Origin of the sequence: Psychrobacter immobilis (assembly GCF_904846285.1) — a bacterium.
Lineage (GTDB): Bacteria > Pseudomonadota > Gammaproteobacteria > Pseudomonadales > Moraxellaceae > Psychrobacter > Psychrobacter immobilis_D.
The window spans coordinates 1-57,671 of the sequence record NZ_CAJHAD010000021.1; the positions used below are offsets into that span (position 1 = coordinate 1).

Consider the following 57,671-nt stretch of genomic DNA (forward strand, 5'->3'; position numbering starts at 1 on the left):
TATTATAATTAAATATAACAAATGAAATATGTCAAACCTATTTATTTACTAACTTACTAATTCATCTTGCTTAAAAGGAACATTCCATGAGTAAATCATTTAAAGACATCACCAAACACGTTTCGACCAATATGGCAAAACTACATAAGCACATCCCTGAAACGACTAAAGCTTTTTCGCAGCTTGGTGCAGCAGCAACGGCTGACGGGGTATTGGATAAAAAAACCAAAGAGCTTATTGCCCTTGGCTTAGCGGTTGGCGCACGCTGTGATGCTTGCATTGGTTTTCACGCCAAAGCTTTAGTACAACTTGGTGCAACAGAACAAGAAGTCGCTGAAACCTTAGGCATGTGTGTCTATATGGGTGGTGGTCCGTCAATGATGTATGCCGCCGAAGCCATTGCTGCATTTAATGAGTTTAGTAAAGAAGATTAGATACTAAACTTACTTGGCTTTACTATCAAAAAACTGCCCGTGATTGAATCCATCACGGGCAGTTTTTTTATATACGATGATGGGACACGCATCATAGATACCTCAGTTTAGATTCTTGCGTTATGCTATCACTTACCATTACTGCACTTATGTATTGATAAGCATATATAGTAATAAGCAACATTTGAGCTGAAGAGAACGTCTTTATGATGACTGAGAATCTAAAGTTAGTGACGACGAAAGATAACGTACAAATCGCTATTTGGGAGATATTCGATAGCGAAAAAACCCATCAACTCTCTAATGTTCATGCTAACAATGACACTACTAATAAAGGGCAAAATATTTTCTTAACTCATGGCACTTTTTCGGATAAAAAAACCTGCTTAAGAATCGCTGAATACTTAGCGGGACTTGGTCATCATTGCTATATCATGGAATGGCGCGGGCATGGGGCAAGCTCAATACCAAAAGACAAATTTAACTTTGAAACCGTCGCAACCTATGATTTTGCCGCTATCTTTGATTATTTATTGAACGAATTAACGCTTACTCATTTACACTGTGTCACTCATAGCGGCGGCGGTGCTTGCTTAACGATGTTTCTCATTCAAAATCCACATTATATCGATAAAATTAATAGCGTCAGTATGTTTGCCTGCCAAGTTTACGGCGCGATAGTAACCCCGAAAAACTATTTTAAAATTATCGCCGCCAAGATATTTACCCGTATATTCGGCTATATACCTGCCAAAAAACTCAATATGGGCCCCATCAACGAAAGTCATCACACCATGAGCCAATGGTACGAATGGAACTTGCGTAAAAACTTTCACAGTCATTTTATTAAGCAAAGTGATATAGATGTCAGTGGTATGAAAGAAAGTGCTTTTGATAAGCATCATCAGCAGAAAAAAATGACTGGCGTCGAAAGTCATGATTATGTTGATTATCGACAGTATATGCCAACCATTAGCGTACCAATCTATGCCATCAGCGCCAAGGGTGACAAATTCATCTCGCCCACTAAAGGTTGTCAGTCGCTTTTTAATGACTTTGATAATTCTCTCAACAATAACTTTGCCAATGTTTTTCGTGAATATGCGCTGAGTAATGGCGACTTGGACGATTATACCCATAGCCGCATCTTAAACAGTCGTACGGCTGCCAAAGAGATTTGGCCAACAGTCGCGGCGTGGATTGATAAGCATTCCACTTAAAAGAGTCGTATACTTTTTTGTCTGAACAAACTTGAATACAGATAATAGCCAATGATGATACACCCTTAAACATCTTTGCACTTGTCAGCAACTCCTATGCTGTGTCAGTATTGGTGGCATTACTTTTTTTAATCAATAAAATATCAGTAGTAGGAAAGTGGCGTATATGAGTGATTCATCAGAGCAGAATGCAGATAAAAACAAACACTATCGTTATTTGGTATTTATCGGTCGTTTCCAGCCGTTTCATTGTGGTCATAAAGCAGTGGTCGATGAAGCGTTAAAACGAGCAGATAACGTCATTATGCTGATCGGTTCTGCCAATCTACCTCGCAGTTTGCGTAATCCGTTTAGCGTCGATGAACGCGCGATGATGATAAAGAATGCCTACTCGCCAGCAGAAGCCGCGCGTATTCACTGCGTTGGACTCGATGATGCACTCTACAATGACACGCGCTGGCTTCAATATGTGCAAGCAAGCGTCAAATCTGTCACTGGCGACTTGCAAACTGACATTGGGCTAATTGGCCATTCAAAAGACAGCTCATCATATTATTTATCGCTATTCCCGAATTGGGCATCGGTTTCTGTGCCCAATTATCAAAATCTATCCGCCACTCCTATTCGAGACAGTTATTTGATGGGTGCCACGCCAACGCCTGAGCGCACCCCTGAATCAACCCGCAACGTCCTCAATGATTTTAAAAAGACTGATATTTATCAAAACCTGCATGAAGAAGCCGATTTCGTCGATAAATATAAAAGACAATGGGAGTCCGCTCCTTACCCACCAACCTTTATGACCGCTGATGCGCTAGTCGTACAATCAGGGCATATTTTATTAGTTGAGCGCCGTAGTATGCCAGGGCGCGGGCTTTGGGCATTACCGGGTGGTTTTTTGAATCCAAAAGAGACGCTATTTGATGCCTGTATCCGCGAGCTACGCGAAGAAACTCGCCTTAAAGTGCCTGAACCGGTACTACGTGGCTCTTGTCATAGTCAGCATACCTTTGATGATCCCTATCGCTCGGCACGTGGGCGTACGATTACTCAAGCCTTTTACTTTCAGCTTAAAAATGATCCAAAAGGTTTACCCAAGGTAAAAGGCGGCGATGATGCAGCCACAGCGTTCTGGCTACCGCTTGCTGAACTTGATGCCACCATGATGTTCGAAGACCATTATGCGATTATTACCAAAATGGTTGGATTATAGGTTGTTACTATTTAACTATTCAATTTTTATTGACAATTTTTCACGCCAGCGCCGATAGACGGCAATGGCTCACCGCCGCAACGGTTATTTAAAAAACAGTTGCGACATCTCAAAGCAGAGGAGTTCTGTGATGTATACCAGTAATTTAAACAATTTAATCTTAAATAGCGACAGCTATAAAACCTCCCATTGGGTGCAATACCCAAAAGGTAGTGAGTATCTCTCAAGCTACATCGAAGCGCGCAAAGGCGACTATGATGTGGTATTTTTTGGGCTACAAGCCTTTATCAAAGAATACCTAAGCACCCCCATCACCCATCAAGATATTGATGAAGCCGAAATGGTCATTCAAGCACATGGCTTGACCTTTAACCGTGCTGGCTGGGAGCTGCTGGTCGATAAGCATGGCGGCTATCTGCCACTACGCATTGAAGCCATTCCTGAAGGTAGCGTGGTGCCAGCATCCAATGTGGTCTGTCAAATTATCAATACGGACCCTGAGTTTTATTGGCTACCAAGCTATATCGAGACGGCGCTACTGCGTGCGATTTGGTATCCATCAACCGTCGCTAGCGTCTCGCATTATTGCAAAGGTATCATACGTCAGGCACTAGAAAAATCTGCGGACAATAGCGAGTCGCTGATTTTCCGTTTGCATGATTTTGGTTCTCGCGGTGCTTCTAGCCAAGAATCTGTCGCCCTTGGTAGTCTTGCTCATTTAGTGAACTTTGCTGGTACTGATTCGATGACGGCTTTGGTTGCCGCCAGCCGCTGGTATCACATGGATAAAGACATGCCTGCTTTCTCTATCCCTGCCGCTGAGCACAGCACCATGACTGCTTGGGGGCGTGACGGAGAAACCGCCGCCTTTGCCAGTATGATTGCGCAGTTTGGCGGCGCAGGTAAGAGCTTTTCTGTGGTTTCTGACAGCTATGATTTATGGAATGCCATTGATAATATTTGGGGCGGTAGCCTAAAAGATGATGTCAAAAATATGGGTGGAACTTTAGTTATCCGACCAGACAGCGGCGATCCAGCTAAAGTAGTACGCGAAGCATTAGAGCGCTTGGCGGTGAAGTTCGGTACGACCATTAATAGTAAGGGCTATAAAGTGCTGCCTGATTATGTACGCGTTATCCAAGGTGATGGTATCAGCCCACAAAGCTTGGGGAAAATCATCGATGTGGTATTGAACGCAGGTTTTAGCGCCGACAATATCACCTTTGGGATGGGCGGCGGATTATTGCAGCAAGTCAATCGCGATACCATGAGCTGGGCGATGAAGGCCAGTGCCATCTCTATCGATGGTGTGTGGAAGGATATCTATAAAGACCCTGTGACCAGCCGCTCAAAACGCTCAAAAAAAGGTCGTTTAGCACTGATAAAGAACAGCAACGGAACGTTAGAAACTATTAAAGCTGATAATTTATCGACAGCAGAAGATAACCTACTACGCGATGTATATATCGATGGTAAATTACTCATTGAAGACAATCTCACCACGATTCGGGAGCGAGCAGGATGGTAGCTACTAAAAAAATGCAGAATAAAATAGCCGCTGTTGCCAAGGATGTGTTTCTTGCTCCTGTCTACCTTTATCAAGGGCATAAAATCAAGCGCGATACGGTGCGCCTGCCCGAACCAAATGGCGAGAGGCATGGTCAAGTTCAGCTAGATAACCCTACTGGCAACCTGCCCAATACCTTAAAAGATAATAGGCAGCAAACACTAAATTTAATGATCGTTGGTGATTCGGCAGCGGCTGGCGTTGGTAGTCAGACGCAACAAGAGGCGCTTGTCGGCAATTTGATACCTCTCCTGACCCAGCAGCCTATTATTCAGACCAAATTTAATATATTAAACTGGTCGTTGCAAGCGACCACTGGTCATACCAGCTTTGATATTTTACGTAGGCTATATATTATGCCAGCGCCAAACTTACCTATCGATGTGATGATACTGAGTGTTGGCGTCAATGATACGACATCAAGTGTTTCTGTAAACAAATGGCAACAGCAAATCGAAGATATTGTTGCTATCGCCCAGCGTAAATTTGGCGTGCGCGAATTGGTTTTTTTAAGTCTGCCGCCAATGGCACAGATGCCGGCGATACCTGCACCGTTGAATAACTTTGTCGGTGCCAAAGCCTCTATCCTTGATAACACCTTGCAGCAAGTCTGTACTGCTCACGATGGTGTCACCTACATGGCAACCGACTTTGCCCGCATGATAGACGAACATTCTAATGGCACACCAATCGATATCAGAGTGATGTTTGCCAGTGATGGCTTTCACCCTAGCAGCCTCATGTACGGTTATTGGGCGCAGCAATTAGCAGAGCTGATTATACAGTTACTGAACCCTTCCCCTTCCGATGCTGAGCTTACTGACTAGAAACTATTGAGCATTTACTTCTAAAAATTTAAACAAAAAAAACCGCTGAATAGTCAGCGGTTTTTTTATGTTCTTAATACTATAGCTGTGCATGTTTGAGAAAACACATGCTCAAAATAATATCACGCAATACGTATGAATTATTCTGCAGCGTCAGTATCAGCAGCTTTCTTACGGCCACCAAACGCACCAAAGCGTTTGTTGAAGCTTGCAACACGACCTTCAGTAGACGTTTTACGTTGTTCGCCAGTATAGAATGGATGCGACGCACTTGAGATATCAAGTGGGTAGTATGGATATTCTGTACCTTCGTATTCACGAGTGGTTTTGGTTTTAACGGTTGAACGAGTTAAAAAGAACACGTCAGCGTTAGTGTCATGGAACAAAACTTCTTGGTAATTAGGATGGATATCTTTACGCATAATAAACTCTCTATGTCCGATGTATGTACAGCGCTTTTGATTAATCGCGTTTTTGACTATTAATCACACTAACATACGTAACTGAGGCACTAAGGACATCTTTTGGTCTGGCAACTGCGTCACTGGCTTATTCCAGCACCCAACACCACACCGCTGCTCACTTAGCCTTTCCCCAGCGGGAAAATCAAACCGCGATTTTAACGGTTTTTGCCGCTTGATGCAAGTAGCTTCTATGATAAGACCGCGCCTTAAGCTCGTCTTGAAGACATTATACGATGTCAAAAAACTGTACAAATTACCAAAAAAAAGCAGCCACACTGGCTGCCTTTTTATGGAAAACTTATTTTTGTTATGGAAAAATTATTTTTAGCAAATTCAAAAGTTATTTGGTTTTTACGATATGCCAAACGCCAAGTTTGTTATCGCCATCTTTATCACCAACCTTGGTGTCATTGGCATAAAAATATAACGGCTTACCATTCATCGCCCACTGATATTTGCCATCTTCGCGTTTAAAGGCGGCAAACTGCCCTGACGCTTTAGCATTACTTGGCGCCAAAAATGCTGGCCAAGCGAGCAGACAGGCAGAGCCACATTCTGACTTATTCATAGCATCTTTATCAAAAGTATAAAGGGTCATATGGTTGCTGGCATCAACCAACATGCCATTCTTACTGACGACTGGGGCAGTATTTTTAGTGGTCGCTTGCACATCATGCATGCCTGAATCGTCATTGCCAAACATGTTGTTAAAAGTAGAACAACCGCTAAGCGCTAATGCACCAGAAATGACAGATAACATAAGTATGTGTTTCATAATAACTTCCTTGTTAATAGTGGAAAATTCTTTAGATTTCTTTTTGTCGTCTGTAGGTCTAAACCTTAATGTATAAAATAGCTTAAGACTGACTACAAGCATTTTTAATATAGCATAGACATAAAGTCAGTCTTTTCTATCATTATATAAATTTACAAAAACGTATAAATATTACAAATTAAGTAAAATTCACTCTCTAATTTTATAAAAAATGCTTTTCTAATTTTGTGCTGCAGTTGTCCCTTTCCTCGCTATTCATTGACAAAACTCATGCATCTACTTACGTATTCGCCATGCCATTATTGGTAGTTTATTCGTAGAATAGTCGATTGAAATTAAGAATTACTACACAATAAAAAATGTGCCTGTAAACGTGACTATGGCGGCTTAAGATGAATATTGAACTTAGTAGCCGTTGCACACATATAGGTAGTCTTGCATTAGAAAAAAACACGCTATTTAAAATATAAGCGTGGCAGATATAAGAGTTAAGAACTTAGAAATTGAAATTAAAATTAAGAAACTAAGAAGCTTAGAAACTGACAAACGAATTATTTAACGAAGACGCCGAGCCATTCCTGATGACTGATAATAGGAATGCGATTAAGGATATGACAACGACAATGACTCATTCTGTTACGAACAATCAAGCGCCTACCACCAAACGGGTTGGTATTCTCGGTGGCGGTACAGCGGGGGCAACGATTGCGATTCGCCTTGCAGCATTAGGGCTTGAAACCTATTTATTTGAAAAAAACACCTCGCTTATCGATGGTCCGCCGATGTGCCATTTGCATGCGGGCGGCAATCTATACCGCGAAATTCCTGATGAAGATTGCGTCGCCCTGCTCAAACAATGTATCGATATTTTGCGACTTTATCCTTATACCATTGATGTGCGTCCAACGGTATTTGCCGTACCAACGCGTGATGAGGGTTTGCCTGAAGACTTGCTACCACGCCTTGATATCTTGACTGACGCTTATCGTGAGCTTATCGCCGAAGATGCTAGGAATAAAGTACTTGGTGAACCTGAAAATTATTATCAGCTCTACAGCCATGAACAACTGATTGCACTATCTGAGCGCGAGCAAGTTGCTGTGCCGCGCACGGTTGACGAATGGATGATACCAGTCGCTAAGTATTTGGATTTAAATAAGGTTAAATTTCCGCTGATTGTCGTGCAAGAATATGGCTGGAATATCTTCCGCTTGGCAGCTTCTGCACAATTGGCTTTAGAAGGCTATGAGCATGCGCATGTCTTTACCGATACGCAGGTTAAGCAAGTCATGCCAGTTGATTGTGAGAATTGCTCAAACGCTGACCACCATGTCACTAAATGGCGTATTGATTATCAACAAGCGGCCAGCTCTGACATTGAACTTGAAACCGAAGTCAAAACTGAATCTATCGAAGTCGATTACTTAATCAACGCTTGTGGCTTTCGCACGGGCGTTATCGACGATATGGTCGGCGTCAAAGTCACACGCATGGTCGAGTTTAAGTCCTCTTATATTACCCATTGGAATGACACCGGTGGGCAAATACCAGAGATTATCGTCTATGGCGAGCGCGGAACCCCTGAAGGCATGGCGCAGCTAACGCCTTATCCCGGGGGCTATTTTCAAATACATGGCATGAGCAAATTTATCACCTTATTTGATGATGGTTTGGTGGCCTCTAATAAAGACAGCGCCCAACCTGAATTGCCGTCGCAATACCTGCACTATATCGAAGATGGCTGGGATAAAGCACCGCTGCAAGCACGTAGCCAGCAAGCGATTGACTATGTCGCTGAGTTTGTGCCGACCTTCCATAGCGCGCGTACAGTCGGGAACGCACTATATGGTGGGCAGCAAATACCCGGTCAGGATGATACCCTGCGGGTAGCGGATGTGAGCTTGTACTCTAATATCCGCTATGCACGCGCGGAAAACGTCAAAGCCTCATCGACGCTGATTGCTGCTGATCAAATCGTCGATGAATTGACTGAACTTGGTTTGGTTGATAACGACGCAATAGAAAACCGTCAACGTTATGCCCATGAATGGGCGTATTTGGCACAAAACGATAGCGTAGCGATTGATAATGTCGCGCGTCATTTGGCACAAGAACGCGGCTTTCCATTAGCAATGGCTGGCGTAAATCATGGTATTCATGAGACGAGTTAAAATGATTTAAATGTTAATAAAGTTAAAAAAAAAAGGAGAGAAGAACTAACGATAAGCCCTTCTCTCCTTTTTTATATAAAAACAGTATATATTAGCGCTTAGTTCGCTTAATTACCGGCCATTTTTTCGGTATCGACCGCGCCTTCTATGGTTACCACTGTTTTTAGCATATCAATCGCTTCACTAATGCTATTACAAACGACCAGACGCTCAAGGTCTTGTTGTTTCATAAATCCTTGGTCAGCGGTATATTTTAAATGCTCAATCATACGATCATAAAAACCATTGATATTCAGAATAATCATTGGTTTTTCGTGCTGATATAACTGACGCCACGTGGCGATTTCCATGATTTCTTCTAATGTACCAAGCCCACCCGGCAAGGTAATAAAGGCATCGGCATACTCTGCCATCACCGTTTTACGGGTATGCATGGTATCGGTCAAATGCAGGCGAGTCAGCTGCTCATGGGCAATCTCGTGCTTCAGCATAAAAGTTGGAATCACACCAACCGCTTGCGCGCCGCCTTGGATGACCTCATCTGCCACTGCACCCATCAGCCCTATGCTCGCGCCGCCGTAGACCAACCCCATACCATTATCGGCAAGCTCACGTCCGAGCTCACGGGCTGACTGCTCATAAACCTCATTATTACCCAAACGCGAACCACAATATACCGCTACCAGAGGCATCAACAACGTTGATTTATCTACGGCTTTTTCAATATTGGTAATGTCTTGACTGGTAATGACTTCATAAGTGTCATTGTTAATTTTCATTTGCATATAGCTTCCTTAGTTTTTATATCGATTGTTTTGATTGTATATCCAATTTTTAAATACGCAGCTTTTAAATACGTCAGGGTGAAATACCTAGCTATTAAAACATGTTTACTGATGCGTGTTGTTTTGTTGATGTGTGTTGGTTGGTCAAAAATAAATGCTGATGAATAATATCAGCTAAGATAAAGAGCATAGAACTTGGAAGTCATTTTCGCACACCTTCCCAACTAAGATTTATTTTATCATACGCAGTGCTACCACGCGGTTATCACACCGTCATCAGACAGATTAAGCGATTAATCACGCGGCAATGACTACCTGTTAAGCGTGCCATATTGATAAGTTATTGCAAACAACTGACTGCTTTGCGCCAATTAAAACCATACAACACTCATAAAAAATCAAGGTTAAACCATGGAAAATACGCAACACCAAACGGATACTTATTCACTCAGCATCATGACTGATCGCAATCAAGCATTGGCAGCGACTGTCTATCGTCCTAAAAATGAGATGAAAGCAGCGGTCATGATCGCGCCAGCCACCGGTATCAAACGTCAGTTCTATCATAATTTTGCCACTTACTTAGCAGAAAGTGGCTTTGGTGTCCTAACCTTTGATAATGAAGGTATCGGCGAATCGCTTTCCTCTGCTTTGGCGAAATGTGATGCTTCTTTAATCAGTTGGGGTCGCCACGACATGCCAGCCGTTCTTGATGCGTTGCAAGATGAATTTTCAGATGTCACTTATCATTTGATTGGTCATAGCGCTGGCGGTCAGCTGATTGGTTTGATGCCAAATTATAAGGCTATCGCTTCAGTATTTAATGTCGCTTGCTCATCAGGGCAAATTAAAAATATGGCCATGCCTTATAAGCTTAAAGCGATGGGTTTTATGGATGCCTTTATTCCACTCACTAACTTAACGTTCGGTTATACCCCAGCGGATAAAATCGGTATGGGCGAGCCGCTACCACGCGGCGTGGCTCGTCAATGGCGCGAATGGTGTAATGGCGCAGGCTATATCAAGACCGCTTTTGGCAAAAGTATCCATACCCATTTTTATGATGAGCTTGACATGCCAGCATTATGGCTCGGCTTTAGCGATGATGAGATTGCCAATAGCAAAAACATGGATGACATGATTCGTGTCTTTACCAAAATGCCAGTCGAAAAACGCTTTTTTGAACCAAAAGAATTTGGCTTAAATAGTATAGGTCATATGCGCTATTTCAGTAGCAGAACCCACGCTAAAGCCCCACAGCTTTGGCAAATGACAGTAGATTGGCTAAATAAGCAGCAATAGTTTCAGATTTTTCAATCCATTTAAGCGTAAATAAGTCTATTCAGTCTTGCGAACTTCTTGAGATTTCTTCTGCTTTAACACGCTTGGTCAAGGCCGAATAAAGCGACGGCTGCATATTATGGATGTTACCTAGCATCCATTTTACGTAGCTGATTGGCACATCTTTAATCGGCATGCCCTTATGTTTACCAAAGGGCATTTTGCTCACCGGATTGGCTTTATTGGCGATAGCGTGAGCAGCAGCAAAATCTGTCGGTGCAATTTCTAAGCGCTCGCAGCACGCCTGATAAAGCAGATAACACATACGTGCATCACCCAGCGCATCATGAGCAGCAATCGTCATTCTGCTTGCTTCCCCTTTGCCTAATAACTGCTCGATGCATTTAGATTGACCGTAAGCACTCCACTCTGGAAATGCCACGCGCGCCAGCCGCACCGTACATATCAGCTTAGCGGACGGACTCCCAATCACCCGCCAATCAAAGCGTACATTATGCCCTATCAGATACTGCGGCAGCTCAAACGCATCCAGCTCAAAGCGCTCAAGACCTGCGACATCGTCATCGGTGATACCATGGATTCTAATGACGACTGGCGATATCGAACGGCCACTATTAAAGTATTTCATCCACTCAAATCCCGTCGCCACATTAATAGTCGCCACTTGAATCGGACGCGGATCACGGCCTTGGTCGGTTTCGGTATCGATAATCAGCGCAGTATCAATCATAAAGATTTAGCCATAGGTAGCAACATTGGTGTTTTACGTGAATTTAAAAGCTATGTAGATTTAAAAACTACGTGATTTTTAAAAACAACGTTATATTTATGGGGATAAAATTTAAAGATAACAATGGCATACACAGAATAGAGACCTTAACTCTTATACTATCTATCAGCGTTAATTTAAAAAAATAAAGAGATATCGATGCTAGCAGATGGCAATAACCCGCAGCCAAATTCAAAACCAAAATTTTTACGCCGTATACTAAGCGTATTCATCAAGGCGGTTGTGTTATTAATACTATTATTTGTATTTGACAAGCTGTTACCGAGTATCAGTCAGCAAACTCAATCGTTTGTACTGGCAAAATGGCAACATCTCAGTTTATTACAACAAGAATTACCCACAGAAAACAGCCTTCCCTCGCCATTACCAGAACAGCATCTAGCCGATACGTGGGGCGGCGCCCGCAGCCAAGGTCGCTCTCATGAAGGCATCGATATATTTGCCGCGCGGGGCACACCGATACAGGCAACGACTCAAGGCATCGTCAGTAAAGTTGGCGAAAATACGTTAGGCGGTCGCGTGGTGTTCATCATTGGACCAGGCGGCGCAGGACATTATTATGCGCATCTAGAAGATTATGCCGATATTAGCCCGAACGACTGGGTCAATGCCGGCGATATCATCGGTTATGTCGGCGACAGTGGTAATGCCAAAGGTACGCCGCCGCACGTCCATTACGGGATTTATATCAATGGCAGCGCGGTCAACCCTTATCCACTTTTGCAAAAACCTGATAGCTAGCTTTTAAGTTTTTAGCCTTTAAGACTTTAAGACTTTAGTGTGAAAACTTTAGCTTCTAAAATATTCAGCTTGTAAAAATCAAGATTCTAAAACGTTAAACCTTTAAACTTCCAATATGAAATTTAACGGTCCATCATTGATACTGGACACTTGCATATCAGCGCCAAACTCACCAGTCGCCACATTAGGATGTTGAGTCTTGGCATAATTTACCAATTGCTCAAATAATACTTGCGCGGCATCGGGTGCCATCGCTTCGCCAAAGTCAGGACGGCGACCTTTATCGGTTTTCGCCATCAAGGTAAATTGTGAGACTAATAATAAGCCACCGCCTACTTGCTGGACATCTTTATCCAATTTACCAAACTTAGCAGGGTCATCATCATTATCAAAAATGCGATAAGTGAGGATTTTATCAATCATACGCTGCGCACTTTGCAGATTATCATCATGGCCTAAGCCAATATATGCCAATAGGCCATGCTCAATCTTACCAACGCAGTGCTCATCAACAGTGACACTCGCACGATGCACCCTTTGTATCAGTGCTCTCATTTACAGCCTTCCTTATTTATAAATAGCTTACAGTTTATGGCCATACAACAATACCCTGACCATGATAAAATACCGCCATTAACTTGCCTAATTAATTATTACATCAAACCCTATTTTGGTAGCCTCATTATGAATTTATTTGCCACCCTTCAACAATTTGTGCCGCAGCAGCAGTTGAGTAAAGTCGCTGGACGTTTGGCCGCCAGCCGCCATCCTTATGTTAAGCGCACCTTTATTCGCAGCTTTGCCAAAGCTTACAATGTCAGCTTAGATGAATACGAGCGCCAAAGTTTTAACGCTTATGAAAGCTTTAACGACTTTTTTACCCGTGAGCTAAAAGACGACGCGCGTATCATCGATAGCAGCGCAAACGGTATTGTCAGCCCTGCCGATGGCGTTATTTCACAGTTAGGGCAAATCCGCGACCATAAATTGCTGCAAGCCAAAGGTCGTGACTATGACGTTGGACAATTACTGGCCAATAGCGAAGATGGTAGCTATTTTGCGGATGGTAGCTTTGCGACTGTATACCTAGCACCGAGCAACTATCACCGCGTGCATATACCATTTGCTGGTACGTTGACCAAAACCCGTTATGTACCGGGTACGCTATTTTCTGTCAATAATACCACGGCGGCAAACGTGCCTGATTTGTTTGCCCGTAACGAGCGTTTGGTGTGTTTATTTGATACAGAATATGGCAAAGCGGCAGTTGTGATGGTTGGAGCGATGATTGTCGCTGGTATCGAAACGGTAGCGACGGGCAAAATCAGCCGCACTGATGATATCCAAGAAGCCGAGCACAATATGAGCTTTGCAAAGGGCGATGAGCTTGGACGCTTTTATTTAGGCTCGACCGCGATTGTAATACTACCAAAAGGCGCAAAAGCCGATTGGCAAGAGAACATGCAAGCCAATAGTATGGTACAAATGGGACAGTTATTGGGTGTGGCTAACGCTAAATAATCCATCTGTTTAACGATGAAAACATAAGCCCAATTAAGTATGAATCATCATGCTTAATTGGGCTTTTTAATGGGAGTTATGGTTTCGTCGTAAGATAGCGGCTAATAAGGAAAGTAGCTAATAACGAAAGTGCTTGTGTATAGGATAAGCATAAAGGATATTTTCTTCTTGCGTACCGCGGCCGATATTATGAATAATCAACGGCGTACCATCAGCAGCTGCTTTGTCTGATACGATACCTATATGCGGCAAGTTACCATTGGGCAAGCGCCACGTTACAATATCTCCGACTTGAAAGCTGTCTTTATCAGTGACTGATAACGACTGCCCATGCTGCACAAAAAATACCTCAAGATTGGGCACACGGCGATGATCGATATTTTTATCCGTTGACTTTAAGCCCCATATTTTCGGATAGGCAGACCAATTTGACTTCATGTCATGATTGACCAACTGCTGCAAATCTACATTTTGCAAACGATAAGCGCGAATAATCACATCGGTACAGACGCCGGTCTTTATTGCTACATCGCCACGCGGAAATTCCAGCTTACGGTAAGTAGGGTCATAGCTCACTGTGATACCGATCTGCTTTTTGGCATCGTGTGCCAATTTATCACCATCGCTGACAGGAGCAAGCGCTTGCGCCATTTGCGCTAATCCCAGCATGCTGACAAAGGCTAGCGATTTGCACAATGTTTTATAGTTTTTAAATAAGTGCATGTAGCCTCTCTGTTATTACTGACCCCACTGTTCAATATAAAGGCTTTAGACGGCGTCAACCATTGCGAATCAGTAACGAGGTGACGCGATCAAACGACAACGCTATTAAATGAAAAGTCTAGCAACCAAATTCGGTATCAATTTACTTATCAACCAACCATCCTTGCTTAGTTGCATAGTCAATCTGTTTTGCTAGCCACTCATGGATACTCGGAAAGCTGTCTTTAATAAAGCCATGTGCGCCAGCTACTTGAGAGCGCGTAACGTTAGCATCAATCCACGTTTTTCCGTTGGTGTTCAGATTAAGCAAAAACGGTAATAAACGATCAACCACTCTAAGCAGTTGGCTCTCTTTACTATTACCTGTTTCCTGCTCCTCCCAAACCTCACTTAAATCAGTAATCCCATTACCGCGCTCGCTTTGCAATCGAGCAATACCGGTACGTTCTTCAACGTGTGCATCACCACGTGTATCAGCATATAAAAAAGTATCACCCGCATCAATCTCGCCCAAATCATGTATCAATGCCATTTTTAGCAATTTTTCATGATTGATATCCAGTTCAAACAACTCAGCGATTGACCAACATGCCATCGCTAAATGCCAAGAATGCTCAGCAGAGTTTTCTAAACGATTCGTACCCGTCACATAGCTACGTCGATTGACACGTTTAAGCGCATCCAGCTCTAGTAAAAAATGCGTCACGTCATCAATATCGATATTTGCAGTAAGCTTTGGATTGGTTAATAGCTTTTGCTTAGTCGATGGCATGGTTGTTGATAACGTAGCTTTCGAGGGCATCGATTTTGATGACATGGTTTCTAATGGCATGGCTTTCTCTAGTTTGAATGGTAAATGGTTAGCGCTTTGTCTAACTCTAATCTTTATACGAAAGCGCTTATTATAATAGACATTTTCTCACGCTGGTAAGAATGTAAGTTTTTCTAAAGCCATCAATAAAGGCAAATATCTAATTTTATATTGTTTAAGATTCGACTAATGCTCATAATAGGGCAACAGGCAATGCATAAGACTATGGACAAGGTTATGCATAAAATAATGGATAATAACCTGCACCAGACAAGGATATGTCGATGCCACTCACCACTGACGCTGCAACGCGTGCCAATTCATTAACTGCGAGTTCAATAATTTCCAAGCAAAAGCCACCCAATAAATGGCTGATTATCGCCGGCTTCTCTCTTTTACTTGGGGTCAATCAGTTTTTATGGCTGACCTTTGCGACCATCGTAATTAGTACCGAAGCGCATTTTGGCGTGAATGAGTTTTTTGCCAATTTATTAACGTTGATGTTCCCTATTATTTTTGTGCTACTCGCCATCCACTCTGGCAAGGTACTTGATAATATTGGCTATAAAAAAATTGTCAGCTTAGCGGCGTTGCTTATGCTGATAGGCTCAATAATACGCTGGTTAGGCGCTGATCATTATTGGACAGTGTTTGCAGGGCAATTACTGATCGCCATCGCTCAGCCGTATATTACCAATGCCATTAATCAGGTGACCTCGGATTGGTTTGATAAATCGCAAATCGCCACGGTAACAGGCGTGATTATGGGTGGGATGTTTTTGGCGACCGCCCTTGGTGCTTTTGCCCCTGCTCCATTAATCGAGGCGTTTGGCTTCTCAGGCATGCTACTTATCAATGTCATTATTACGGCGGTGGCAGTAGTAGGATTTTTGTTAGTCGTCGTTGAAAAACCCAAACAACAAGATAGCGCTATCTCACTGCACGAAATCGAATCGCTATTGAAAAACAAACGGCTCTGGTTTATCTCATTGGCAGTGTTTATTGCGATGGGTTATTTTAATGGGCTGAGTAACTGGATTGCGCCTATTCTTGCGCCGCGCGGTATTGATGAGGCGACGGCAGGCATAATTACCGCGATGCTGATCGTCGGCGGTATTTTAGGGGCGCTACTGATTCCGCTATTATCTGATTATCTGCAAAAACGGCGGATATTTTTAATATTGGCAACGCTGGTTGGTGCGAGTGCAACCTATCCTTTACTGTACTTAACGACAGGAACCTCAACATTATTGCTGAGTTTTGTACTGGGATTTTTCTTGCTAGCAGGTTATCCGCTACTGATTGCCGCCGCTGAAGACACCGTGCACGCCTCACAAGCGGCCAAAGCAGTTGCCATGCTGATGATGATGGGCAATCTCGGAGGCGTCATCATGGTGTTGCTGATGCAAGGCGTGAAAGGACTGACTGGCAGTTGGACACCGACTGGTTGGGTACTGATTATTGCCGTCGCTTTAGCCACCCTTTTAGTGTTAAGAATAAAGGATAAGCCAGCGATTAAAGCTACTGTTAAACCAACTTCAAACGTTGTTTAAGAGCCTTATTTCAAAGCGAAAAATTTAGTATTTAACAAAGATAGCGGCTAACTATCAAAGCGCTATCTTTTGTTATTAACCATTAAAGAAACGTTTTATTACCAATCAATCTGCTTAATTGAGCTACTTAATCAAATTACTAATGGTTTTAAATGCAGGGTCTTTACTACTGCGGCACAGCTCAAACAGAATGGTTTCAACCGTGGTAATCACACCTCCAGCGCGGCGGATACGGCGAATCGCTTGCTTTTTATCGTACGGAAAACGCGAGCCAACGGCATCTCCAATAATGACCGGCTGCATGCCATTATCGAGTAAATCCAGTGCCGTTTGTAGCACGCAAACATGAGCTTCCACTCCGAATAATAGAACAATGCTTCGATTCTGCTGTGCTAAATGATTCCATGAATCATCATTGTCGCAGGCACTAAAAGTCACTTTTTCAAAACCTTTGGCATTATCGCCTTCTAATAGCTCACGAATTTCGGGTAAGGTTTCGCCTAAGCCTTTTTTATATTGCTCATTGAGCATAATAGGGATACCAAGCGCTTGCAGACCTTTGATTAGAGTGACTGTTTTTTTGATGATATTTTCATGGTCATAAATATGCGGCGTCAAGCGTTCTTGGATATCGATAATCATCGCTTGGGTATTTTCACGGTCAATACGGTAGGTACGATCAGTAATCATGGTGGACATAGTACACTCCTTGTACGGCTAAAGCTGACGGTTCTAAACTTATTTAAAATTGGTATCAGGCTTAAAATTATAATGATTAATTCCTCTCTCATTTAGTCATAGTTTAGTGAATGCGTCAATGGAGATAAGCGATATAACAACTTATGATGTTTTAATTTTAAAAAACAGGGTAATCCTTAAATGCAAAAACCCCTAGCCATCATGACTAGGGGTTTTTATTAGAACGATAAATTATTTTAAAAAATTGATAATATTACAGGCTTAAACGCGCTCAATAATAGTCGCGATACCTTGACCAAGACCGATACACATCGTCGCTAGACCGATTTCAGTATCTGATTGTTCCATGGCGTTAAGCAAAGTAACGGTGATACGAGCACCAGAACAGCCCAGTGGATGTCCTAGCGCAATCGCGCCACCGTTGATGTTGACGATGTCTTGCTTGTCCGTCAAGTTCAAGGCTTTTAGTACTGACAAACCTTGCGCGGCGAACGCTTCGTTTAGCTCGATGGTTTGCATATCATCGATGCTCATGCCCGCACGTTTCAGCGCTTTTTGCGTTGCAGGCACTGGACCATAGCCCATAATTGCCGCGTCACAACCAGCAACAGCCATGCTGCGAATACGAGCGCGAGGTTTCAAACCTAGCTCTTTGGCTTTTTGCGCGCTCATGACTAACATTGCTGACGCACCATCCGATAATGCAGATGAAGTAGCAGCAGTTACCGTACCGCCTACTGGATCAAAGGCTGGGCGTAGCTTTTGCATTTGCTCCATGGTCGCATCTGGGCGAATCACTTCATCAACAGTACATAGTTGCAAGCGACCTGCTTCGTCATGACCTTCGATACCGATAATTTCATTGTCAAAACGACCTTCAGTCGTTGCAGCCCATGCACGGCGATGCGACTCAAGACCAAAAGCATCTTGCTCTTCACGAGTGATGTTATTCATACGACCTAGCATTTCAGCGGTCAAGCCCATCATGTTTGAGGCTTTTGCATAATGCTTTGATGCTTCAGGGTTAAGATCAACGCCATGCATCATGCCGACGTGACCCATATGCTCAACACCACCGATGATGAACACTTCACCTTGGCCAGTCATGATTTGGGCAGCAGCAGTATGTAGCGCCTGCATAGATGAGCCACATAGACGATTGACCGTTTGACCGCCAGCAGTCTTTGGAATACCAGCTAGCAGACCGATGTTACGACCGATATTTAAACCTTGCTCTAGCGTCTGATTAACACAGCCCCAGATAATGTCTTCGACGTCACGTGGGTCAAAGTCATTACGCTCAACCAATGCACGAACCAATTCAGCGGACATGCTATCAGCGCGGACATGACGGAACATACCGTTTTTGGTTTTACCCATCGCTGAGCGTACGCCATCTACGATGACCACGTCTTTTGGACTTAAAATTGTCATACTATCTTCCTTTTCAATTTTTATTGTCAGTGTAGGCAGTCCAATTTAATGCTATTACCTCGTCAATCTCGCTTAACGTACAATACGTACCTCTGCGCTCGATTTCCTTGTACTAGCCTTAAATGAAACTAACTATAATCGTACGCTTGCTATTAAATAACCTTGCTACTAAACAGTAGTGATAAATTAATTTTTCTCAGCCTAAATAGCAAACGTACGGCACTTCATCCTAGTAATGACTGCCTATTACGCGGTGGCGTAAAAAGTCTCGCCTGCTGCTGCCATATCGCGAATCTTTTGCGGGGCTTCATAAGCTTTGCCAAGGTGCGCGTATTTTTCACACAGTGCCAAGTAGTTATCTAGACCCATTTGGTCGATATAACGGCAAGGTCCACCGCGGAATGGCGGGAAGCCAACACCCATAATCATCGCCATATCCGCTTCTGACGGCGTGCTGACGATGTTGTCTTCTAGGCAACGGACGGTTTCATTACAGAACGCTAGCATGGTACGGTCGATAATCGCTTGATCATCAAAGGTCTGCTTTTCGCTATCAGTCGTGGCTTTTAGCAGCTCATAAGTGGCTTCATCAGCAACTTTCTTTGGCTTGCCGCGTTTGTCCATTTCATACTTATAGAAACCAACGCCATTTTTCTGACCTAAACGTTTGTTTTCATATAAAAGCTCAATCGCGCCTTTATAATCAGGCTTCATGCGGTCAGGGAAACCTTCAGCCATGACTTCTGCGCCATGGACACCAGTATCTAAACCAACGACGTCGATTAGATAAGCAGGACCCATCGGCCAGCCGAATTTTTCCATGACTTTATCGACATGAGCAAAATCAGCACCTTGCTTAAGTAGCAAGTCAAAGGCGCCAAAGTATGGGAATAGCACACGGTTGACTAAGAAACCTGGGCAATCATTAACCACAACGGGCACTTTACCCATTTTAGTAGCCAAGGCGACCGTAGTAGAAATGGCTTCTTCAGAAGATTTTTTACCACGAATGACTTCAACCAATGGCATACGGCTTACCGGGTTAAAGAAATGCATCCCAACGAAGTTCTCTGGACGCTCAAGTGCTTCAGCCAAGAAAGTAATAGAGATAGTTGAAGTGTTTGAGGCTAAGATACAATCATCTTTTACCAAGCCTTCCACTTCTTTTAATACCGCACGCTTAACATTTGGATTCTCTACCACTGCTTCGATAACGATATCAGTTTCAGCAAAATCACCATAATTCAAAGTCGGACGGATACGGCTTAAGGTTTCACCCATTTTTACTGGGGTCATTTTGCCGCGTTCGACCATTTTGCCAAGTAACTTGCTGGCTTCGCCCATACCAAGGTCTAATTGCTCAGACTTGATGTCTTTCATGATGATTGGTAAGCCTTTGCTAGCTGCTTGATAGGCGATACCACCGCCCATGATACCAGCGCCTAGTACGGCCGCTTCATTGATTTCATGTGCGTTTTTGCTATGCTGCTTCGCTAATTTTTTAACCAACTGATCGCTTAAGAACAAACCAACCAAGCTTTCTGCTTGTGGGGTTTTCGCCGCTTTTGCAAAACCAGCCGCTTCTACTTCGATTGCTTTATCACGTGGTAAATTAACGTGTTTTTCCATCGCCGCGATAGCCAGTGCTGGCGCAGGGTACTGCTTAGGATTGGCCTTTGCAAAGATCATACCTTTTGCACTATTAAACGCCATCGCTTGCTCAAGCTGATTTAATTTAACAGGAACGAGCTTCTCTTCACGCTTCGCTTTCCAATCAAGCTCACCTGAGATACATTTTTTGACCAAATCAATGGCTGCATCTTGCAAGTCATCAGCAGCAACAGTCGCATCAACCAAGCCTAACTTTAGCGCATCAAGTGCTTTCTTTGGTGTACCAGTGGCAATCAATTCAAGCGCATTGTCGATACCAATCACACGCGTAGTACGAACGGTACCACCAAAGCCTGGGAAGATACCCAGTTGGGTTTCTGGTAGACCAATGATGGCTTTGTCGCTCATGACACGGTATTCACAAACCAAAGTCATCTCACAACCACCGCCAAGCGCCGCGCCATTGATAGCCGCTACTTTCGGAAACGGTAAATCTTCAAAGCGATTAAAGGCGTCATTAATATTAATAACCCAATCTTTAATCTCTTCTTCTGGCTGCTTAAAAGAAACAACGAATTCTGTAATATCAGCACCAGCGATAAACACGCCTTTGCTTGAAGTTACGATTAAACCCTTAACGTCATCGGTTTTTTCTAAAGCGCTAACGACTTCAGCAAATTGCTTATTGGTTTCAGCATCAAACTTATTCACGCTCTCATTTTCGGCGTTGTACTGCATGTTGGCGATGCCATCCTCTAGCATTGTCACCGTAATGCGATTTCCTTGGTATACCATTTGGAACTCCTTGCTATATAACGAAAGCTACATTTTAAAATTAAAAGTTTTAAGGTTAAGGTACATAGCCAGTTATTGTTAGAAAAACGAGTAATAACACTGCCAACATACTATCTTATAAAGTTAGTACAGAGTGCGCAGTGCAGATGTCTTTATTATCCAGCGCTCATGCTTATATATTCATTTTTATGCTGAATGTTACCGCGTTAGCACAATTGAATACGGCGCCTCATTTATATACGTTTGTTACCGGTACTGATGTTATCAATATTGACTGAACATTGAGATGATAGGTCACTTAAATAAGGTTAAAAATCCACTTTTTAAGCGCCAGACCATTTTTACGCCAATTAGTGTAGGGGATTATGCCCCCGACTGTCACAAGCTAATACCATACTCGCAAGTCACTCTTAAGTCGACACTAACCCTTTACCTTGCTGCCAAGGTGCTTTAAGTGACCGCTTGTATACTGAGATTATATGATGAGCGCTATTCATTCAATCTTTAGAGCTTTCCATCTTGATAAACAGCACTTTTCTATTTACAACTCCTCTGCATTATCAAAACATATCCAACGTCTAAGTTAAATCAATAATACGTAACGATGGCTTGTTGTATTATTTCCGTCTTTTTTAAGCCAATTTCTTAACATTAAACCGCCAAAAATGCGTCATTGATAATACTCGCGGCATAAGGAATATAATCTATCATGCTACACTAGCGCTATTTTTATTATTCACCTGATAGATGGTTGGGTTATGACTGTTTCTACTTCTACTATTACGCCAAGCCTGATGCCTGCAAGACTTGTATCTTTTGCTAGCTTTGATAACAATACTGAGCAATTTCATAGCGCCGTGCGCGCGCAACTGTCGCAAGATATCGAGGTGCTGTTTGCTTATGCTGAGCTGCCAAGCCCGCTGCTTGATGCCTGCCGTTATGTGATGACAGGTACTGGTAAATTGGTACGTCCGTTGTTGGTCGCCAGTGCCTTTGATAGTGTCAATCAAAGCAATGCTAATGCCAATGAAAATACAGATAAAAGCACTGATAATAAAAACAGTATGGCTAACGCTGATGGTTTGGAAGCTCTATTAGAAAACGACTCAGATTATGATATGGCGCGCCGTGCAGCTTTAGCGGTTGAATTACTACATACTTATTCATTGGTGCATGATGACTTGCCATGTATGGACGATGACGAACTGCGCCGTGGTCAGCCAACCGCGCATATCGTCTTTGAAGAGTCGACCGCCCTACTGGCAGGTGACGTATTACAGACGTTAGCTTTTGAAGTGCTGACCGCCGAGATGCCAACCTTTGCGCCTTTTGATTCAGCTATCGCCAGCCAATTAATCGCCATATTTGCGCCGCGTGCCAGACGTATGGTGTCGGGTCAAATGCTCGACCTCAATGCCGAAGCCACTACTGGCATTTCACAAAACGATTTAGAAGCTATCCACCGTGATAAAACCGGTGCATTAATTGAAGCGGCGATGCTTATGGGTGGTATTTGCGCTGGTGCTACCGCTCCGCAGCGTATGGCTCTGCAAGAGTGCGCCCAGCATATTGGTCTGGCTTTTCAGGTTCAAGACGATATCTTAGATGTGACTACTAGCACCGATACGCTTGGCAAACCTGCTGGCAGTGATGAAAAACTAGATAAATCCACCTATGTAAAATTGATGGGTGTTGAGCAGGCAACCAGCTACGCGCAATCGCTATTTGATGACGGACGCGCCGCCATTATCCGCGAGTTGAGCAGCCGTGAATTAAGCAGTCGTGAGTTTAGTAGCGAAAAAGACAGTGCAGACAACAACGCACTACTGGCACTCATTGAGTGGCTATGGTCGCGGAAAAAATAACGTCATAAGAAACGAGCTAAATATTTTAATTATTAAAAATAGCAAAGGGTGGTCAATATGGAAAGTGCCCCTACTCCGCGTATTTACCTTGGCACGGGCGGTTATAGCGATACCGATTTACTCGGCACGCTATATCCAACTGGCACCAAAAAGACGGACTTCTTATGTGAGTACGCCAAGCAATATGGCGCGGTAGAAGTTAACAGTACCTTTTATGCGCCTATCGGGCAAAAAGCCTTTGCAGGTATGGTCAATAAAGCCTATGCCGAAGCAAATAGCCAATTGAAATTTGCCGTTAAACTTCATCAGGATTTTACCCATGCGCGCAAAGGCACTGCCGAGCACGCGCAAGCATTTCTTACTGCTCTCACCCCGCTTATCGAAGCCAATGCTCTCGCGCCATTATTACTGCAATTTCCACATGGCTTTGACCGTACCCGCGAGCATCGGCTGTATCTGGCAAATCTCGTTAGTTGGTTCAAAGACTATCCACTCGCTATTGAGTTTCGTCATAATGGCTGGCATACCTCGCAAGTGGTCGATAGCTTTATCGAGCAAGGTTTGATTTGGTGTAGCGTAGATTATCCCAAAGTCAGTGGTCTACCGCCGTCACGGCTGATATTCACCCAGCGCACGGGCTATCTGCGTATGCATGGTAATAATCTAAACTGGTGGGATGCGATGAGCGCTGCCGACCGTCATGATTATCGTTATAGTGAAGCGGAGATGCAGGACTGGGCGCAAACGATTGCCAATCAGCGTCAGCATTTTGATGCGTTATATATATTCTTCCAAAATACGGTTAATGCGCATGCGTATTATAATATTGCTATGTTGCGTGAGGCGTTGGGTAAGTTTGGTTTTGAGATTCTATGATATTTATAAACTACTAAACGATTTTACTAAATGGGTCTTTAAAAAATGTCAAATAAAAAAGTCAGAAGTTATTGTCGCAGTTGTGGGCAATCTACCAACCACAACATACTTGCTGAGCAAATAGATTCTTTCCGAGAGGACTACGAGTATGATCAAACTTATCAAATTCTCGAGTGCCTTGGGTGTGACACTAAATCTTTTAGAGACGTACTTGAAGAGATTCAACATGCTTTTCAAATTTCTCAAAATGAATGGGAAGTTCCAACTTCCATTACTGTTTACCCTCGATTCATCAAAGATCATCGTTCTTTAGATGGCGAATACCATCTGCCAGTTACAGTTAGACAAATATATAAGGAAGTACTCCTAGCTTTTCAGGAAGAAGCTCTTATTCTTGCAGGATTAGGATTAAGAGGAACAGTTGAAGCAGTCTGTAATGATTTGAAGGTTACTGGTCGAGACCTCGAAATTAAGATATCTAAGTTAGCAACTGCAGGTTATATTTCTCGTAGAGATGCTGAACGACTACATGGAATCAGATTTATGGGAAATGACGCCGCTCATAAGATCAAAAAACCCAATACAATTCAACTATCAGCTGCTTTAAAGATAGTCGAACATATGCTTTTAAGCGTTTATATTCTTGAAGAACAAATACAAGGTAATATCGATACATTAATAACAGAGTTTATGCAATTCGAAAAGATATTGAACAAGAAACTTGAACATTTTAACTCAGGGGATGAAGTGCCAATTATGGGTATATTTGGCAGCGATATTCGTCGAATAAAAAACTCATTGCCTGACTTGGAAGCTGAACTTATAAAACAGATTGATGCTGGCACAATTACAAATATTAAGAAGGGAAAGATAGATAAATACGAATACTCAAAACATGACCTTCAACATTTTATATTATAGTGAATAATTTACTGAAAGCACTTTGAAAAGATATCGGCTTAACCAAATAAAAAAGGACGCCTCGCAGCGTCCTTTTTTATCAATCAAATACTAAGTCTTAAAGATTACTCTTCAACACCAGCATCTTGACCTTTATATTTAGCGTTTGCGTAGTCCCAGTTCACTAGCTTTTCTAGGAACGTATCAACATAGTCAGGACGACGGTTACGATAATCGATGTAGTAGGCATGTTCCCACACGTCACAAGTCAATACTGCTACTTGGTCATGTGCAAGTGGCGTATCAGCGTTAGCTGTTTTGGCGATAGACAATTTGCCACCGACTTTATCAGCCACTAGCCAAGCCCAACCAGAACCGAACTGAGTCAATGCTGCGTTTTTGAACTCTTCACGGAATTTATCATAGCTACCAAAATCTTCTTCGATTTTCGCTTTCAAGTCACCAGTAGGTTCGCCGCCGCCATTGTCTGGCGTCATGCAGTTCCAATAAAACGTGTGGTTCCATACTTGGGCTGCTTGGTTAAACATACCTTGTTTGCTGTCATCTTTAGCGGTTGCTACGATGATTTCTGACAAAGTTTTGTCTTCTAGACCAGAACCTGGTAGCAATTCGTTTAACTTAGTCACATATGCGTTGTGATGCTTGTCATGATGGTATTCTAGCGTTTCAGCACTGATATGTGGCTCTAGCGCGTCTTTTGCATACGGTAGTTCTGGTAATGTAATCTTTGACATATTATTTTATCCTTGCTGGTTTAGCCATTAGTATTAGGTATAGCTTAAAACAAACGCTATAAATTATGAGACTAAATTGGCTTAGTTTATTGTTAGAGAAATTTAACACTCACTAGGCTAACACATAATGCGGTAAACCTAAAAAAGCGCTAAATTTGAAAGTTATCTTAAGCGAGCAACACTCAATAGTTATTATATCGTTAAATACGAGAAATTTTAAACACTCAGAATTTTTAAATACCAAGTCATTAAACATCAAAACCGTCAAATGCCAAAACATGGACTTAAAAAACATTATTAGCATTTAAAACTATTTACTAACGATTAAAGCTATTATTAACTTTAAGTTCACAAGCTATAAGATATAATTCACTGTAGCTTGTTGCCTATTATAGCAATAGTGACGACAAATATCAGTTACCAAATGTTATGAATCAGCGATTCGTTATGCTAATTGGTAATTTAGCCGATGCTAGCCTAGAATATGCACGTATAAGCGACTCAATGACGGATAAAGAATATGAATCAAGCCAGTGCCACAGAGACTCATCAACAAGCATCCACCTTAAATGATTCAAATCCAGACACACCACAAAACCAATGGGTGCTCGCCAGTAACAATAAAGGCAAACTTGCTGAGTTTACCCGCCTATTTGCTGAGGCAGATTTGGATGTGACGATTGTCCCGCAAGGTCAGCTTGATATCGACGATGCAATCGAGGATGGATTAAGCTTCGTTGAAAACGCTATCATCAAAGCCCGTCATGCCAGCCGAGCAAGCGGATTACCTGCGATTGCTGATGATTCAGGGTTATGCGTGCCAGCATTGGGCAACGCACCCGGTATCTACTCTGCCCGCTATGCAGGCGAGCACGGCAATGACAGTAAAAACAATGCTAAGCTTGTTGGCGACTTGCAGCCTATTCGCGCAGCACAGCCAGATGCCGCTATTAAAGGCATGTTCGTTTGCGTATTGGCGATGGTGCGTCACGCCGATGACCCGTTACCGATTATCGCTCAAGGTTTATGGCACGGTGAGATTTTGGCGGCGCCGCATGGTGATGGCGGTTTTGGTTATGACCCGCTGTTTTGGTTGCCAGAGTTGCAAGCAACGGCGGCAAGCCTCAGCGCTGCTGATAAAAACAGCATCAGTCATCGCGGTCAGGCGATTGAGCAATTATTGAGGCAGTTGCCGTTATAATCTTATAACGTTATTAGCTTACCTGTTATGAACTTATTTGGTAATAAGCGGGAAAATTAAAGCAAAGTTAAGCTCATAAATCATCCAAGGGTCAATTAAACAGATAATTTTTACTTTGACAAACAGATAGATTATACTGTTCTACTTTTAAAATTTTGTTGAAAGCCGTTATTTGTCTGTATAATTAAGCAAAAGGCGTTATTATGCGACTTATTTACGGTTAATATTGATATCAGATAGCGTCTATTCAGATAAAGCATTTCTCATTTTTGTGTCAGCAGCGATTGTTATGGGCACGGACGGCGAAATTGCGCGCTATCAATATCCCCTATTTATTCCAACGGCAACCAGTAGCACACGCGTATTTTGCAGCATGGTTGTCTATTATTATTTAATCATAAAGGTGTAATTAACATGGCTACAGATTTACAAGTCACAACCAACAAGCTATCTAACAAAGAAACTCAGCTAACGGTTAAAGTCCCTGTCGAAAAAATTCAAAATAAAGTTGAAGGCCGTATTCGCCAAGTGGCGAAAACTGCCAAGATTGACGGTTTCCGTAAAGGTAACGTTCCTATGTCACATATCCGTTCACAGTACGGTGCTGGCATTCAACAAGAAGTCATCAACGATGTGATCCGTGATACCGTATTCGAAGCGATCAAATCTGAAGATATCCGCGCGGTTGGCATGCCTAACATCGATGACGTGAAACTTGAAGATGATTTCTTGGTATATCAAGCGACTGTTGAAATCTTCCCAGAAATCGACGTTCAAGGTATCGATGAAATCGAAGTTGAGCGTCACACAGCGACGGTTAGCGACGAAGACGTTGACACCATGATTGAAAACCTACAAAAGCAACGTGAAGAATTCGTTGAGAAGAAAGGGAAAGCGGCCAAAGACAACCAAGTCACGTTTGACTTTGAAGGCTCAATCGACGGCGAGAAATTCGAAGGCGGTTCTGCTGAAGACTTCAAATTGGTTATCGGTAGCAACCAGATGATTCCAGGCTTTGAAGATGGCATTAAAGGCATGAAAGCTGGCGAAGAAAAAGTTATCGACGTCACTTTCCCAGAAGATTACCAAGCTGAAAACTTAGCTGGTAAAGAAGCGCAGTTTAAAATCAACGTAAAACTAGTTGAAAAATCAAAACTACCTGAAATCGATGATGCGTTCCTAGAGCTGTTCGGTGTTAAAGAAGGCGGCGTTGAGAAATTAAAAGAAGACGTCCGTAAAAACATGGAACGCGAAATCAAAAATGCGGCGCGTAGCCAAGTAAAACAAGCGACGTTTGATGCGTTGTTAGAGAAGAACGAGTTTGACGTACCAAACGCCATGCTAGAGCAAGAAATCGAGCGTCAACGCAACATGATGATGCAACGTTTTTCTCAGCAGTTCGGTGCCAATGCTGATAGCTTCGATAAAGACATGCTACCGAATGAGCTATTTGAAGAGCAAGCGCTACGTGCTGCCCGTCTTGGCATCATCGTTGCTCGCGTTATCGACACCAAAGGCTTAGAAGTCGATCAAGAGCGTGTTGAAAGCTTTATCAAAGAAGCCGCTGAAAACTACGAAGATCCAAGCGAGGTCATCGAATACTACACCAATGACAAGCAACAACGCGCTAACATTGAGTCTGTGGTTCTAGAAGACCAAGTGGTCGATTATCTAATCGAGCAAGGCAAAGTAACTGACAAAGAAGTTAGCTACCAAGACCTATTGGCTGCTCAGCAACAACAGCAGCAAGGTATGTAATTTAGCGCTTTAGCGTTACTGCTCTAAAATGTATTACGAATGCCCTAACTTCTGGTTAGGGCATTTTTATTGCTGGCTTATTAGCGGCTTTTATTCAGTGTTTATTCATACTACCCTTGATAAATAGGCATAGACGCCTTATTAATAGGGAGTCATTTATCATTTGTCACATTAAAAAGTTACTATTGGCCTGATAAAAAAGTTACCATTAGCTCAATTATTTTTAGCGGTGACTGTTTTTAAACGCTTTTATTTCTAGCTGTTATCTAGAATAACTTTTAAGCGCCGTCTTCAATCAAGAATATGATTGGCGACTTGCTAGCGATATTTAGAGCATTTAATTGAAGCTAATGGGTTTTATTAACAGACGGCTTTTATTAACAGACAGCAATGTTTACAATGATAACCACCATAAAAATTTAGCCAACGACTACTCTATATTTCTTTATTTTATGTACTTATAAACAGGACATCTTTATGACAGATTACGATCGCATTACTGCTAACCCGCATTTTGATATGTTGATGAGTGCGCACACTACTGCCCAGAGCGCACAATATAGCCAAAGCGCGCAACAAGCCGCATTGGTTCCAATGGTCGTTGAACAATCAGCGCGCGGTGAACGCTCGTTTGATATTTTCTCACGCTTATTACGTGAGCGCGTTATCTTTTTGACCGGTCAAGTTGAAGACCATATGGCCAATCTTATCGTTGCGCAGCTGCTATTCTTAGAAGCAGAAAACCCTGATAAAGACATCCATTTATATATCAACTCGCCAGGCGGCTCAGTAAGTGCTGGTTTGGCTATTTTTGATACCATGAACTTTATCAAACCTGAAGTATCGACCATCTGTATGGGCGGCGCTTATAGCATGGGTTCATTCTTGCTCGCAGCGGGTCAAAAAGGCAAACGTTATGCCCTAGCCAACTCTCGCGTGATGATTCATCAGCCTTCAGGCGGTGCGCAAGGTCAAGCAACTGATATCGAAATTAATGCGCGTGAAATTCTAAAAACTCGCGCTCGTTTGAACGAGATTTTGGCTGAGCGTACGGGTCAACCGGTTGAGAAAATTGAAAAAGACGTTGAGCGTGACTATTGGTTAGATGCCAAAGAAGCCAAAGAATACGGTCTAGTCGACGAAGTATTAGAGCGTCGCCCTGCTTCTTTATAAGTGCCTTGATAGCAAACGCTTAAAAAACCTTAAACATCACTGCCTAAGCGCGATAGGGTAAGAGAAAATATATTAAGTGCCCTGCGCTTTTACATCGATGTCCATAATCAGAATATTGAGCAGTATTAAATTTTAGGAGTGCCGTTATATGGCAGAAGATAACACCCCGCAGTGTTCGTTTTGCGGCAAAGAAAAAAGTGAAGTAAAGCAGCTGATTGCCGCTGACGACGCCAATATCTGTAATGAATGTATTGAGCTATGTACGGACCTGATTGCCGACAGCGCCGAAGATGGTGACGACGATAGCGATATTGACACCTCTTGGGTCAACAAAAAGCTGCCAACGCCAAAAGAGCTACGTGCCAAACTTGATGAATACGTCATCGGGCAAGATGCAGCGAAGAAAGCCTTAGCCGTTGCGGTTTATAACCACTATAAACGCCTAAAAGTCAGCCAGACTCTAGCCAATGACAGTAAAAAAGCTAAGATTGGCGCTGATGATGCGATGGTTGAATTGGCAAAAAGTAATATTTTGTTAATTGGTCCAACCGGCTCTGGTAAAACCTTGTTGGCGCAAACCTTGGCGCGCTTACTCGACGTTCCCTTTGCGATGGCGGATGCCACAACCTTAACCGAAGCCGGTTATGTCGGTGAAGATGTCGAAAACATCGTCCAAAAACTATTGCAAGCATCAGACTACGATGTCAGCAAAGCTGAGCAAGGTATCATCTATATTGATGAAATTGATAAAATTAGTAAAAAAGGTGATAACCCATCTATCACCCGTGACGTCTCAGGCGAAGGTGTGCAGCAAGCCTTGCTTAAGCTTATCGAAGGTACGGTTGCCGCTATTCCACCACACGGTGGTCGTAAACATCCACAGCAAGAGCTGATCCAAGTTGATACCAGTAATATCTTAATCATCGTTGGTGGCGCGTTTGCCGGTCTTGATAAGGTAATTCAGCAGCGTACTGAAAAAACGGGTATTGGCTTTAATGCTGATGTGAGCTCAAAAGACGATAGTAAACGTAGCTCAGAGCTGCTGCAGCAAGTAGAGCCTGAAGATTTGATTAAGTTTGGGCTTATCCCAGAGCTGATCGGTCGTCTTCCTGTGCTCGCTGCTCTCACAGAGCTAGACGAAGATGCATTGGTTCAAATATTAACGGAACCAAAAAACGCCTTGGTTAAGCAGTATAAATATCTGTTTGATATGGAAGGTGCTGACATTACCTTTACCAAAGAAGCGCTTGATGCCATCGCCAAAAAAGCCATGGCTCGTAAAACAGGTGCTCGTGGGCTGCGCTCTATCGTTGAAAACGCGCTTCTTGAAACCATGTATGAGCTACCTTCAATGGAAAATGCTAAGACCGTACTCGTTGATGAAGCAGTAATTAACGACGGTAAAATCCCTGAAATCACATTCTCTAACGGTGACTCAGAACAGATAGCGATAGATGCTTAAAAGCTCTTATCTGCTTTATTAAAGCGGTAATTAAAGTAAAAGTGTCTAGTGTAAATTATGCTAGACACTTTTTTTATGTCCGCTTACTTCCCATTTTATTTCTTGCAGCTAATGTAATGGGTAAAAATGACAGCTGCGTTTATCAATCGCTATCAGCGCTTATCATCAATCATGCTAAAGTAGAAATACCAATACTATTAATGATACAAAGGAATGTTTATCATGCTTAACACTGTTTCTGGAAATGTCTCTGCAGTAGCAAACTCACTACGCCAACACCTCCCTTTTTCCTCCCATCAAGAGCATGATATTAGCCCTTATTATCGCAATCATGTCGCTGCTATCACTGGTGCTGGCTCTGGCATGGGGCGCGAGCTTGCCCTTCATTTAGCAAAGATGGGTTGTGATGTGGCGCTATCGGATATCAATCCTGAGCAACTGGCACAAACCAAAGACTTACTGGTCGGCTATGATGTCAAAGTCACCACCACCGTACTCGACGTCTCTGACAATAAAGCTGTCGAAGCGTGGGCGGATAGTGTGATGGCAGAGCATGGTAAAGTGAACTTTATCTTTAATAATGCGGGCGTGGCGCTTTATTCAACCGTAGAAGGCAGCAGTATTAGCGAGCTTGAATGGGTCATGGATATCAATTTTTGGGGCGTGGTTTACGGCACCAAGGCTTTTTTACCCTTGATTAAAAACAGCGTCAAAGAAAGTGAAGTTAATGACAGTAACAAGAATAACAAAGCGCGCCAGTTTAACGAACACGGCCATATTATCAATATCTCAAGCTTATTTGGTTTGACCGCGCAGCCGTCACAATCTGCTTATAACGCCAGCAAATTTGCTGTACGTGGTTTTACCGAAAGCTTGCGTCAAGAGCTAGATATTCAGCGTTGCGGCGTATCAGCGACCTGTATTCATCCCGGTGGCATTAAGACCAATATCGCTAATAGCGCTCGTGGTAACGACAGTATCAGCGACCTTGGCATGCGTAGCGGCCGCAAAGCCATCAGTAGTTTTAATAAGTTCTTAAAATTTGATGCCAACGCCGCTGCTTGGATTATTTTGCAGGCTGCCGCGACCAATCAGCCACGCTGCTTGATTGGTAATGATGCCAAAATGATGGACGCCGTCCAACGAGCTTTTCCAGCTCACTATAGCACTGTCCTAAACCGCGTCAATAAACTGTCACGCAAGTTAAAAGGCAAAAAACGCACAAAAACGGCTGATCGCAAAGCGGTAATTGCTAATTAATCTAGTGGCAAATAGACTACGATAAATTAAACCGTTAGGAATATATCCTTAACAAAAAAGCGCGTAAATATTTTCATATTTACGCGCTTTTTTAGTGAAAAAATATAGTCGCCGATACTATCTAAAGCGTTGACTATCTATTTGCATCGTTTGTCGTGTTAGTTTTTATTTTAGTTTAAAAACACTTTACGTATTTGTATTTGATACAATCATGTTGCTAGCAACTTACATATTGATTACTTTTCAGATTCTGGCAGGCAAAATAAAACGGATTAATGGGTAAAAGTGAGCCTTAGAGGTACGCTAATAATATGACGCCCGTTATTTTGGCCCTTATAAACGTTCAAGTTAAATGTCGAAATTCTAGCTTCTACTTTATCCAAAATATTGAAATAAGTTTTACCATCATGACCACTAAATTATCATAAAAATATAATTTTTCATATTATTTTTCATCATAAGGATATTCCAATGACCAAGTTCCCACGCGCCAAGCCCTCCTCCCTTTTAATAGCCACTATTTTTGCCATCAGTGCAGTGAGTATGACAGCCGGCTGTAGCAATAGCGGTGAAACCAAAGCCGTTGACCGTCTAGAAGAAGCAGAAGCATTGGCTCGCGTCAAAGCCCTCGAAGCCCGTGCAGATACCCTCCAAAGCAATATGCCAGCGGCTAATGATATGAGCGCGAGTGCAGGCGGCGGTGATGCGGCAGGCGCAGCAGGTGGCAAACCCGCGATTAAAATGCCAGATGAGTCTACTATTCCAGATGATGAATATGGGGCAGCAGTACGCCGCGGCCTACAACTCGCTAATCATACCTATAAAGAGCTGCCAAATAACGTTGGCAACCAGCTTAACTGCACCAGCTGTCATTTAGGTAATGGCTCAGAAGCCTATGCCGCACCTTGGAATAATATGACCAGTATTTACCCTGTTTACCGTTCGCGGGCAGGTCGCGTCAACGTGATACAAGAGCGGATTAATGGCTGTTTTGAGCGCTCAATGAATGGTAAAGGACTTGAGCTGGGTTCAGATGATATGAACGCCATGGTATCTTATATGAGCTGGTTGTCACAAGACATGCCATTTGGGGTGTCACCTGAAGGTCGCGGTTTTGTCAAAGTGGATAAAAACCTCGAGCCAAATACTGAAACGGGTGAAAAGCTATTTATAGAAAAATGTAGCGTTTGTCATGGTGATAATGGCGAAGGGCAATATAACGATGATGGCACTTATATATATCCTGCGGTAGCTGGCGACAAGTCTTTCAATGATGGCGCAGGGATGGCACGTACTTATACTGCTGCGGCCTTTATTAAAGGTAAAATGCCATTTGGACAAGGTAATACGCTAAGTGACCAAGAAGCGGTCGATATTGCCGCCTACTTTACCCACTTGCCGCGCCCTGTAAAAGCCAATAAAGACAAAGATTGGCCAAACGGCGATGCACCAAAAGATGTCCGTCGTTAATTAAAAAAGCTTATAATTTATATAATAAAAAAGCCCAGTTATTTAATAGCTGGGCTCTTTTATCATTGGTAGTTAGAATAAATAGTTAGGATAATTTGCGTCCTTTACCTTTAATTTAAGGCAGTTTCATATCGCCATCGACCAACCAACCAAGGCGACGCATCACATAAGCGACCACACCAGCGATAAGCGCAGGTAGGGCAAACATCAATAAGATAATCGCTGTCCATAACTGAGTACTGCTCATGATTTCTTGTGATGCTTCAATGACACCAAACACCCCAACCAACCCTGCCGTACCCATACCAGCGCCGGTTGCCGTACAAGCTAGCCCAAAGCCAACGGTTGCAATAGGACCAACAATGGCGCTGGCAATCACAGCAGGAAGCAAAACGAGCGGTTTTTTTAAGACATTAGGGATTTGTAGCATACTGGTGCCCAGTCCTTGAGATATGACGCCACTGATGCCGTTATCTTTAAAACTGGCCACCGCAAAACCAATCATATGCGCCGCGCAACCAACAACTGCCGCACCGCCCGCTAAGCCGCCAAGCCCAATAGCGATACAGATAGCCGCACTTGAGGTCGGTAGAGTCAATAAAATCCCAACGACAACCGCAATTACGATACCCATCAATAATGGCTGTAACTCAGTCGCTGCTTGAATACCGTGACCAACAGCATTGACCGCAGCAACGACCGGAGGATTCAATAGTGCGCAAACTGCTAATGCTACCGCGCATACCAATAATGGTACTAGCAGAATATCAAGCTTGGTCTTGCCAGCGACCCAAGTACCAGCGCGATAAGCAAATACCGAGGTCAGGTACGCACCAATGGGATTACCGGGTAAAGCCACGAACGTCGCAGGTCCGCCCACTTGCGGGGTAAAAAGCGTGCCTGCCATCAACGCTTCAGAGTGCGCACCAAGCATCCCTGCTACCAAGCAGCTGAGCATAACCAAGGTCGGCGCTTTGAGGTAGTAAGCAATGCCCACACCGATACCAGCACCCATTAATACAGAGGCCAGCTTGCCGACTGCGATAAGTGCGGGCAAGTCTAACCAACCACCGATTTGTGAGATAATCAAACCAGCAATTAATGTGACAAATAGCCCTAAAGCCATACCCGTAAAAGCATCGATAAAATATTTTTGAAAAAAGGCTTTTACCAAACCAGTAGGCGGTGTTGCTGAGTCAGATATTGTCATAGCCATACTCTTTGTGAAGGTTTTAATAAGATAGAATAAACCAAAAACATAAAACACTCTTGTTAAAAATCAGAGATAAAAAAAGCGTCATTGCGACGCTTTCTTATTATTAACACATGATTAAAACGAGCACAAAGTATTCAATCTAACGGCGCTGCTCAACGATGATGGAGTCAATGCCGTTGTTTTGTAGACGCTGCTGCGCACTAGCAACCGCTTGACGGTTATTCATCGGACGCGAGATGACCTGATAAATTGGCAAACCATTACCCGTGGTGTTTTTAACGACACGAGCGTCCACACCCGCCATCAGCACTTGCGCACGGCGACGGTCTGCTTCGTCGGCATCTCCAAAGCTGTTGATTTGCAAAATATAAGTCGCCGCAGGTTTAGCTGGCTGGATACTTGCAGTGCCAGCGCTAGGTTTGTTTGTAGCCGCACCTGTATTACTCGCAGCTGGTGTGCCGTCGTAGGTCGCATCTTCTTCAACGATGACAATATCGTCATCATTATTATTGGCTGCATTATTAGCATTGTTGCCACGATTCGGCTCAATAGTGGTGCTTTCAGAGATACCAAAGTTACCTGCATCATTAGCACCGGGTGTGGTACTTTCCGGCTGATTGACGACTACATCTGGCTCAAAGTCAGTGATTTGACCTGATTGGTTATTACTGCCTTCCCCAAAGTCTTCATCAGGGATGGTTGCCATCTCTTGATTGGGCAAAATATCATAAAACTCATAATCACCATTATCGGTGTCGGTATCGACTCGTTGCTGCACTTGTCTATCAGGGTCGGTACCGTCTTCGCTGCCCGCAGGACTAAAGTTAAACAATGGTGAAAGGTATAAAAACACCCCAATCATGAGCGTCAACAGCGCCCCAACAAACATCCATAATAAGCCTGACACACTACTTGTTTTGCGTTTTTCAGTGGCACCTTTTGGTTTTTTGGCTAACATGGATCTCGTTCTCCCTACTGAATATATCTATCGTTGTCGAATTATCAATGTCGAATTGTTATGGCCAAATAGTCGTCGGCGAATGATGGCTAGCAGCCGTCTCTCTTTATACTACATACTAGACGGCGCAGACAAGCCTAATAAGCTAAGCCCATTACTCAATACCTGCCTAACCGCTTTAGATAAGCGTAGGCGAGCTTGCATCATATCCATCTCATCTTGGCTTGGCGTCTCACCCGAGGTCAAGCTGACGGGCAAGATACGATTGCTATCGTACCAACCATGAAATAACGCGGCCAACTCTTTTAGATAGTTGGTTAAGATATGCGGCTCATAGCCTGTCGCTGCACGTAGCAAGGTTGCCGGATAAGCGCCAAGTAATTTAATCAATTCTTCTTCGCTCGGTGCGGTTAATAACTCTTGCTTTTCAGCGCCAGTAATATCGTCTACTTGCAGACCACTGGTTTCTAGTTTTTCTAACACGCGGCAAACCCGTGCATGCGCATACTGAATATAGAAAACCAAGTTGTCTTTACTTTGCGATTTGGCCAGCTCTAAGTCAAAGTCGACGTGGACTTCAGGCTTACGGGCGACGTAATAGAAGCGCGCGGCATCGTTACCGACTTCATGACGCAGCTCACGTAAGGTGACAAATTTGCCCGAGCGCGACGACATTTGCACTTTTTCACTACCGCGCCATAAGGCGACAAACTGTACCAATACCACATCAAGACGGTCGGCATCGATACCAAGCGCCGTTAATGCCGCTTTCACCCGTGGGACATAGCCATGATGGTCAGCGCCCCAAACATTAATGACTTTATCAAAACCGCGATCAAATTTATTTTTATGATAAGCGATATCAGAGGCAAAATAGGTGCTTTGACCATTGGCACGGCGAACGACACGGTCTTTTTCATCACCAAAATCGGTCGATTTAAACCAGATATTGCCGTCTTTTTCGTATAAATAGCCTTTTTCATCTAGAATTTGTAAAACAGGCTCAATCTCGCTATCGATTGATCTTTCGCTAAACCAACATTCATAGCGGACGCCAAAGTCATTTAAATCGTCTTTGATATCAGCCAAAATGCTGCTAAGTGCTGCATTTAAAAACAGCTCATAACCATCACCAAGCAAGGCTTTACTATTAGCAATCAGTCCGTCGATATGGGCTTCTTTATCGCCCGATAGCAGCACTTTTTCGCCGTCTGCATTTATCTCAAACTGTGCATCTGCTGGTACGTCTTTGGCAATTTCTGCAAAACTGTGGACGTAGCTATCCCCATGCTGTGTCTTTAGTGTCTGAGCAATATCACTAACATAATCGCCTTGATAGCCATTAACTGGGAATGTGACTGGCTCAGCGTTGGCTTCTAGATAGCGCAAATAAGTACTGGTCGCTAAAATATCCATTTGGCGACCGGCGTCATTAACATAATACTCACGCGTGACGTCATAACCAATGGCTTCAAGCAAGTTTGCCACGCTCATGCCAAAGGCGGCACCGCGACCATGACCGACGTGCAAGCTAGACGTTGGATTGGCCGAGACAAATTCAACTTGGATTTTTTGACCTTTAAACTGCTTGCTTAAACCAAAGCGTTCTTGCAGCTTAAAGATATCGTCTAACACGGCGAATTTGGCTTCGGTATTTAAAAACACGTTAATAAAGCCGGGGCCTGCGATTTCTACTTGGCGAATATCTTGATTTTCAGGCAAGGCGTTGACGATTTTTTCAGCAAGTTGGCGCGGATTGGCTTTCGCAGCTTTGGCGGCCGTCAGGGCGATATTGCTTGCAAAATCACCATGGCTGGTATCTTTTGTCCGTGTAATTTGGCTGTTGTTTTGCCAATCAGCCGGTAGTTCGCCGTCATTTTTTAGGGCTTGGATGGCACTATCAAATAGTGAGGCGAGCGTATCAATTTGGGCTTGTGACATAGGACTATAAACTCACATAAATGAACAAAAAAATTGGTGAACTATAAGGTAATACGAAAAAAATAAGTAACCTATAAATATAACAACCTTTAGAGGTTATTGCACTATTTGAAGCAAAAATAGCGTTAAAACCACCGCTATTATACTAGATACGCGTAGCTTAGGAGGTGATGACTATTATAGGCTGCCAATACAGGGTTATTTAGGCTGATTGTAGCGTTACTGTTGCCTGATGTTAGTGAAATATTTATAGCGGCTCTATTACGCGTTATAATGAAAAACAGTTATCGCCTGCTTTCTCTCTAAACCATCATTTGATGGATAAAAAATATAAAGAGACACGCTAGAGTATGCGCTACTTTACACTTTCATTTATAGGATAAAACCATGTTTGCTATTGCTTCTAGTACCGTCACCATTTGGGGTATGTATATTTTATTGCCCATCTTTATTGCTTTTTTATTCTTTATTATTTGGGATTTATCAAAACAGTCTGAAGCTGGCCGCGCTGGTACTTTTTGGATGTTTTTAGCTCTTGGTGCAGGTTTTATTGGTTTTATCCTAAAAGTATTGATAGAAATGGCATTTAAACGCTGGTTTATCTAACTACTGCTTAAGTACCACTATAACTCAATTAACTTTGTTATCACTTCTTATGACTTCACTGGTATAGGTTGGTAAATCCCATGCACCACCAGCAAAGCCTCGGCACATTCCTGTACTAGAATCTTCTGTCAATGCAAAGGTTTTGCCATCCCAAACCCATACTGCGCGATTCCAGCAATCGCCTATTCCTCTATCCTTATGAAGAGCGTAAATCTCACCATCAGAGTAATCACTCGCTGATGTCGTAATCAGTGTTGGCTTGCTTGGCTTAGCATGATTTATCAGCCAATGACCTACACCCATATTATAAGCACCTCTCCAGCATTCATGAGTAGCTAATGTATGCTTACTATCTACCGGAATAAAATCCCAACCTAACCTATCAGCACCAAATTCCTGCATTCGTTGGTATGCTTCGGTTTTTGGATTAACCAGCTTACAATCTCCCATACCATCATTAGAACCTACAAGTTGCTTATCATCAATATCAATCCATTTATTGATATTTTTTTGAAAATAAACTAACTTTGCAGGGGTTAGCTGTTTTTTATCCTTATCAGCATATGAGTATGCTTTCTTAATCACAGGTTTCGCTTTAGCAGATTTAGGTGTTTGTCGATTCAGACTACTTTTACTAACCAGTGCCAACGGTGTACCGACACGACCTTGTACTTCGTCAAGTTTCAGCAATACCGCCGCCAATCCTTTGTCAGATACTTGCCATTGATAAATACCTGACGTGAACTGTATCTTAGTATTTTGATTGGCGAGTTTGAGCAGTTGCTGTGCCTGTGCGGTACTCAACTGACCCTCTCTTTCAGATGACAGTTGGATGAAGCCATAAGACTTATTATTTAATAATAACTCAACTTTATAGTTGGTTTTTGATAACTGTTCAGGTACTAATTTTTCTTGCTCAAACTCTTCCCAATTACTCAACTTAACTTGCACTGTAGATAGCTTTTTACCCGCTTCTACTGTAATCAATACACTAGCGTCACCTAACTTATCAGAAGAAACCAAACCTTCAGCGGCATAACCGGCTGCTCGGCAAGTCAAGGTATTGTCACAGACCAATTGCCAGTCGTCTTTAACAAAACCCCAACCTTCAGACGGCGTGCCATAAGAATCTGATGCCAAAGTAGGCAGTGCGAATAAACCGGTCGTAATCAAAGCTATGATTGTTTTCAAAATCTCACTTCCTTGTGCCGATTGACGTTATAAATGCTATTTTTTTGCAATAATCGTGGCACGCATCGGTGCAGGATAGCCTTCAATTGTCTTTGTTGAGTCATTCACATCTAAGAAGTCTGCTAGCGAATGGTAGTTCATCCATTCCGTTTTGCGCTGCTCATTGGTAGAAGTAACGGCGACATCGACGCAGCGCACGTCGGTAAACCCAGCCTTTTCTAGCCAGCCAATCAGCGCCGCTACAGACGGTAAAAAATACACGTTATTCATCTGAGCATAACGGTCATGTGGCACCAGTACGGTATTGGCATCGCCTTCAATAACCAAAGTTTCGAGTACTAGCTCACCACCTTTAACCAACTGACCTTTTAACTGTTGCAAGTGCTCAAAGGGCGATTGACGATGATAGAGCACACCCATACTAAATACCGTATCGAACAACTGACTGTGCTCCGGCAAGGCTTCCAATGGCACCGGAATATAATGGGTACGGTGATCGTCAGCATTACCGACAAAATGACGAATCGCCATAAACTGATGATAGAACAAGCATGATGGGTCAATAATAATGACTGTATCAGCCCCTGCGCCTGCCATACGCCAACCGTGATAGCCTGAGCCACCACCTACATCTAATACGCGACGTCCTTTTAAAGTACCCAAATGCGGTGCGACCCTTTGCCATTTCCAATCACTGTGCCATTCGGTATCTATAAATATCGAACTATCTTCGTCACTACCAATTTGACCACCAATCTGAAAGGGTCCTTTACGCCAAGGCATCAGCTGCTTTAACAGTGCCATCGTTTGTTTACGCTCAGAGTCGCTTAGATTGGCAGCAATCGTTAAGACATCGTTGTCTAAATCCACCCTATCAACCGCTATTTCTGGCAAACGTGCCACCGACGCTTGGTAAGCGGGCGCATGAGCGTAATTGGCTTTGTCTTTGATATCATTGAGCCACGTTGGTAACCGCGTTAGCCACTCATAAGCGCTCGGCTGCTGCTGCGCCAATAACAGCAAAGTTAAATATAATTCGCGTTCAGCGTGAGTAATGGTGTCATTAAGCATAAAGGGCGGTTACCGTATTGATAAAAAAACTGGTAAAAATTTTGTTTTGGCAAAAATATACGCTGGCAGGTTTTTATTTAAACGCCACAATAGAAACAAAGTTTAAAAATTGAAACCACGTTAAATGACGTTGAAAACTAACTTGCGCCAAACGCGCATGATGCTCATCTAAGGTATCGGTAATGAGGACGTTCTCTAACGCATTACGCTTGCCGCTAATTTCCATCTCGGTATAACCATTAGCACGTTTAAAATCATAATAACGCTCAACCAACCACGCATCATACTGCTCATCAAACGCATGAGTTTTTTCAGTTAATACTAGTATGCCACCTCCACTTAATGCTGCATAAATTTTTTCTAACACTGCCACTCTATCAGCGGCGGGTAAAAACTGGAGCGTAAGATTCAAAATCACCATATCGCATAGCTCAAGCTCGACATCACGAATATCAGCGGTGATCACCTCAATATTATGCGCTGGATAATTCTCAGTTAATAAAGCACTGGCTTCAGTGGTCATCGCTGGCGATATATCAATCGCTTTAATCTGTAAATCTTGCGGATCAAACTCGCCTGCCAACGCCATACTTGCCGCCCCAAGCGAGCAGCCCAAATCATAAATACGACTAACGCGCTGACCATCATTATCCTGTTGGCGATACTTACAGTGGCGACGGGCAAATATCGGCAACATCGCTAGCACCTGACCATAACCGGGTACACTACGGCGAATCATATCGGGAAAACATGCCACCACTTGCTCATCAAAAGAAAAACGCGCCGCTTTATCGAGTGGCGTAGTAAATAAGATGTCATGCTTAATGATATCGTTTTTAACGGTGTTATTAGTAACAGTATCATTAGTAAGGGTAGTTGGCTTGGTTTGGCTCATGGGATGACTCATTTTTGGATAATAAAACTTAGATTAAAAGTTATTCAGCAATTTGTATAATGCTACTTATGGAGAATGGATAAAGATAGCAAAAGCCCATTATAACATTACTGTTTGTTACTTATCGCGGGCAACTCCCCTGCTAAGCTAAATGTATATTGCTGAATAGAGAATATTTTAGTCAAATACCTTTAAAATAAGATGTATTTGTTAAACACACTATTTAGCTGATATTCTATCGTTCGAATAATAGGAACAATTATGCAAACCATTATATTAGGCGGTGGCTGCTTTTGGTGCACCGAATCGGTATTTTTATCGCTAAAAGGCGTACAGTCTGTCGTATCAGGCTATATGGGTGGCGAAGCTACTACCGCTAATTATCAAGCCGTCTGTGGTGGTAACACCGGACACGTTGAAGTGATTAACATTACCTTTGATGAGTCTGTTCTACCCTTAGAAGTATTGCTTGATGTATTCTTTGGCACACATGATCCTACGACTAAAGACCGTCAAGGTAATGATGTCGGTAGCCAATATCGCAGCGTCGTTTATTACACGAATGACAATCAAAAACCAACCATCGATCGCACCATTAATAAGCTACGCGATATGGGTCTGAATATCGTCACTGAAGTGCATCCGGCAGTTGAATTTTATATCGCTGAAGAAGCTCATCAAGACTTTTTTAATCGCAATCCTGGTCAGGCTTACTGTAACTTTGCGATACCGCCAAAACTTGCCAAACTGCGCAAAGAGTTTAGCCAGTATATGGTGAGCTAATAGATTGCTATGATTGTTATACGCTATAAAGGCCAAGGGTTCATACGTTTGGCTTTTTTATTGCGTTTAGCGCTATGATAATGTTAAACCTTTAAAGCATTGATATGCTAGGAATAATGGTATGGATTCTGAATTTTGGCAACAGCGCTGGCAAGAAGGTCGTATTGGCTTTCATAAGTCTGACGTTAACCCTGAGCTAATCAAATACTTTTCTAATCTGGCGTTGCCCATCGGTAGCCGAGTATTGGTGCCTTTGTGCGGTAAATCGATTGATATGGTATGGCTGGCTTGCGCAGGCTACGACGTCGTTGGCATTGAGCTGGTCGAATCAGCTGTGCAAGCGTTCTTTACTGAGCAAAATATCACGCCGACTATTACTGAATTTACTAGCGCTGCTGATAAATCCACTTTAAAACGCTATCAAGGTCAGCTTGCTGGTCGAACCATTATCTTATGGGCGGCGGATATTTTTGCACTGAGTGCTACAGCTATTGGCGATATCGATGCCGTTTATGATAGGGCCTCATTGATAGCCTTGCCAGCAAATATGCGTGCTGATTATAGTAGGCACATAGCTAAACTTAGCGATAACGCGCCACAGCTATTAATCACCCTTAACTACGATCAAAGTAAAAAAGACGGCCCGCCTTTTTCGATTACTCAGCAGCAATTGCATCAGTATTATAGTGCTGATTATAAAATCGTTGAGCTTGCAAGCAATTCATCAACCCTTAATGCTGCCTCTGAGATATTGGTAACTGAACATGCTTGGCTATTAAAGCCTCAATCCACTCAGTATTAACTGATAATAAAAAACAGAAGAAAAGCCATAGATCTAGTTTTAGTCTTATAGCCAAACCCTCTTCTAACCTCACGCCACCGTCAATTTATAGTAACTGAGTGCTTCGATACCTTTTCTTTACTATTGAGATTGGTTACTCTAAGTCCATACTGCTTAAACCAGCTTTGTTCTCTTTCAATGACTATTTCGATGTTTATAGGATATTTCCATGCGTTTTTCTTCAACTTCTACTTTATCTCTACTTAGCATCGCCGTTGGTCTCAGCCTTGCTAGCACCGCACAGGCTGCAAAACCAGCAATTCCTGAATTATCTAATAGCCAGTTTCAGCAGTGCTTAGATGGTCTAAAAAATTCTAGTAAATTCCGCGGCGTCGATAGCTTTACCTTTAATAACTATCGCCCAAGCCAGCCTGACCCTAGTGTGATTCAGTCATTGAACTATCAGCCAGAGTTTCAAAAGGACGTCTGGGATTATCTGTCGTCACTTGTCGATACGGAACGAGTAGAAGATGGTATCCGTGCCAAACGCCAGTGGGCAGATACCCTGCGTAAAATTGAATCGCGCTATGGTGTCAAAGCCGAGCACGTATTAGGGGTTTGGGGCGTGGAATCCAACTTTGGGCAAACATTGGGTAAAAAACCCTTGTTTGAATCTTTAGCGACACTGTCCTGTTTTGACCGTCGTCAAAGCTACTTCCAAGGCGAATATGCCAATGCCTTAAAAATTGTGCAAAATGGCGATATCGCACCTAGTGATATGACTGGCTCATGGGCGGGTGCGTTTGGGCAAACACAATTTATGCCCAGTACTTTTTTAGAATTGGCCGTCGATTTTGATGGCGATGGTCGTCGTGATTTGGTTAATAGCGTCCCTGATGCGCTTGCCTCTACTGCCAACTTTTTAGACAAACGCGGCTATCGTTCAGGTGAGCCATGGGGCTATGAAGTCAAACTTCCGAGTGGATATTGGGGCGCATCGAACCGTAAAGACAAAAAATCTATCAGTCATTGGCGCAATCAAGGGCTGACATTGGCGAACGGTAACCCGCTGCCTTCTGATTTAGATAGTGCCGGTTTATTATTGCCTGCAGGTCCTGACGGTCCAGCATTTTTAGTTGGTAAAAACTTCGATACTTTCTATTCGTATAATGCCTCAGAAAGCTATGCACTGGCTATTGCGCATTTATCAGATCTGATTACTCGTGAAGATAGCAGCAAAACCGACTTTATTACCGCTTGGCCAACTGATGACCCTGGTATTGGTCGCCAAGAATCTCGAGCAATTCAGCAAGCATTATTAAATGCAGGCTACGATATTGGAGAAGTCGACGGCATTATCGGTGATAATACGCGTACTGCTATTCAACAATACCAATCGAGCCGTGGTATTTTCCCAGCCGATGGACGCGCCGGACAGAAGTTTTATCGCGCTATCGTTGGCAATAGCGCTGCCAGCAGCTCTCAATATGGCAATCAATACGGACAACCAGCAAACAGTCGTCCTTTAAATGCTGCCCCTGCCGACCGTATGGGACAATTGATTCAACAGCAAACTGACAGCTCAAACTCTAACACTTATTCAGCACAGCCATCTGCGCAGCCAACCGTTAGACCATCAACATCATCAAGCAATACGCGCTATCGCCGTGTTACCAGTCCTGATGGTACGGTGAAACTTATACGTGTTGATGAAGGTTCGTAGTTTAATTTTGACCTGAATTATCAGTAATTTAGGCCAATAATGCTTAAAAATTCAACGAAAAAGCCACGCAAATTAGCGTGGCTTTTTTATGAAATACATTTAATGCGTTAAAAATAAATGGTGATTATTAAACAATCTCTATCAATAACAGCTATTAAACAATCGGTGGCGGGTTTGGTTTACCATTGTCGCCGTCCCAATTTTCGCGTGCTTTATCATCTAGATCAGCAGGCGTTTTTGGCTCCCATTTACCATTTTCTTTCCACGTAGCATCGCCCCAATCGGTATCTTCTTCTTTTCTATCCAAATCTTTATAGGCTTGGGTTGGATCAATACCGCGGCGCTTCATATCGGCGACTTGCTCTTCCAAGGTATGAAACTGGTTTGCATCATGCATTTTCTCTTCCAAACTGGTTAATTCACTTTTTAAGGTATCATTTTTAGAATTACTCATTATTTATTCTCCCTAGTTGTTCAATATGGTTATGTGCTTATCATCTTCATTATCACGGGTATTGAACAGCTTCACAACCATTGCGACGTATGCTTTGTATTACAAAACGTAGCCATGAACGTAGAAAAGCCCATTTAGATAACTATCAATTGAATTATAGCTAGCGATTGAATTAATGAGAGGTATTAGACAAGGTATTTATCAAAAATAGAATGGATAGCTTAAGCTAACTGAGCGGTAAAGACGGATGACTGTCTATTTTTGGTTTTTTATCAGCCAATAAGCTTTTGGCATAAAAAGTGAGCTTCCAAAGCTCTTGGGTGACCCGTGTGCCGTAAGTGGTTAATTGTATCCAATTAGCCGCCACCAATTGACGCTGCAATTGATTTAAATCATCTTGAGAAATCTGACAACGCGACACAGCGTGGACGTTTGGCATGTCTTTTTTGATATCTGTTTCAGCTCGGATGGCAATTAGGCGATTGATGGCGCTCTGTAGACCATAGCTTGAGAAGGTGGCGGGAATTTTCATCAAGCTAACTAATATCTCTTGCCACGACAAAATCATGGGTCTGGTCACATCAGTTAAATTACCGCCTTCATACGCTTGCGCTTTATATTGAATCTCAAAGGTATCGGTCAGAATAATGGGTTTACTAACATTATCAGCGGCAAGATGATTAATAATCACGGGGCGAGATTGTGTTTGTTTAGGCTCTTTATTGGTCGAAAAAGCGCTAGCTATTTCATCAGTAAGGGCAGATTTATTGGCTTTCATCAGCTCGTCACTGACTCTTACCCAGCCATCCCCAACTTCGTGATTGGCAACCATTTTATAGTAGGCCTGAATGAGCAGCTGCTCGATATCATTTTCGGTTTCATAATAATAAATCTTCTCGGCTTTTTGCGTCACCATATTGGTAAACTCTTGCAGCTGCCGACTGATATTAACCTCATTATGGTGACTCTTGACCAATATCAATAAGGGTTTGAGCTTGGCTTTGGCATTGAGATAGCTCAAATGCATTTGACTGACACCGGTATTTTGCGCCGTACCATAGCTATCCCCAATAATCATCAGCGCATAGTCGCAGGCATCGATACACTGGCGACCATATAGCGACGCTTTTGGTAATTTACTAGAAACGTCATAGGTTAAAAATGCACGGGCTTGAAAAAACATCGCCACACTGTCTAAAACCAACAGTTGGTCGTTGTCAGCGCATATGACGTGAATATGATAGCGACGGTTTGGCACAATCACCTCTAAGCTCAGATAATTATATAAATGGTATTTATATAAATAATAGCTATATAAATATTAGTCGTGTGAATATTAGTCATGTGAATTACTAATGAAACCTGAGTTACTCTATATATTCTATTAAGCAAATACTAGCCTAGCATAATATTGCTAATATGCGTTCAGTTTATTACTAATTCCACTAATATATTGCGGGATTATAACAGCTACCTCACTATTGAACAGGTAAAAAACTGATATTAGAATAAAACAAAGTAGCTTAAGGAGAAAGATAGTAGTTTATACGAGTCTGTTTACCTAATAAACGCTGTATCACAGCGTCTAACTGCTCATCATGTTTGGTTGCATAAAAAGTCAACGGCGGCAGTATATTTAAACTTGCTTTCGTATCACCTAACCGCTCATTAGCTAAAACCTCGACTAGCAATACCGACAACTGATCTGCTAATAAGTGGTTTGCTAACAATAGTTGCTTGACGCGCTCAGCGATTGCCTGCCCTGAATCGACAATTTGTATTGCTAATTGTTGCTCAGCAATCTCTTGCCGTAAAAACGCTTTAAAGAATGGATAATGGGTACAGCCTAGTACCAGCTGGTCGACGCCATCTTGGGCAAATACCTGTAATTGCTGACGCAAACCCTGAGCGGTTTCACTCTCTTGTGGCATACCTGCCTCGACCCAAGGGACTAATTTTGCGTCAAAATACTTAGTGATTCTGGTCGCATTAGGAATGGCTACATTAGTAATGACATCATTAAGTAGCGTTCCATTTAAAGTCGCTTTTGTTGCCAGTACTGCGACATGACCCGTTTTACTGGCAAAGACCGCAGGTTTTAAAGCAGGGACCAAACCGACAATTGGCAGCTGCGGATAATAGCGGCGTGCGGTCTCTAATGCATAAGCCGAAGCGCTATTGCAGGCGATAACAATAAGCTTGCAGCCTTGTTGGTACAGCCATTCTACTGCGGCTAGCGTCAAGGCTTTAATATCTTCACTATCACGATTGCCGTACGGCACATGCAAAGTATCGGCATAATAAACATAACGCTCATACGGTAATTGCTGAGCCAAATGCAAATAAACCGATAACCCGCCAACACCCGAATCAAACAAGCCAATTGGTGCGCTGCGATTTTTTTTAATCGCATTATTTATCACGCTATTATTCGACATAACCTTTTTAATATTAGTATTAGTACCTGTCGGTGAGGCTGTATCAAGGCTCTCATAGCTTGTATTGTTTGGAGCTGCTTTTACGGCAATTTTCATTGCTATCTTACCGCCGTTTTTATATAGATGTTAAATATTGTCAGATGCTAAATATGTTTTATGCTTAACTGGATGGCATCGATAACGGATAAGACTTGCCGCCACTTTGCAGCGTTAGTATCGTCTCACCATCACGCTCTGTCAATTCCCCAATTTCGGTTAAATGATAAAAAGCATTGCGACCAATCAACGCATCCAAACCATTTCGCACCATCATATAAGGACGAATTTGAACATCAGCTTCTATGTTCTGCTTTTCTTCGCTCTTGTTATGGTCATGGTTTTTGCCTGAATAAGCACGCAAACTAATCGGATGCTTATCATCTAAACGCACCACATCACCAGTTGTAGTGGTAAATTCTAGCCAGCACGTATTGTCTTCATTAATGATACCGACATCATCAATTAATAAGGGCGCATCTTCTACTTGAATACGCAGCTTTTGCACCGGCGTCTTTAAAAAGTACTCAACCGCGCCATTATTTTCCTCTTTCCACAAAATAGTGGCAAATAAATTGACCAATGACTGCCGGGTCATATGCCCACCTTCGTGCCACCATTCACCATTGGCTTTGATAATCAAATCCATATCGTCTACTTGCTCAGGGTGCCATTTCTCCAGTGGCGGTATGGCGCGTCCTTGGCGTGTGCTGGCTACTGACTTAAAATACAGGCTAAGTGCATCGATGCTATTTAGCTCGGATGCCTTATTATTTGGGGCTTGAGCATCATTTTTACTCACAGCATCGACGCTTTTATTATTATCGCTCATCAAATAATCCTTTATTTAGTAATCAAAGTTTGGCAAATCTATTATTACTATAAATTTTAGTTTCGGGTATGATGAAAGCCTATCGTCATTGTACCCCTACTCACTCAATCCTACCTTAACATTGATGCCCAGAAATGCGTATCGTGTTTGTAGGACTTTTCTTTTATAATGGGTAACGATTTTTTATTTGAAATGCTTCAGTGGGTGTTGTATTAATGACACATTTCACGTTATAGGTTGATATTTTTTAAGCAAATATTATTAACCTTAACGCCGTCAATTGATGCCGCAAAGACAGTTTTTATCGGGCAGCCATATGTCTGAGTAACGTTAGCGCCGCAAGCCTTATTATTCAATTGTTAAGCTAATGATGCCCTGAGATAAGCCACTAAAAGTTTAGGAGTAGGTATGCAAGAGCAAGACAATCAAACGCCAGTCGTTGATAGTGATGGTGTTAATAGCGACATCGCAAATACTGATACGTCAGTAGCAGAAACGGTAGCTACAGAAGTAGAAGCCACACCAGAAGTTAAAGAAGTCGCCGTGACTGAAGAAGTTGCTGAAACTGAAGCAACAGAGGCGGCTGTGGTTGACGCGCCTGTGCTAGAAAAAGCACCGGAGCCAATCGTAGAACCTGTCGCTGCGGAGCCTGAAATCGAACGTGAATCGATGGAGTTTGACGTCATTATCGTCGGTGGTGGACCTGCAGGTCTATCTGCAGCTATCCGATTGCGTCAGCTTGCTATTGCAGCCGGCAACGACGAATTTATGGTTTGTGTGGTCGAAAAAGGTTCAGAGTTTGGTGCGCATACTTTATCTGGCGCTGTCATCGAGCCGCGTGCTTTAGACGAGCTGATACCAGACTGGAAAGAAAAAGGCGCGCCTCTAAACGTTCCTGCTATCGAAGACCGCGTGTACATGCTCGGTTCTGCCACCAAAGCAACCAAACTTCCTGATGCTATCGTACCTGCCAGCATGCACAATCACGGCAACTATATCGTGTCATTAGGCAACGTCGTTCGTTGGTTGGCTGAGCAAGCAGAAGAGCTTGAAGTCATGATGTTCCCAGGCTTCCCTGCCGATGAAATTTTGTATAATGATGACGGTTCGGTAAGAGGCGTATTAACCGGCGATATGGGCGTTGCCGCCAATGGCGAAGCCAAATCTAGCTTTGAGCCAGGCTACCAGCTACTGGGTAAATACACTATCTTTGCCGAAGGTTGCCGCGGTCATTTGGGCAAGCGCCTCATCAGCCGTTTCGCTCTTGATAAAGACTCAGACCCTCAGCATTACGGTATTGGTCTAAAAGAGCTATGGGAAGTAAACCCAGAAAAGCATGAGCAAGGTGTGGTCATGCATGGTTCAGGTTGGCCATTAACTGACACTGGTTCTTCTGGTGGTTGGTGGTTATATTTCGATGAAAACAACCAAGTAAGTTTTGGTATGGTTATCGATTTATCTTACTCAAACCCTTATATGTCACCGTTTGATGAAATGCAGCGCCTAAAACTGCATCCGCTCATTCGCAATGTCTTAGAAGGCGGTAAACGCCTCTCTTACGGCGCGCGTGCATTAACCAAAGGTGGCTTAAACTCATTACCAAAATTCACCTTCCCAGGTGGCGTCTTGGTCGGTGATGATGCTGGATTCTTAAACCCTGCCAAAATCAAAGGCACGCATACCTCAATGAAATCAGGTATGTTAGCGGCTGAAGCGATCTTTGAGGCGCTACAAGCCGGTCGTGAGCATGATGACGTGGTCGCTTATAGCACCATGTATAAAGAATCTTGGTTATATCAAGATAACTATGAAGCGCGTAACTTTGCACCAGCGATGCACCGTCTGGGTCAATGGATGGGCGGCGCCTTTACATTTTTAGAGCAAAATTTACTAAAAGGTAAGATGCCACTGACTATCCATGATAATAAGAGAGATTATGATCAGCTAGAGCGTGCAGCCCATGCTTATCAGCCAACCTATCCTAAGCCGGATGGTAAACTGATATTTGATAAGCTGTCATCAGTCTTTATCTCTAATACCAACCATGCTGAAGACCAACCAACGCATCTGAAACTGACCGATCCTACGGTTCCTGTTTCTATCAACTTACCACTATATGCTGAGCCTGCGCGTCTATATTGCCCAGCGGGCGTTTATGAAGTGGTGAAAGATGCCGAAGGTGCCAAGTTTGTCATCAATGCGCAAAACTGCGTGCATTGTAAAACCTGTGATATCAAAGACCCGGCGCAGAACATTACTTGGGTGACGCCAGAAGGCGGCGGCGGTCCTAACTATCCAAACATGTAAACCCTGTTTGAGGTAATATAGCTTCATAAAAAACCGCTCTTATAATCATAAGAGCGGTTTTTTGATGCTTGTAGCTTGAATGGCATATTTTCTTGATTTGCTTTTAAAGGTTAATCAGTCCACGCATCACGATTGGCTTCATCTTTTAATTTCACAAAGTCATCGGGATCGAACTTGATTTGATCGCCCGTTTTACCTTCTTTGATTTGTCTTTCATAATCACGCAATATTCTGAGCGCAACCGGTGACAAGATTAAAATCGCTATTAAGTTAACGAGTGCCATGAGACCCATCGATAAGTCAGCAAAGTTCCAAATAGCAGGTAAGCTAGCAATAGCGCCGACGAACACCATGCCCAAAACCATAAAGCGGAAAATCATAATCATGACTTTGGCATTTTTTTCACCAGAGATAAATTCAAGATTAGATTCACCATAACTATAGTTGGCAATGATAGAAGTAAACGAGAAGAAGAAAATAGCAATCGCGACGAAAATCACGCCCATATCACCCACATACTTCGACAATGCTAACTGGGTTAATTGAATACCCTCTTGTTCGACACTCGGGTCGACCACGCCAGAGAGAATAATAATGGCAGCAGTGGCTGAACAGATAACCAGCGTATCCATAAATACACCCAGCATTTGCATAAAACCTTGCACGGCAGGATGGTCAGGATGGCTTTTTGCCGTTGCCGCTGCATTAGGCGCTGAGCCCATACCGGCTTCGTTCGAAAACAAACCGCGTTTGATACCGTTAATCATTGCCTGTGCAATACCATAACCAATTACACCGCCCGCCGCCTGCTCAAAGCCAAAGGCCGATTTTACAATCAAGGCAATCGCTGCTGGGAACTCGCTAAAGTTGGTGACAATAATATAAAGTGCCAATAAGATATAAAGAATCGCCATAACTGGCACGATTTTACCCGCGATACGCGCAACCGAACGTAGACCACCAAATACCACTGGCGCGACTAGCACCACCAATACCAAACCTGTCATCCAAGTCGGAATCCCAAAGGCTTGATTGGTCGCTTGTGCAATGGTATTTGACTGTACGCCATTGAACGCCAAACCAAAAGCAACCAACAAACAAAGCGAGAAAAATATCGCTAGCCAGCGCTTACCCAAACCTTTTTCAATATAATAAGCTGGTCCACCGCGGTAAACATTGTCATTATGCGGCACTTTGTAGGCTTGCGCTAAGGTTGACTCGATGAAACTGGTCGACATACCCACGATCGCCGTCATCCACATCCAAAACACCGCCCCCGGTCCACCAAGATAGATAGCAATGGCGACCCCTGCCAGATTACCGGTGCCAACACGCGCTGCTAAGGACGTCATCAGCGCTTCAAATGAGCTGATACCGCCATCTTTACGCCCTTGATTTGACACTCGCAATAACTGCCACATATGGCCGAAGTGACGAAACTGAATAAAGCGCGTAGCAATGGTAAAATAAAGACCAGCACCAATCAAAACGAACATCAGCAAGCCATACCATGGATTACTGGCGATTAACCAATCATTGTTACCCCAAATAATACTAACACCGTAATTAACGGCGCTATTAAACCAACCTGCTATGCTTTCGTTCATACTATATTTCCCTGACTGACTTTCTATATTTTTAACATACGTTATTAATTAATGTGACTGTCCACCCTCTTATGACGCTTTGTTCTCTCCTGACCTCTCTAAGAGTATTGGAAAACTAAGCGATAAAGTGGCAATAAAATCACCCATATCATGTTGGCGTATTTTAACTGACTGGTGATTATTTAACTGTTTCAATCCTTTATTTAGAACTTTTAATATCTCTAAACTTTTGACGAGTGAAAAAATTTAAATAAAAAATCTATTGTTATAAATAAATGAATAATAAAAAACTTTTAAGACTGATTAATAGTGATGACAGTATGGCTATATTTATATAACGCTTATTTATTACAAAAAAACTTGGTAACATAACATGCGTTTATGAATTCTTGATTGTTATTCTTAAAATAAATGCCATTTTTGACTTCTAGCTATTAATATAGCTAGAAGAGAAAATCCTTAACGTTAATAAGGTTTTAGTAGGCTATTCTGTCAAAGACGGGAGGTTTATTAACCTTTACTAACATAAGTTAGCTAGAGTTTCTATGGAACGAATATTTAGTTACATAAAGTAAATAAAATTTATTTATTGTTAATTAAGTCAATATTGTATATATTCCTAATAAGTTTATAAAAAACGCTTGCAATACTTACTGGAATGAATAAGTTATGAAGTATTGAAGCCATATTATCGGGAAGATGATATGAATAATGAGACAGAGGATTGTCAGCCAATACCGACCCTCCTACTTAAATCTCACTGTTTATATCCGCTTAATTTTATAAAAACCCCTTTATCTCTGTTAATAGATAACGAAAAGATAAATTTTTAACCGGTTAATATTGATTTTATCCTGCAAATTTCATGGTGTCATACCGAGCAACTTAACATCAGTGTATGTATCGCTCGCATTGAAAGAATTTGCTCATATGTTGATAATTTTGGGTTACTTATCTGATTGATCATTCTGCTTTAGCCGTTCGTCTACCGTTTTTATGGTTGTAAGATGGACTGAGTGTCACACTGCTTTTGTTAGTGGCACAAACACTAAAGCAAAATGACTTGTCAGACTCAAATCAGTGACCTTGTTTTTATGTTAGGCAAAAGGAGTTGTCCTATGGAGAACCACAACGATTCATCAGGTTATTGGCGCGCCAATCTCCGTCTCATCAAAGTCAGCCTCGTCATTTGGGCGTTAGTCTCTTATGGTTTTGGCATCTTGCTACGTCCATTATTGTCAGGTATTCGAATAGGCGGTACCGATATAAGCTTTTGGTTTGCACAACAAGGGGCGCTTATCGTATTTATTGCCCTAATCTTCTTCTATGCATGGCGCATGAATAAACTAGATAAACAATATGGTGTAGACGAGGAATAGCCCTATGAGTCAATTTACGATTAATATTATTTTTGTAGGCCTATCCTTCGCTCTATACTTCGGTATTGCTTGGTGGGCACGTGCAGGTTCGACCAGTGAGTTTTATGTAGCTGGCGGCGGTGTGCATCCAGTAATGAATGGTATGGCAACGGCTGCTGACTGGATGAGTGCGGCGTCATTTATCTCGATGGCAGGTATTATTGCAACGGGCGGTTATGCTGCTTCAACGTATTTGATGGGTTGGACAGGCGGTTATGTTCTACTGGCCATGCTCCTAGCGCCTTACCTACGTAAATTTGGTAAGTTCACGGTTCCTGATTTTATTGGCGACCGTTTTTATTCCAAGACCGCTGCTATGATCGCAGTCGTTTGTTTGATTATTGCATCAACCACTTATGTTATCGGTCAGATGACCGGTGCTGGTGTGGCATTCTCACGCTTCCTAGAGGTTGATAACACCACTGGTCTAATTATTGCCGCTGTTGTTGTATTCTTCTACGCCGTACTTGGTGGTATGAAAGGGATTACCTACACGCAGGTTGCGCAGTATGTGGTTCTAATGATTGCCTATACGATTCCTGCTGTATTTATCTCACTTGAGTTAACGGGCAACCCGATTCCAGGTCTTGGTTTGTTCTCAAACCATGTTGAAGCAGGTATTCCTATCTTAACCAAGCTTGATCAAATCGTCGTCGACTTAGGCTTTACCGCTTATACCGCTGATGTGCCGAACAAGCTAAACATGGTGCTATTTACGTTATCATTGATGATTGGTACAGCGGGTCTACCGCACGTTATCATTCGCTTTTTCACGGTTCCTAAGGTGGCTGACGCCCGTTGGACAGCTGGTTGGACGTTAGTTTTCATCTCGCTACTATATTTCACTGCACCGGCAGTAGGTGCGATGGCACGTTTAAACCTAATCGATACCATTTATCCACAAGGTGTTGACGCTCCTGCTATCGAATATGATCAACGTCCAGACTGGATGAGAACATGGGAAGAAACGGGTCTTATTAAGTATAACGATCTCAATAACGATGGTCGTATCCAGTTATATGCCGATAGTGGACTTGGTGCAGCAGAGCTAGCATTGGCTGCCGCAAACACTGATGGCGGCGATGTCGCTGCTACAACAGCTGCGGTCGAAAAAGCAAAAGCTGAACATGCTTTAGAGCGTGATGGTGTATTTGTTGATAGAGGCTGGGCAGGTAACGAGCTTGACGTAAACGCTGATATCTTAGTATTGGCTAACCCAGAAATTGCACAGCTACCAGGTTGGGTTATTGGTCTTATCGCCGCCGGTGGTTTGGCAGCAGCGCTATCAACGGCAGCTGGTCTACTACTTGCTATCTCATCAGCGATTAGTCATGACTTAATCAAGCGTAACCTTAACCCTAATATTAGTGATGCAGGCGAGCTAAAAGTAGCACGTATCACGATGGCTATCGCGATTGTGGTTGCGACATGGCTCGGTATTAACCCTCCAGGGTTTGCCGCACAGGTCGTAGCATTAGCCTTTGGTATTGCGGGTGCTTCACTTTTCCCTGTATTAATGATGGGTATTTTCTCGAAACGTATTAATAACCTTGGCGCCATTGCTGGTATGCTAACCGGTCTTATTAGTATTTTGGTCTATATCTTTGTCTTCAAAGGTTGGTTCTTCATTACTGGTACTGCAAACTTCCCTGATACTGAAGAGTACTGGTTGTTTGGTATCTCACCATTATCATTTGGTGCGGTTGGTGCATTGCTTAACTTTATCGTTGCATTCGCTGTTTCTTATGCGACTGCGCCTCCACCAGCACATATCCAAGAGTTGGTTGAAAGTGTTCGTTCTCCGCGTGGCGCTGGTGCGGCAATCGATCACTAAGCCATTAAAAGTGCAAATGATGGATAATCTTTTACGATAATATATCACTCACAGGCAGTAGCTGCTTGTGAGTGATTTTTTTATCCATCACTCTTAAAAGTAAAAATGATGAGAAAAATATTCATAAATGACATAATAAATGCGCTTAAAATACTCATAAAAGTAAATTTGTTTTTAATAATTGGTATTAAATGCGCTGATGGCGTTAAGGAAAAATCTTATGCTTTTTGAGTTTATCGCTACCATAGCAGCTGGGTTTGGTTTGGCTGGGATAGCATTGGTTATAACTCACTTGAGTAAACTGGCTGGTAAGAAAGCACCAAGATGGCTTATTCCATTATTTGGTGCCATCGGTATCTTTGGTTTTCAAATAAGCCAAGAGTATAGCTGGTTAGGTCAGCAGGTCGCCCAGCTTCCTGAAGGCGTTCATGTTGTTAAAAAGGTTGAAGAAAGCACGTGGTTTCGTCCTTGGTCATATGTCAAACCACAGACATTACGCTTTATCGCCGCTGATAGCGGACACGCTCGCGCCAACGCCGATGCGCCAAATATTTATTTGGTTAATTTGTATTTGTTTGAAAGACGTAGAAGTGTGCAGCAAGTACCGCAAGTTATCGATTGTGCTGCCCCTGCTCGTGCAGATTATGTGCTACAAGAAAAAGACAGTAAGCTCAGTATTGATGAGCACGTGAAGCAAACCACCAAGTGGCGACCTTTGGAAAAGACAGACCCGCTGTATATCAATGTTTGTATCAATAAAAGTTAAGACTGATATCTTATTGAAAATATCATATTAAAAACAAATCTAATATTGAAAATATTGTTGTGCTCATAGGAGTTAATAGCGCGTATTCATACTGCTATAAGCATGCTTTGAATTCGCTCCTAACAGTAAGCCGGCGCATAGCCCACCAAAATGCGCCGCAAATGAAATGCCTTGCTGCGGCATCAAACCTTGTTTAATGATCAACCAATAACCTGTGCCCATCACGATACAAGCCAATAAGTAGCCCCAACGCCTTGCAAATACTGCCCCGCCTATCATGTAACCAAGCATCGCAAAACAAAGCCCCGACGCGCCGATATGAATCGATAACGGCGAACCAATGACCCAAGTTACCAATCCTGACGCTACGATTAATTTAAGCAGCGTACGATAAGCATTATTTTCAAATAGCCCAAATAAAAATAGAATTTGTAATAGCGTTAACGTATTGCCAAGTAAGTGGGAAAAATTGCCATGCATTGTCCATGATGCAAAAACCCCAATCATACTACCAGTATCTAGGGCACGTGGCACAATACCAAAAATATTCCACAGACCAAAAAATACCGTTTCATTAAGAAAGAACATACCCCACATCGGTATAAGTACAAAAGCATATAAACCGATAACTTGCTTAATTCTTTGCATGACGAGGGTG

Annotated in this window: 50 protein-coding genes (1 of these 50 running past the window's edge); 27 read left to right on the forward strand and 23 right to left on the reverse strand. The window is 42.8% G+C overall.

Annotated elements, in window-relative coordinates; genetic code table 11:
- Nucleotides 1-86 precede the first annotated feature (86 nt).
- From JMX13_RS11125 to JMX13_RS11145, 5 genes are all read left to right on the forward strand, one after another.
- Nucleotides 87-434 (forward strand): carboxymuconolactone decarboxylase family protein, encoded by a 348-nt coding sequence (locus JMX13_RS11125; RefSeq protein ID WP_201612564.1) that lies wholly within the window; start codon nt 87-89, stop codon nt 432-434.
- A 206-nt stretch (nt 435-640) separates the two neighbouring features.
- The gene (locus tag JMX13_RS11130) at nt 641-1,654 is read left to right on the forward strand and encodes an alpha/beta fold hydrolase (RefSeq protein ID WP_201612566.1); all 1,014 of its coding nucleotides are present in this window, start codon (nt 641-643) and stop codon (nt 1,652-1,654) included.
- 166 nt (nt 1,655-1,820) lie between these two features.
- Nucleotides 1,821-2,867 (forward strand): bifunctional nicotinamide-nucleotide adenylyltransferase/Nudix hydroxylase, encoded by a 1,047-nt coding sequence (locus JMX13_RS11135; protein ID WP_201612568.1) that lies wholly within the window; start codon nt 1,821-1,823, stop codon nt 2,865-2,867.
- A gap of 130 nt (nt 2,868-2,997) precedes the next feature.
- Nucleotides 2,998-4,395: a nicotinate phosphoribosyltransferase gene (locus tag JMX13_RS11140; RefSeq protein ID WP_201612570.1), complete on the forward strand. Its 1,398-nt coding sequence runs from the start codon at nt 2,998-3,000 to the stop codon at nt 4,393-4,395.
- Nucleotides 4,389-5,261 carry an SGNH/GDSL hydrolase family protein gene (locus tag JMX13_RS11145; RefSeq protein WP_201612571.1) on the forward strand — a complete coding sequence of 291 codons (873 nt, stop codon included), beginning with the start codon at nt 4,389-4,391 and terminating at the stop codon, nt 5,259-5,261. The genes JMX13_RS11140 and JMX13_RS11145 overlap by 7 nt, the downstream gene beginning before the upstream one ends.
- A gap of 140 nt (nt 5,262-5,401) precedes the next feature.
- Here the strand turns inward: JMX13_RS11145 and JMX13_RS11150 are convergent, their stop codons facing one another.
- Both JMX13_RS11150 and JMX13_RS11155 read right to left on the reverse strand, forming a co-directional pair.
- Entirely contained in the window at nt 5,402-5,683 is a 282-nt protein-coding gene (locus JMX13_RS11150) for a type B 50S ribosomal protein L31 (protein ID WP_201546507.1), read from the reverse strand.
- Between the two features lie 382 nt (nt 5,684-6,065).
- Complete coding sequence (locus tag JMX13_RS11155; protein ID WP_201546508.1) at nt 6,066-6,500, reverse strand: hypothetical protein; 435 nt, start codon at nt 6,498-6,500, stop codon at nt 6,066-6,068.
- A gap of 623 nt (nt 6,501-7,123) precedes the next feature.
- Between JMX13_RS11155 and JMX13_RS11160 the strand changes: the two genes are divergently transcribed.
- Nucleotides 7,124-8,671 carry an FAD-dependent oxidoreductase gene (locus JMX13_RS11160; protein WP_201612572.1) on the forward strand — a complete coding sequence of 516 codons (1,548 nt, stop codon included), beginning with the start codon at nt 7,124-7,126 and terminating at the stop codon, nt 8,669-8,671.
- 107 nt (nt 8,672-8,778) lie between these two features.
- Here JMX13_RS11160 and JMX13_RS11165 read toward each other — a convergent pair whose 3' ends face one another.
- Complete coding sequence (locus JMX13_RS11165) at nt 8,779-9,456, reverse strand: TIGR00730 family Rossman fold protein (RefSeq protein ID WP_201612573.1); 678 nt, start codon at nt 9,454-9,456, stop codon at nt 8,779-8,781.
- 411 nt (nt 9,457-9,867) lie between these two features.
- Here JMX13_RS11165 and JMX13_RS11170 point away from each other — a divergent pair, with 411 nt between their 5' ends.
- Nucleotides 9,868-10,758 (forward strand): alpha/beta fold hydrolase, encoded by an 891-nt coding sequence (locus tag JMX13_RS11170; protein WP_201612575.1) that lies wholly within the window; start codon nt 9,868-9,870, stop codon nt 10,756-10,758.
- Nucleotides 10,759-10,798: 40 nt separating this feature from the next.
- On the opposite strand, the gene JMX13_RS11175 is transcribed toward JMX13_RS11170, so the two are convergent.
- Nucleotides 10,799-11,488, reverse strand: coding sequence for a putative quorum-sensing-regulated virulence factor (locus JMX13_RS11175; RefSeq protein WP_201612584.1), 690 nt, complete (start codon nt 11,486-11,488; stop codon nt 10,799-10,801).
- A 198-nt stretch (nt 11,489-11,686) separates the two neighbouring features.
- Here JMX13_RS11175 and JMX13_RS11180 point away from each other — a divergent pair, with 198 nt between their 5' ends.
- Nucleotides 11,687-12,289 carry a M23 family metallopeptidase gene (locus JMX13_RS11180; RefSeq protein ID WP_201612586.1) on the forward strand — a complete coding sequence of 201 codons (603 nt, stop codon included), beginning with the start codon at nt 11,687-11,689 and terminating at the stop codon, nt 12,287-12,289.
- 102 nt (nt 12,290-12,391) lie between these two features.
- Here the strand turns inward: JMX13_RS11180 and dtd are convergent, their stop codons facing one another.
- Nucleotides 12,392-12,844 carry a D-aminoacyl-tRNA deacylase gene (gene dtd / locus JMX13_RS11185; RefSeq protein ID WP_201612588.1) on the reverse strand — a complete coding sequence of 151 codons (453 nt, stop codon included), beginning with the start codon at nt 12,842-12,844 and terminating at the stop codon, nt 12,392-12,394.
- Nucleotides 12,845-12,973: 129 nt separating this feature from the next.
- On the opposite strand from dtd, the gene asd reads away from it, so the two are divergent.
- Nucleotides 12,974-13,810, forward strand: coding sequence for an archaetidylserine decarboxylase (gene asd / locus JMX13_RS11190; RefSeq protein ID WP_201612711.1), 837 nt, complete (start codon nt 12,974-12,976; stop codon nt 13,808-13,810).
- 117 nt (nt 13,811-13,927) lie between these two features.
- On the opposite strand, the gene JMX13_RS11195 is transcribed toward asd, so the two are convergent.
- Both JMX13_RS11195 and JMX13_RS11200 read right to left on the reverse strand, forming a co-directional pair.
- Nucleotides 13,928-14,533, reverse strand: a complete 606-nt coding sequence (locus tag JMX13_RS11195; protein WP_201612590.1) for a DUF1287 domain-containing protein — start codon at nt 14,531-14,533, stop codon at nt 13,928-13,930.
- A 142-nt stretch (nt 14,534-14,675) separates the two neighbouring features.
- Nucleotides 14,676-15,365, reverse strand: a complete 690-nt coding sequence (locus JMX13_RS11200) for an HD domain-containing protein (protein ID WP_265088412.1) — start codon at nt 15,363-15,365, stop codon at nt 14,676-14,678.
- Nucleotides 15,366-15,628: 263 nt separating this feature from the next.
- Between JMX13_RS11200 and JMX13_RS11205 the strand changes: the two genes are divergently transcribed.
- Nucleotides 15,629-16,897, forward strand: coding sequence for a CynX/NimT family MFS transporter (locus tag JMX13_RS11205; protein ID WP_201612592.1), 1,269 nt, complete (start codon nt 15,629-15,631; stop codon nt 16,895-16,897).
- 123 nt (nt 16,898-17,020) lie between these two features.
- Here the strand turns inward: JMX13_RS11205 and JMX13_RS11210 are convergent, their stop codons facing one another.
- From JMX13_RS11210 to fadB, 3 genes are all read right to left on the reverse strand, one after another.
- Complete coding sequence (locus JMX13_RS11210) at nt 17,021-17,596, reverse strand: isochorismatase family protein (RefSeq protein WP_201612594.1); 576 nt, start codon at nt 17,594-17,596, stop codon at nt 17,021-17,023.
- 261 nt (nt 17,597-17,857) lie between these two features.
- A complete protein-coding gene (fadA, locus tag JMX13_RS11215) occupies nt 17,858-19,030 on the reverse strand; it encodes an acetyl-CoA C-acyltransferase FadA (protein WP_201612602.1) in 1,173 nt (390 codons plus the stop codon).
- Nucleotides 19,031-19,276: 246 nt separating this feature from the next.
- Nucleotides 19,277-21,436 (reverse strand): fatty acid oxidation complex subunit alpha FadB, encoded by a 2,160-nt coding sequence (fadB, locus tag JMX13_RS11220; protein WP_201612610.1) that lies wholly within the window; start codon nt 21,434-21,436, stop codon nt 19,277-19,279.
- 758 nt (nt 21,437-22,194) lie between these two features.
- Here fadB and JMX13_RS11225 point away from each other — a divergent pair.
- The 3 genes from JMX13_RS11225 to JMX13_RS11235 are packed head-to-tail and all read left to right on the forward strand — an operon-like array spanning nt 22,195 to nt 25,098.
- Nucleotides 22,195-23,301, forward strand: coding sequence for a polyprenyl synthetase family protein (locus JMX13_RS11225; protein ID WP_201612612.1), 1,107 nt, complete (start codon nt 22,195-22,197; stop codon nt 23,299-23,301).
- Between the two features lie 57 nt (nt 23,302-23,358).
- Nucleotides 23,359-24,177 (forward strand): DUF72 domain-containing protein, encoded by an 819-nt coding sequence (locus tag JMX13_RS11230; protein ID WP_201612615.1) that lies wholly within the window; start codon nt 23,359-23,361, stop codon nt 24,175-24,177.
- 45 nt (nt 24,178-24,222) lie between these two features.
- Entirely contained in the window at nt 24,223-25,098 is an 876-nt protein-coding gene (locus JMX13_RS11235) for a DUF4145 domain-containing protein (protein ID WP_201612617.1), read from the forward strand.
- 104 nt (nt 25,099-25,202) lie between these two features.
- Here the strand turns inward: JMX13_RS11235 and JMX13_RS11240 are convergent, their stop codons facing one another.
- Nucleotides 25,203-25,832, reverse strand: a complete 630-nt coding sequence (locus tag JMX13_RS11240; protein ID WP_201612620.1) for a superoxide dismutase — start codon at nt 25,830-25,832, stop codon at nt 25,203-25,205.
- A 520-nt stretch (nt 25,833-26,352) separates the two neighbouring features.
- On the opposite strand from JMX13_RS11240, the gene rdgB reads away from it, so the two are divergent.
- The 6 genes from rdgB (at nt 26,353) to JMX13_RS11270 (ending at nt 34,156) form a co-directional block, all read left to right on the forward strand.
- Nucleotides 26,353-27,033: an RdgB/HAM1 family non-canonical purine NTP pyrophosphatase gene (rdgB, locus tag JMX13_RS11245; protein WP_227686298.1), complete on the forward strand. Its 681-nt coding sequence runs from the start codon at nt 26,353-26,355 to the stop codon at nt 27,031-27,033.
- Between the two features lie 414 nt (nt 27,034-27,447).
- Entirely contained in the window at nt 27,448-28,791 is a 1,344-nt protein-coding gene (tig, locus tag JMX13_RS11250) for a trigger factor (protein ID WP_201546524.1), read from the forward strand.
- A gap of 477 nt (nt 28,792-29,268) precedes the next feature.
- On the forward strand, nt 29,269-29,964 hold the full coding sequence (gene clpP, locus JMX13_RS11255) for an ATP-dependent Clp endopeptidase proteolytic subunit ClpP (protein WP_413786320.1): 696 nt from the start codon (nt 29,269-29,271) through the stop codon (nt 29,962-29,964).
- 148 nt (nt 29,965-30,112) lie between these two features.
- Entirely contained in the window at nt 30,113-31,426 is a 1,314-nt protein-coding gene (gene clpX, locus JMX13_RS11260) for an ATP-dependent protease ATP-binding subunit ClpX (protein ID WP_201612622.1), read from the forward strand.
- Nucleotides 31,427-31,648: 222 nt separating this feature from the next.
- Nucleotides 31,649-32,686, forward strand: a complete 1,038-nt coding sequence (locus JMX13_RS11265) for an SDR family NAD(P)-dependent oxidoreductase (protein ID WP_201612632.1) — start codon at nt 31,649-31,651, stop codon at nt 32,684-32,686.
- Between the two features lie 471 nt (nt 32,687-33,157).
- The gene (locus tag JMX13_RS11270; protein WP_201612634.1) at nt 33,158-34,156 is read left to right on the forward strand and encodes a c-type cytochrome; all 999 of its coding nucleotides are present in this window, start codon (nt 33,158-33,160) and stop codon (nt 34,154-34,156) included.
- 115 nt (nt 34,157-34,271) lie between these two features.
- On the opposite strand, the gene JMX13_RS11275 is transcribed toward JMX13_RS11270, so the two are convergent.
- From JMX13_RS11275 to argS, 3 genes are all read right to left on the reverse strand, one after another.
- Nucleotides 34,272-35,366 carry a PTS transporter subunit IIC gene (locus tag JMX13_RS11275; RefSeq protein ID WP_265088413.1) on the reverse strand — a complete coding sequence of 365 codons (1,095 nt, stop codon included), beginning with the start codon at nt 35,364-35,366 and terminating at the stop codon, nt 34,272-34,274.
- A 145-nt stretch (nt 35,367-35,511) separates the two neighbouring features.
- On the reverse strand, nt 35,512-36,330 hold the full coding sequence (locus tag JMX13_RS11280; RefSeq protein ID WP_201612638.1) for an SPOR domain-containing protein: 819 nt from the start codon (nt 36,328-36,330) through the stop codon (nt 35,512-35,514).
- Nucleotides 36,331-36,441: 111 nt separating this feature from the next.
- Nucleotides 36,442-38,271 carry an arginine--tRNA ligase gene (gene argS / locus JMX13_RS11285; protein WP_201612640.1) on the reverse strand — a complete coding sequence of 610 codons (1,830 nt, stop codon included), beginning with the start codon at nt 38,269-38,271 and terminating at the stop codon, nt 36,442-36,444.
- A 387-nt stretch (nt 38,272-38,658) separates the two neighbouring features.
- Here argS and JMX13_RS11290 point away from each other — a divergent pair, with 387 nt between their 5' ends.
- A complete protein-coding gene (locus JMX13_RS11290; protein ID WP_201546531.1) occupies nt 38,659-38,877 on the forward strand; it encodes a DUF2788 domain-containing protein in 219 nt (72 codons plus the stop codon).
- A 24-nt stretch (nt 38,878-38,901) separates the two neighbouring features.
- Here the strand turns inward: JMX13_RS11290 and JMX13_RS11295 are convergent, their stop codons facing one another.
- The 3 genes from JMX13_RS11295 to cmoA all read right to left on the reverse strand — a co-directional run bounded on the left by JMX13_RS11295 (nt 38,902) and on the right by cmoA (nt 42,046).
- Entirely contained in the window at nt 38,902-40,068 is a 1,167-nt protein-coding gene (locus JMX13_RS11295) for a DUF1176 domain-containing protein (protein ID WP_227686299.1), read from the reverse strand.
- 36 nt (nt 40,069-40,104) lie between these two features.
- Nucleotides 40,105-41,139 (reverse strand): tRNA 5-methoxyuridine(34)/uridine 5-oxyacetic acid(34) synthase CmoB, encoded by a 1,035-nt coding sequence (gene cmoB, locus JMX13_RS11300; protein WP_201612642.1) that lies wholly within the window; start codon nt 41,137-41,139, stop codon nt 40,105-40,107.
- A gap of 73 nt (nt 41,140-41,212) precedes the next feature.
- Nucleotides 41,213-42,046 (reverse strand): carboxy-S-adenosyl-L-methionine synthase CmoA, encoded by an 834-nt coding sequence (cmoA, locus tag JMX13_RS11305; RefSeq protein ID WP_201612656.1) that lies wholly within the window; start codon nt 42,044-42,046, stop codon nt 41,213-41,215.
- Between the two features lie 249 nt (nt 42,047-42,295).
- On the opposite strand from cmoA, the gene msrA reads away from it, so the two are divergent.
- The 3 genes from msrA (at nt 42,296) to JMX13_RS11320 (ending at nt 45,321) form a co-directional block, all read left to right on the forward strand.
- Nucleotides 42,296-42,817 (forward strand): peptide-methionine (S)-S-oxide reductase MsrA, encoded by a 522-nt coding sequence (gene msrA, locus JMX13_RS11310; protein ID WP_201612658.1) that lies wholly within the window; start codon nt 42,296-42,298, stop codon nt 42,815-42,817.
- A gap of 121 nt (nt 42,818-42,938) precedes the next feature.
- A complete protein-coding gene (gene tmpT, locus JMX13_RS11315) occupies nt 42,939-43,619 on the forward strand; it encodes a thiopurine S-methyltransferase (protein ID WP_201612660.1) in 681 nt (226 codons plus the stop codon).
- 208 nt (nt 43,620-43,827) lie between these two features.
- Nucleotides 43,828-45,321, forward strand: a complete 1,494-nt coding sequence (locus tag JMX13_RS11320; RefSeq protein ID WP_201612668.1) for a lytic murein transglycosylase — start codon at nt 43,828-43,830, stop codon at nt 45,319-45,321.
- 154 nt (nt 45,322-45,475) lie between these two features.
- Here the strand turns inward: JMX13_RS11320 and JMX13_RS11325 are convergent, their stop codons facing one another.
- The 4 genes from JMX13_RS11325 to JMX13_RS11340 all read right to left on the reverse strand — a co-directional run bounded on the left by JMX13_RS11325 (nt 45,476) and on the right by JMX13_RS11340 (nt 49,081).
- Complete coding sequence (locus JMX13_RS11325) at nt 45,476-45,775, reverse strand: hypothetical protein (protein WP_201612670.1); 300 nt, start codon at nt 45,773-45,775, stop codon at nt 45,476-45,478.
- 226 nt (nt 45,776-46,001) lie between these two features.
- Nucleotides 46,002-47,033: a DUF4062 domain-containing protein gene (locus JMX13_RS11330; protein WP_227686300.1), complete on the reverse strand. Its 1,032-nt coding sequence runs from the start codon at nt 47,031-47,033 to the stop codon at nt 46,002-46,004.
- A gap of 265 nt (nt 47,034-47,298) precedes the next feature.
- Nucleotides 47,299-48,213, reverse strand: coding sequence for a glutamate racemase (gene murI / locus JMX13_RS11335; RefSeq protein ID WP_227686302.1), 915 nt, complete (start codon nt 48,211-48,213; stop codon nt 47,299-47,301).
- 160 nt (nt 48,214-48,373) lie between these two features.
- Nucleotides 48,374-49,081 carry a DUF1285 domain-containing protein gene (locus tag JMX13_RS11340; RefSeq protein WP_201612677.1) on the reverse strand — a complete coding sequence of 236 codons (708 nt, stop codon included), beginning with the start codon at nt 49,079-49,081 and terminating at the stop codon, nt 48,374-48,376.
- A gap of 669 nt (nt 49,082-49,750) precedes the next feature.
- On the opposite strand from JMX13_RS11340, the gene JMX13_RS11345 reads away from it, so the two are divergent.
- On the forward strand, nt 49,751-51,388 hold the full coding sequence (locus JMX13_RS11345; RefSeq protein ID WP_201612721.1) for an electron transfer flavoprotein-ubiquinone oxidoreductase: 1,638 nt from the start codon (nt 49,751-49,753) through the stop codon (nt 51,386-51,388).
- 110 nt (nt 51,389-51,498) lie between these two features.
- On the opposite strand, the gene JMX13_RS11350 is transcribed toward JMX13_RS11345, so the two are convergent.
- Nucleotides 51,499-52,995: an alanine/glycine:cation symporter family protein gene (locus tag JMX13_RS11350; RefSeq protein WP_201612679.1), complete on the reverse strand. Its 1,497-nt coding sequence runs from the start codon at nt 52,993-52,995 to the stop codon at nt 51,499-51,501.
- 1,118 nt (nt 52,996-54,113) lie between these two features.
- On the opposite strand from JMX13_RS11350, the gene JMX13_RS11355 reads away from it, so the two are divergent.
- From JMX13_RS11355 to JMX13_RS11365, 3 genes are all read left to right on the forward strand, one after another.
- On the forward strand, nt 54,114-54,374 hold the full coding sequence (locus JMX13_RS11355) for a DUF4212 domain-containing protein (protein ID WP_011514563.1): 261 nt from the start codon (nt 54,114-54,116) through the stop codon (nt 54,372-54,374).
- 4 nt (nt 54,375-54,378) lie between these two features.
- The gene (locus tag JMX13_RS11360; RefSeq protein WP_201546541.1) at nt 54,379-56,247 is read left to right on the forward strand and encodes a sodium:solute symporter family protein; all 1,869 of its coding nucleotides are present in this window, start codon (nt 54,379-54,381) and stop codon (nt 56,245-56,247) included.
- Nucleotides 56,248-56,467: 220 nt separating this feature from the next.
- Nucleotides 56,468-57,013 carry a hypothetical protein gene (locus JMX13_RS11365; protein WP_201612681.1) on the forward strand — a complete coding sequence of 182 codons (546 nt, stop codon included), beginning with the start codon at nt 56,468-56,470 and terminating at the stop codon, nt 57,011-57,013.
- Between the two features lie 72 nt (nt 57,014-57,085).
- Here the strand turns inward: JMX13_RS11365 and JMX13_RS11370 are convergent, their stop codons facing one another.
- Nucleotides 57,086-57,671: the 3' portion of a rhomboid family intramembrane serine protease gene (locus JMX13_RS11370; RefSeq protein ID WP_201612690.1), read on the reverse strand. The gene runs 20 nt beyond the window's last position; only the last 586 of its 606 coding nucleotides appear in the window; its start codon lies beyond the right edge, outside the window; the stop codon is at nt 57,086-57,088.

Excerpts from the sequence above, each read along its gene's own strand:
- JMX13_RS11275 (WP_265088413.1), bottom strand. The coding sequence starts at position 35,366 with ATGACAATATCTGACTCAGCAACACCGCCTACTGGTTTGGTAAAAGCC.
- JMX13_RS11340 (WP_201612677.1), bottom strand. The coding sequence starts at position 49,081 with ATGAGCGATAATAATAAAAGCGTCGATGCTGTGAGTAAAAATGATGCT.
- JMX13_RS11345 (WP_201612721.1), top strand. The coding sequence starts at position 49,751 with ATGGAGTTTGACGTCATTATCGTCGGTGGTGGACCTGCAGGTCTATCT.
- JMX13_RS11135 (WP_201612568.1), top strand. The coding sequence starts at position 1,821 with ATGAGTGATTCATCAGAGCAGAATGCAGATAAAAACAAACACTATCGT.
- JMX13_RS11230 (WP_201612615.1), top strand. The coding sequence starts at position 23,359 with ATGGAAAGTGCCCCTACTCCGCGTATTTACCTTGGCACGGGCGGTTAT.
- JMX13_RS11170 (WP_201612575.1), top strand. The coding sequence starts at position 9,868 with ATGGAAAATACGCAACACCAAACGGATACTTATTCACTCAGCATCATG.
- JMX13_RS11240 (WP_201612620.1), bottom strand. The coding sequence starts at position 25,832 with ATGTCAAAGATTACATTACCAGAACTACCGTATGCAAAAGACGCGCTA.
- JMX13_RS11225 (WP_201612612.1), top strand. The coding sequence starts at position 22,195 with ATGACTGTTTCTACTTCTACTATTACGCCAAGCCTGATGCCTGCAAGA.
- JMX13_RS11350 (WP_201612679.1), bottom strand. The coding sequence starts at position 52,995 with ATGAACGAAAGCATAGCAGGTTGGTTTAATAGCGCCGTTAATTACGGT.
- JMX13_RS11325 (WP_201612670.1), bottom strand. The coding sequence starts at position 45,775 with ATGAGTAATTCTAAAAATGATACCTTAAAAAGTGAATTAACCAGTTTG.
- clpX (WP_201612622.1), top strand. The coding sequence starts at position 30,113 with ATGGCAGAAGATAACACCCCGCAGTGTTCGTTTTGCGGCAAAGAAAAA.
- JMX13_RS11160 (WP_201612572.1), top strand. The coding sequence starts at position 7,124 with ATGACTCATTCTGTTACGAACAATCAAGCGCCTACCACCAAACGGGTT.
- asd (WP_201612711.1), top strand. The coding sequence starts at position 12,974 with ATGAATTTATTTGCCACCCTTCAACAATTTGTGCCGCAGCAGCAGTTG.
- JMX13_RS11175 (WP_201612584.1), bottom strand. The coding sequence starts at position 11,488 with ATGATTGATACTGCGCTGATTATCGATACCGAAACCGACCAAGGCCGT.
- JMX13_RS11235 (WP_201612617.1), top strand. The coding sequence starts at position 24,223 with ATGTCAAATAAAAAAGTCAGAAGTTATTGTCGCAGTTGTGGGCAATCT.
- JMX13_RS11130 (WP_201612566.1), top strand. The coding sequence starts at position 641 with ATGATGACTGAGAATCTAAAGTTAGTGACGACGAAAGATAACGTACAA.
- JMX13_RS11365 (WP_201612681.1), top strand. The coding sequence starts at position 56,468 with ATGCTTTTTGAGTTTATCGCTACCATAGCAGCTGGGTTTGGTTTGGCT.
- JMX13_RS11150 (WP_201546507.1), bottom strand. The coding sequence starts at position 5,683 with ATGCGTAAAGATATCCATCCTAATTACCAAGAAGTTTTGTTCCATGAC.
- JMX13_RS11290 (WP_201546531.1), top strand. The coding sequence starts at position 38,659 with ATGTTTGCTATTGCTTCTAGTACCGTCACCATTTGGGGTATGTATATT.
- cmoB (WP_201612642.1), bottom strand. The coding sequence starts at position 41,139 with ATGCTTAATGACACCATTACTCACGCTGAACGCGAATTATATTTAACT.
- JMX13_RS11155 (WP_201546508.1), bottom strand. The coding sequence starts at position 6,500 with ATGAAACACATACTTATGTTATCTGTCATTTCTGGTGCATTAGCGCTT.
- JMX13_RS11125 (WP_201612564.1), top strand. The coding sequence starts at position 87 with ATGAGTAAATCATTTAAAGACATCACCAAACACGTTTCGACCAATATG.
- tmpT (WP_201612660.1), top strand. The coding sequence starts at position 42,939 with ATGGATTCTGAATTTTGGCAACAGCGCTGGCAAGAAGGTCGTATTGGC.
- msrA (WP_201612658.1), top strand. The coding sequence starts at position 42,296 with ATGCAAACCATTATATTAGGCGGTGGCTGCTTTTGGTGCACCGAATCG.
- JMX13_RS11360 (WP_201546541.1), top strand. The coding sequence starts at position 54,379 with ATGAGTCAATTTACGATTAATATTATTTTTGTAGGCCTATCCTTCGCT.
- JMX13_RS11355 (WP_011514563.1), top strand. The coding sequence starts at position 54,114 with ATGGAGAACCACAACGATTCATCAGGTTATTGGCGCGCCAATCTCCGT.
- JMX13_RS11165 (WP_201612573.1), bottom strand. The coding sequence starts at position 9,456 with ATGCAAATGAAAATTAACAATGACACTTATGAAGTCATTACCAGTCAA.
- JMX13_RS11320 (WP_201612668.1), top strand. The coding sequence starts at position 43,828 with ATGCGTTTTTCTTCAACTTCTACTTTATCTCTACTTAGCATCGCCGTT.
- JMX13_RS11180 (WP_201612586.1), top strand. The coding sequence starts at position 11,687 with ATGCTAGCAGATGGCAATAACCCGCAGCCAAATTCAAAACCAAAATTT.
- JMX13_RS11205 (WP_201612592.1), top strand. The coding sequence starts at position 15,629 with ATGCCACTCACCACTGACGCTGCAACGCGTGCCAATTCATTAACTGCG.
- JMX13_RS11265 (WP_201612632.1), top strand. The coding sequence starts at position 31,649 with ATGCTTAACACTGTTTCTGGAAATGTCTCTGCAGTAGCAAACTCACTA.
- JMX13_RS11140 (WP_201612570.1), top strand. The coding sequence starts at position 2,998 with ATGTATACCAGTAATTTAAACAATTTAATCTTAAATAGCGACAGCTAT.
- clpP (WP_413786320.1), top strand. The coding sequence starts at position 29,269 with ATGACAGATTACGATCGCATTACTGCTAACCCGCATTTTGATATGTTG.
- rdgB (WP_227686298.1), top strand. The coding sequence starts at position 26,353 with ATGAATCAAGCCAGTGCCACAGAGACTCATCAACAAGCATCCACCTTA.
- JMX13_RS11270 (WP_201612634.1), top strand. The coding sequence starts at position 33,158 with ATGACCAAGTTCCCACGCGCCAAGCCCTCCTCCCTTTTAATAGCCACT.
- dtd (WP_201612588.1), bottom strand. The coding sequence starts at position 12,844 with ATGAGAGCACTGATACAAAGGGTGCATCGTGCGAGTGTCACTGTTGAT.
- JMX13_RS11210 (WP_201612594.1), bottom strand. The coding sequence starts at position 17,596 with ATGTCCACCATGATTACTGATCGTACCTACCGTATTGACCGTGAAAAT.
- cmoA (WP_201612656.1), bottom strand. The coding sequence starts at position 42,046 with ATGAGTCATCCCATGAGCCAAACCAAGCCAACTACCCTTACTAATGAT.
- fadB (WP_201612610.1), bottom strand. The coding sequence starts at position 21,436 with ATGGTATACCAAGGAAATCGCATTACGGTGACAATGCTAGAGGATGGC.
- tig (WP_201546524.1), top strand. The coding sequence starts at position 27,448 with ATGGCTACAGATTTACAAGTCACAACCAACAAGCTATCTAACAAAGAA.
- JMX13_RS11145 (WP_201612571.1), top strand. The coding sequence starts at position 4,389 with ATGGTAGCTACTAAAAAAATGCAGAATAAAATAGCCGCTGTTGCCAAG.
- JMX13_RS11195 (WP_201612590.1), bottom strand. The coding sequence starts at position 14,533 with ATGCACTTATTTAAAAACTATAAAACATTGTGCAAATCGCTAGCCTTT.
- JMX13_RS11200 (WP_265088412.1), bottom strand. The coding sequence starts at position 15,365 with ATGCCATTAGAAACCATGTCATCAAAATCGATGCCCTCGAAAGCTACG.
- JMX13_RS11280 (WP_201612638.1), bottom strand. The coding sequence starts at position 36,330 with ATGTTAGCCAAAAAACCAAAAGGTGCCACTGAAAAACGCAAAACAAGT.
- murI (WP_227686302.1), bottom strand. The coding sequence starts at position 48,213 with ATGTCGAATAATAGCGTGATAAATAATGCGATTAAAAAAAATCGCAGC.
- fadA (WP_201612602.1), bottom strand. The coding sequence starts at position 19,030 with ATGACAATTTTAAGTCCAAAAGACGTGGTCATCGTAGATGGCGTACGC.
- argS (WP_201612640.1), bottom strand. The coding sequence starts at position 38,271 with ATGTCACAAGCCCAAATTGATACGCTCGCCTCACTATTTGATAGTGCC.